We start from the raw sequence: 53,895 nt of genomic DNA, 5'->3' as shown, positions 1-53,895 counted from the left end.
AATAAACTTTGCCACATGAAAGACATTCCCATCACATAACCGGTCGTAATTGATTTTATCCTTTACGTGTTCCGGATACTCCTCTATTCGAATCACAGATAAGATTCACCACATTTGCATTTCATTAAACTCACCCTAACAGATTTATTTATTAATCAGTCCAACCTTCGAATAAAATTGCTTCGAGGTTTTCACTCGGGTTATTTGGATTTGGGATATATATTTCAGTTATCTTCAGTTTTCCACTAGCCAAATGTGTTGAAAAATCAGGTTGTTCTTCAAGTGCAATATAATCGCTAATTAGCATAACTACAAATATCTTTGATGCATCGGAAGGAATATCATCTCGTGTAATATAGTCACTAAATACTTTATGTGGATGCTCTAATTCATACATTCCTCGAACTCGTAGGTTTGATAGTTTTAATGGATCAATTCCCTTGGCACGAGCCAATTCCTTAGAAGCAATTAATGTGGCATTTGTGCTGGCTACTGCATCCCTAATCTCATCAATCAGATTTAAATAGGTTGAACGGTCGGCTACCATTGTATTCCCGTAAGCAAACCAAAGTGAAAGAAGTTTGTTATTTTGAGTGTTTAAATTCCCTGTAACGTAAATGACCTCTTTTCTCACCCACTCTTCCTCGTTAATATCTCTAGGTAAGTTCTGACTATCTGGATAGATATAATCTTTTGGATACGAACTGTTTAACGCTAGAGAAGAATAGCTCTGATTATTTAGTTTTTTCGGCTCAACACCAGCTCCACCCTTAATAATGAAATCAGGGAAGTTAGACGAATTACCTGTCCAACTTAGATATTCATTGTACTTCCTCATTTTTTCATGTTCGTACTGGTATTGACTAGCCCCTGTGCAAAACATATCTTTTACGAAAAATTCAAGGCTATCTCCCGCAGCGTTTGCTGAACCGTTTGACCGAAAAATAGGCGTGAGAATACTTGAATTCCTGTCGAGAATGTTCTTTAAAGCCACTAAAACATTTGTTGTAGGCGATTGTGCCATTCCATTTCTCCTTCTGTTTTTCCCTTATTTTCTCATAGTAACAAAGACTGGCCAAACCCAATTTTTTATGGTAAGATGCTATATATTGAAAAGGAGTGATTTCTTATGGTCGTTGCTGAAAGAGAAAAAAGAACTTTTGTTTCTTCGCTTACTTTCACGCCCGAAGAAGTACAAAATGTTTTGTTCGAGAAAATTTGTGAAGAAAACGAACTTGTTCAAACTAATATCACTGAACAAGATAGATTAGAAGAAAAAGAAATGCTAAAAAATCTTCATTATACCGAAGGAGCAACGAATATTGTTTCGTTATTTTCGGGTGCAGGTGGCTTAGATTTGGGAGTAGAACTTTCTAGTATGGTTGTTCAATTTGGAGAAGAAAAAGCATACAGAGCTTTTGAAAACAAAGAAGACTACTTGAAATTACGTAGTATAGTAAACTGCAATTTTGTTTATTCAAATGATATGTTTACCTCTGCAAACATAAGTTATGTTAATAACTTTGCTCCGACTGTTACTAAAGTCGAAAAGGATATTCGTAAAATAGCAGAATTCCCGAAATGTAACCTCATGCTCGGAGGATTTCCATGTCCCGGTTTTAGTAGTTCTGGTCCTCGATTACTCGATGATCCACGGAACTTTCTATATGTCCATTATATTCGTGCTTTAGTGCAAAGCACACCTGAGTTTTTTGTTGCTGAAAATGTAAAAGGTCTTATGACAATGGCGAGAGGACAGGTTCTTAGCCAAATGATAGAGGACTTTAAAGCTGCAGGTTATCACGTTACTGCTCATTTAGTAAATTCTCGCGATTATGGTGTCCCACAACTTCGTGAACGAGTATTTATTGTTGGAATTCGCAATGATATTAGTAAAAAATATGGTTTTGAATATGAAGTTCCCGAACCGACACATGGAGAAGGGAAGCTACCATATGTCACTTTGAAAGATACAATTAGTGATTTACCTCTAGATGCTAAAGACGTTTATGAGGGCTCGTTTTCAAGTATGTATATGAGCCGTAATCGTAAAAAGAACTGGAACGAGCAAAGTTTTACTATTCAAGCGAGTGGTAGACAAGCTCCAATGCACCCTCACGGTGAACCTATGAAGAAAATCGGAAAAGACTCTTGGGAATTTCAAGGTGATTTTAATCGTCGTCTATCAGTTCGTGAAGTTGCTCGAATTCAATCTTTTCCTGACTGGTTCGATTTTTCAAATGGTAATAAAGAAAACGTTACGAATAACCATAAACTTAATGAACAATACAAACAAGTTGGCAATGCAGTGCCAGTCTTATTAGCTGAAAAAATGGTTCGTCCAATTATTCAGTTCTTATATGAAAAGATCATTTAAGTAAGACTTAAATTTCCTTATTGAAATCGTCTTATTATTTGTCAAATAACAAAAAAGGGTGAACCAAAATTGGTCCACCCTTTTAATATGTAAAAACTATAATTTTTGGGTTGTGCTACTGACCGGGTTTCTTATATCAACCGTTTTACCAATTAAACTAGCTCCTCAGAAGCCACGAAGGTCAGTAACACGGTAATCATAAACATTGTCATCTTTACCATCTCCTTAGATTTTCCTGAAAGGGAATTCCAAAAATTTGTCATAGCAATCGATAAGGTATTGGCAATGATAATACCAATAATCCAATATTTACTGCTTAGGGCAAGGTTTAAATGTTCGGCGAGGAGCACTGGGCTCGAACCAGTAACTGTGGCATAAAATTTAAGTATAATTATTATACACTATTCAAAATTGTTTGTCAATCACCTTTTGATTAATGAAAATTAGAATGGATAAAAAAGTGGTCCACTCTACCTTCAATCAACTCTAATTTTCTGAATGTATTTTGTTACTTCCTACTGCTGTTATTCTGGTTGCATTCTTTTTGTAGGAATCCTTTCATTTGTTGATAAACCATTTTTTCTAATTGGAATAATATGTACTGTTGCTAACGAGGTCATACGTAAAATTAATTTAACTTTCGTGCATAGTTATAGGAGTAAATTTCACTTACCAAAACTTTTTTTAAATAAGGCCAAATATTTTAAAGGATTGCGCCTATTTCTTTTAAAAGAAGTAGAGGGGTGAAAAACAGTATGTGGAACATCATCGGAATTATCATAGCAATTATTGACATTATAGTTAGCATCATCGGTTGGTTAATTTAATAAACAAAAAAGGGTATCCCGAAAGTGGGATACCCTTCTTTAATCGTCTCTGATTTGAAATTATTTGTTGCCGTTTTGCTTGTTGCCTCCACCAGACTGAGTTTGAGTGGAGCCATCTTTTGTATTGCCTTGCTTTTGAGTGTCGTTCGTTTGGTTTGTCACGATTATCACCTCCCTTCAAATACTATGCTGCCATTCTAAAAACCTACCGAAATGAAAATTTGAAAAATCCACGCAAAATATCCAAGCATTAAGCCCACGGAAAAAATCAGGACAAGGAGCAGAATCAAAACTAAATCATCGTTCCTCATTCAAAATTCTCCTCAATGAAGTTTAAGAGACTTCGGACCTTTTCCATATATGACAATTTAACAAGCCCATGCCCCTCCGAGCTCGTCTTATATCCGAGTGGAACGGTACGCTTTACCAACAGAGCATAAATTTCCGATTCCGTTAGTGTTCTATTAAATTCGTATTCTCCCTTTTGGATTAAAAGAGCCAATGCCCCGGCAACATGTGGAGTAGCCATCGATGTACCCGAGAGCCGGGCGTACTTTCCTTTTAACCAGGTTGATAGGATATTGACCCCAGGGGCAATAACGTCAACCTCCGTGTTGTTGTTGGAGAATGAGGCGAGCTTCCCTGTTATATCGGCTGCAGCTACCTCAATCACCTCATTGTAGGATGCCGGGTAATTGTACTCGAAGGTAGTTTCCTCATTATCACCATCGTTCCCAGCTGCGACCACGACACAAATTTGCTTGACCACGGCTTCTTGCACGGCTTGTCTTAATTCTGGATTATCGTCCGGCCCACCTAATGACATGCTGATTACACGGACACACTCGCCATTTGGCCCCTTCCAGTTGGTAGCGTATTTTATGCCATCCGTTATCCAGGCATAGGAACCACTTCCATCTTTGCTCAATACTTTCAAGATTAAGAGTTTCACCCTGGGTGCAACTCCAACCACTCCACTCCCATTGTCCAATGCTGCGATCGTTCCGGCTACATGGGTACCGTGACCGTTATTATCTTCATAACAAGTCGCATCATCATCCCAATCAGTGGTGAAATTGCATCCACCAATAATCCTGTCCTGGAGATCCGGGTGGTCCGTTTGGCATCCTGTATCAATAATCGCCACCACAATATCCTCACCCTTAAATCCTTCATCCCATAAGTGAGGAGCCTCAATCATTTTCACGCCATCCGGTATTTCATCCACTGTTTTCTCCACCGTGTCCAAGCTATAAGGAACAAGCCTAAACTTCTTCTTCATATTGAATCTCCTTCACTTTCGCTTGTGCTATTTTAATGGCTGCCTCTTTTACCTTGTCCTTTTCACGCTTTGCATCCCACATCGTCCACATGATGATAATTACCGGTATGATGTTCGCAATAGCCACATACAAATCGTCTGAGAAAAAGTGAAATCCCAGCGCAGCAGTCAACAATTTAATTCCGGATAACAACGCCAGTATTAAACGCACTACGTCATTGGTGGATGTACCATTTTCTAAATCCTCCAAGTCCAACTCCTCCTTAGCCATCGTTTTCGTCACCCTTTTTACCAAACAAATCTTTAATTTCCTCAGCGACTTCCTTGCCCATCGCCTTAATCGCATCGCCAATGTCATTCAATTTGAAACCCTCATATTTATGTGTGAGGTCCATTTCACGGTGCTTATCCGTAATGGTGTCTCCCGGTCTTACTGGAACATAATCGTCCAGTATCAAAAAACCATATTTATCACTATTAATTCGGTGAAAGGTACCATTTTCGTGAAAGATAATGCCGTTTTCTCGGTCAATTTCTGGACTGAATACCTCCGGGAACACACCAAAAACCACATTGGAACGCTTGTCATAGGTTACAACTTTCATAATCTCCACTCCCTTATTTGTCGATAAAAGCCGTTTTAAACCCTTTGTCCTTGCAGACTTTCAAAAACTTTTCCGCATTGGCTTTACTACTAAATGCACCCACTTGAACCTTATAAAGATTTCCCTCTTTTTTAATGAATGGACTGAATCCCCTGTCTTTGGCTGCCTTTTCTAAATCCTCAGCATTTCTAAAAACAGAGAACGCTCCAATTTGAACCCTGTACATTCCACCACCGGAAGGAGTGGAAGCCGGGGATTTCGGAGTAGTCGGAGGTTTCGCCTCTGTTGCTTTTTTTTTCAATCCATAATGCTCTGCAATTCCATTCACAATCGCTCGTGCAACTAGTGATTGATAGGATTCTGATTCCATCAATTTCTTTTCAAATGAATTGGTGTAAAAACCACACTCACACAAAAAGGCTGCCATGTTCGTTTTTCGCATTTCCCACAGATCGGGTCGAATTTTAATTCCCCGGTTGGTCAATTTCGTTGCTTTAATTAATGAATCCTGGACCTTTTGAGCTGCCTTGTACCCTTTTGAAGTTTTACTGAATACAAGCGTTTCGATACCATGAGCATCGGACCAGGTGGAGCCATAAGCATTTCCGTGAATCGATACATATAAATCGGCTCCCCAGGAGTTTGCTTTTCTCGTCCTCTCGCCTAATGGAACGTCACGTTCTTTTTCATAAACTTTCATGGTACTCACGTTTTGATATTCCGAAAGATATTTAGCTACCAATTCAGCCGTTGGAAAGGTGAACCAAAATTCTCGGAATCCATCGGGTGCTCTTTTTCCGGGGGTATAGGGTCCATGTCCTGCCGATAAAACAATTCTCAAAAAATCCACTCCTTAAAAATAGTATTATAATTAATATTAGTGTTAATACTAATATTAATTATAAATCCAACCGTTAGTAATTCTTTGTCGGATGCTCGCAAAATGATGAGCAACTACTCTTTGACTAACGCCCAACATCACTTTAATCTCCGTTTGCTTGTACCCTTGCATTAACAGATCGTAAATCTCTCTCTCTCGTTCCTCTACATGCTCTCTCCGTTTTTTAGAAAATTGGAGATTCGCCTCGTTGTAAAAAAAGTCCTTTAAATCATTGGCCATTACTTCATCTTCTGTATCAAATTTGTCCTCAATCAAATCTTTGAAAGTTTCCGTATCAAGACCATTATCTTTACTCGGAATCTCCGCATCCAACGTAGCACTAGCAATTTTTCGTCCTTCTCTTCTCAAATACATTAAAATTTCGTTTTGGATACATCGTCCGGCATAGGTGGAAAACGTATTTCCCTTTTCTGGTTTGTAAGTATGACACGCTTTCCATAAACCAATGCTTCCTTCTTGGAAAAAATCCTTAAAATCAAAATATCCTTTCGGAGTGGCTTTTTGAGATAACATATTGGCAAAAAATCCAACTAACCCTAGATTTTTTTCAAACATTTCGTTCTGCTGCATATAAAGCGACCCTCCTTTTTGGAATAAAAAAAATCAACCCTCTTGCTCGGCTGATTTTTCCTTTTGATTATTAAATTCTGCCAATGCCTTTCGGAGCTCCGTGTTCTCAGCCTTCAATAAAATATTTTGATACTGCATTTCTCCTAATATCATCTTCATGTGATTGGTTAAATCCAGTGGTTTCGGTTGTTGTGTCATGCTATGCCTCCAATTTTATTTATCTTTTCTTCCAGGGCTGCTATTTGTTCCTTTTGCTTTCTAATGATAGGGATTAATAGCACCCACATCCTGTCATACATAAGCGTTTCGATTTGCTTATAGCCATCTTCATCCTGGCTATAAAATACAAAATCGCTTAATCCTGCTTGTTCCACTTCCTCAGCGATTAAGCCGAACGCCCTTTTAATTTCGGGAAAATCAGGTAACTCAGCATCTTCTACCTCGCTATCAGTTCCATCCATATTCTTGTTGCTAATCTTCGTTAAATACTCAGCATATTGTTCAACGGATGTTTTGTCGTACCACATTCTCGGATTGATTTCTAATATCTTATCAGGCATTTCATCGCTAACATCTTGAATATCTAACTTGTATTTTTCAGAAGAAGATGGAACCCCGAGCGTTCCAGAGGTTGTGATTTGAACCGCAACCGTTCCACTAGAATATTTTCGATTGTAAATATCCATAGACCAAATACGAGGCGATCCATCGGTGCCAACACTGAGCCCAGACCCTGACCCACTCTTATCACTTTTAAGAACCGTGTCACCTTCGCTTGTAAGTGTTACCCCTGAGCCTTGTGCTTTAAATAAACTTCCTGTGATATATAGATTTCCAGTGGTACCAAATGTCACGGCTCTTGCGCCATTAATGAAAAATTGCAGAGGGTAGTTTGTGGTTGCTACGTTTCCGGTACCAACATCATCTGTAACATGAATGAGCCAGTTGCTATATGCTCCTCCACTTTTCCACTCGATCCCTTCGTTTGCCCCAAAATCATTGATGGTCAAATGATTCACGTTTTCTACGTTGTGATTCTTCATATCTAAAGTTGTATTTATTACTGTTCCTGTCGAGCTCGCGCTAAAATACAGACCCGCATTTCCTACTTGTAACGTGCCATCTGTTCGTACAATAGAACTTCCAAAATACACTCCACTTGTATGATTAGCAGAACCACCAGACGCGTCATTAATACGAAGCCAAGCATCTTTAGATTCAAAGGCGACTCCGTTTGTCGCAGTCATTTTCTTAACGCCAACTACGTTTTTATCCCTAGCGTTTAAATCGCTGCCAAGCAATATCTGATTCGTAGAGTATTTTGCTTGAAGCATCAGGTCGCCATAGTCATTTCTAACTTGCATGGTGGTGTCTCCACCATAGCTATACCCAATCCATCCACTTCTAGTGGAAGGGCCATCTGCAAAAAATTCCATATATACATGGTCTGTACCAACCATTTTGAATACATTACTGTTTCCGTTCACTTCATGAACACCACTAACATACAAACCACTACTAATAGTGACATGCCCATCAATATCTAAATCCGATGCAATAGCCACTCCATTAATCAATCCATCTTCTTGTCCGTAAATAGACAATTGCTGATTAAAGGAATCGACTATTATATATCCTGATTTGGTGTAGGTATCTCCTGTTGCACCCAAATGTCCGGTCTGAAACCGAATGGATGAATGACCTTGATATTCAAAGTCTGTTGGATTTAGAAATAAATCGTTGGTGGCAATATCCCCTGAGAATGTACCATCTACCCCAAATAGAGTTCCGGTAAATGTTCCAGTCGCAGCCAACAACTCCCCTGCAAATTTCGCAGAACCGTTTAGTCCTAACTGCGTAACCACATTTCCATTCGCATCATATTGGACCAATCCATTTGTGCCATCCCAAACGATACGAGCTCCACTCTCAGCAGTTTGTATTGGTACGGAAGCTACATCCAAAATACCTGATTTAATATTCGAGGCGTTTCCGGCAAACAATTTAGCGTTTTCCTCTGCTTTATCTGCTGCCGTTTGAGCTGCCGTTTTTGCATTTTGTTCGGCTGTATTTGCATAAGTTTGAGCCGCAGCCTTAGCGTTCGATTCGGCAATTGCAGCCGCTCCGGCAACCTCAGCCCCTACTTCACCAGGCGTTGTCGGAGTGACCTTTACCCATGCTGTTCCTGTTGAACGATTTAACACATTCGGGGTCTTACTTGTATCTAGCCATAACCTTCCAGTTGAATGAGCCGGGGCCGTTGCTTGTTTATAGATAGAGGATTCTGCCCCGACTTCACTAGCCGCTGTCGGAGTGACCTTTATCCATGCCGTTCCATTACTTCTATATAAAATATTAGGGGTAACACTTGTATTCATCCATAGCCTACCGTCCGAATGAGCCGGGGCTGTGGTCTGCTTATAGATAGCTTCATCTGCCCCTACATGATAGGGTAATGTCGGAGTTGCAAGCACCCAGGTTGTTCCATTCCAATATTTCAGCCTTGCCGGGTTTGTTGAGGTATCGAGCCATTTTTTCGTTGTATCCGTTGGTGCCGTGTTACCTACTTGCATTTCCGGTTCCGCATAATCCTTCGCATTTTGCTCTGCACTATTCGCCAACGATGCTGCCGTAGCCTCGGCATTAGACTGAGCCGTATTCGCTAAATCCTGAGCCTGGGATACGGTCGCAGCTCCCACTTCGGAGGCTGTTGTCGGTGTTGCTTTTTCCCATATTCCAGTTGCCGGATTAAACGTTTTGATTATATCTATATCACCGGAGGTATCTACCCATATAGCCGTAGTATCTTCCGGGGGCGTTGTTTGGCGAAAAACCTGTGTCCCTGTTACATCCCAAGTCGCACGGTTTCTCATAACTTCCATTCTCAAACTGTTTACGATCGCATACTGAGATTCCCTCAATATATCCCGATATTCACCCAAAACCACCTTATCTCTGGACGGATCGGTTTGCGAACGTGTTAACTCCAAAATCCTAGCCTCTATTAATAAAGGAGGATTGAAGTCATAATTCTGAATAGCGATGGTATCCCCTATTCGCATTTTCAAATGGCTATAACCGAGCATCCTCTCCAAATCTACCGGAGTAGTGGAGTAAAGATACTGAGGCTTTTTACGAGTGGCCAGTGCTTTTCTAGTCTCACTCAGCAATAAGGTCGGAGTAGGATTTTCCCCACTAAAAATAAAAACACCCATCCGGTGTTGTTTTTCTCCGTTCGGCAGTAAAATACCAAACCGTTGAAGGGCATCATCGTCTCCAATCCAGTCCTGACCAACAGGCTTATCGGTTACATCTAAATTCGCAAATGTCATATACCCACTTCCAGAGGTGCTCTGAGCCACTCCAATAAGTGCCGTATACACTTCTTTCACATCTTCGGTGCGTTGTATTTGTTTCATATTAAAATCGTACTCTATGATTAACCCGGTTTTATTGCCTCTTTCCAGGACTAAATCAATATAGCAACCGGATACCCTTGGTCCATTTAGTTCTACTCGAAAACGAAATTCTCCTCCATATGCTGCAGCCCCTTGAATCAAGGCATCAATGGTAGTCGTATATTCCGTGAAATTAATAGCAGCCGTTCCTAGCCATTCCACTCTCCCGGCTTGCCATCTTGTATTTTGAAGAATAAAATCCATATATTGCTCGGCAGTGTACCCACTTACGTTCTGAGGCCTGATAATATTCGCTAATAAATCAAGAGCCATATGCTCGGCATAGACTTCTTTCACGGAGCTTCCATCGTCATTTTCAATGTCTATAACTTCCATCATACGAAACATCTGAAAGTTTCCGTCCATGTCCTGGATTAAGCATTTCCGATAAGCATACACTTCGGCAGCATCCACATGGTTTGCATCCATTGAAAACTTCAAAGTGATATAGGCATCCCCTATTTTTTCGGTAAATTCATCATCCCAATAGGAACACCCCTGGGAACCATCGCTCACCAATTGGGCTACGATTTTTTCCTGGTCATTCAAAATATAAATCATTATTTCCACCGCCCTTGATAGCTGAGTTCAATAGCCGCAGCATCAAATGGCTCAAATCCTAAATCTGTTGCTCCGTTGCTAAGCGCAAACAAATTACTAGACGGATCTAACACTTCCCGATAATCCTCTCCATTGAGCAACACTTCTTTGGTCAAATGATTGATTTCAATAACATCCCCGGCTGAGGCAATCACTGGAACCTCTTGCGTCGCCAATGTACTCGTAGAAAATATTTGAATAGACGAAACAAAAAGATTGTCAGGAGTAGGCACCGGACTTGTTCCATACCCATTCACGGTTACAACCACTTGTGCCAAATCAGCAGTCCACTTATTGCTTTTGTCGTAATATTTCGCATTCCATGTTTTGGTGTATTTTCCATTCGGTTCAAGTACGCCCACATAGGCATACCACCATTTTCCCTTCTTTTCTAAACGCAATTTCCCATAAAAATCATTCCAATAACCGCTTTTTTTACCTTCACCATTAATCAGGTAATAGGCATTATCATCCGGACCAATTCGGAGAACGGCTTTCACGCCTCTTTTGGTTGTATAACTATCACGCATGGAAAGTTTTCCGATAACGTTGGAGTTCACATCGAGCAAAATTACCTCCACTCGTGCTTGTTCCTTTACGTTCTTAGAGGTTTTTAATTTCATCCATGCTTCCACACGGAAATTATCAATAGGCGTAGTTAAGGATTTTTTGAGTGCTGGCCCATGCCAATTTGAGCCACTCCCCAAGCTGCTATATGTGAAATATTCGCTTCCACCTACCGCCATCGTGCCAGTAACCGTTCCATTATCAATTACATTTCCCCCGGCTGCCCATCCAGTAGTGGTTTGCATCGGGTCATGGAACACTCTCACCATTGTATTTTTTGAAGTCTGAGTTTCTTCGTCCACGGCTTCCCCTAAAATAACTTGCTCATTTTCATATGCCGTAAAATAGGCGAAATAAGTCGTGTCCTGGTTAAACGTTGCTTTGATAATTGGAAATGTCGGAGCCGTTCCTTCAATTTCCACGGTCTGAGGACTATCCGTGATAGTCATAAGGGTTTCTACTTCATCGTAAGCAATCGGGTCCGTGCATAAAAAGGTTAATTCCCCTTTACCCACGGTCACAATTTCATCGAGATCTGTGTCTCCACTCAAAACCGCCAAATAACATCGCCCAGGCTCTTTTGTCAGAGACAATTTTTGAGGACTTTCCGAGTATAGCCATTGAGCAATGGCTCGAATCATAGCGTTTAAATCCATTACATTATTTTGTCTAATGCGAATCTGTGCCGTTATGGTCCGAGCTCCAACAACTGTTTTTTGATGGAACACGCCCGGTCTACTCGGAACATCCACCACCGTATGAGACAGAGGAGGCAAAATGGACCGGGTTATTTTTTCGACCACCATGTAATTTTCACTTGAAATTCCTTTATATAAAAATGACATTTACCATTTGACCTCCCCTCTAGCACGGCTGTTTTGCGTTTCTGCTCTATTTTGTAAAGCTGAAATATCTTCATAGACTTCTTGGGCAACGGTTCGACTGTTCATATTTACCTGGAACACATATGGGCCTTTGTTGTCTCCACTCATATCTGGTAGTTTGCTATTGACCATTTTTCCTAGATTCACAGCTTGCTGACGGATAGGGATTCCCACATTTCCTACATCCGTTGCCGCCTCACCCATTCTTCGTGCTTTCCTGGAAACATCCGCAATCATATTGTCCATACCTAGAACGAAACCTTGCCCAGTAAATTCCCCAATCTCCACCATTACTCGTGACGGAGATTTCATTTTCAATTTATCCTTAATAGCCTTGGAAACGGCAGTGGATATTTCCCTAGCCTTATTTTTTACACTTCGTAACATGCTGCCTAATCCATTAAGCAACCCTTGAACAATGTTTTTACCGATAGAATAGAGGTTTATCCCCTTCACTGTACTAGTGATTTTGTTTTTCATTTCGGTAAATTTGCCAGGTATCTTTCCTACCCAATCTTTAACACCGTTCCACAAACCTTTTATTTTAGAAACGGCTGAATCCTTCAAGTTAGAGAATGAACTTGATACCTTACTTCCCATATTTTTAAATCCGGTAATCGTATCATTCCACCATTTTGGAAGGGATACGGTTGCCCATCTAATGAAACCGTTAAATGCCTTTTTTATTCCGGCCCATAATTTATCAACAAATTTACGGAATGTTTCAGAATTTCTATATAAAGCCACCAATGCTATAATGACCCCGACAATCAGTGCCGGAATCCATACAAATGGATTAGCTAACATTGTCAGATTTAAAGCTGCCATTCCTGCTCGAACCCCTGCGATAACTCCTTTGAATCCTCCTCCGGCTAGAGCAGAAGCCGCAACAGCCGCTGTCCAAGCTCTTTGTATCAGAGTTACGGCAGCCGTTACTTTTCCATATATCTCTTGTGCCTGGGTAACGGCTTCGACCGCTAATTTATAAGTACCAAACCCGGCTGCAAGTCCTTCCACGATCGGAGTAAAACCATCCCATCCGGTCACGGCTTTTCCAATTCCACTAATGCCCTCTAATAACGGTGGAAGTCCTTCGGCTGCTCCTCCTACGGCTAATCCAAACAGAGCACCAAAATCCTTGATTATCGGGAATAAATTAACCAGGATTCCTTTCACATTGTCCAGTGTCGGTCCTAAATCTTTCACAAACTGTTTAGCTTGTTCAAAATAACCTTGGATTTTTACAAAGAACCCCTCAATTTTCCCGGCTGTTTCTTCTCCAAATGCCACAACTAAGGTTTCTCTTGCTCCCTTCATGTCTCCTGTGACAAAGGAAGTAAAAGCAGTTAGAACCGGAATAGCCTGGGCTAATCCTGCTTTCAACTTTTCAAATATCGGTTTGGACATTTCCCTTGCCAGTGTACCGATTCCATCCGTGGCATTGGAGACCAATCCTTTGAACGTTTGAGATTGTAATTCCATACCGCCCTTAAATCGTTTGTTCATGAGGGAAAAGAGCGTTTTATTGAGCAAATCCATGTCTGCTATTTGATTTTTTTCATTGACCAATGCCTCACCGTATGTGTCTGCTGCTTCTTCGATAAGCATGTTCTTTGTAATACCGAACTCTTTTAATCGTTCGAGCTCACCTGTCTGGGCATCGGCAACGGCTTCCACGGCTTGCATGAGTGGTTTACCCATAACAGCAGCCATGTCTCCGGTTGCTCCCAACACATCCTGGGCTTTCAATCCATACGCTGAAAGTCTCGTTGTCGCCTCCACAATGTCCGGGATCTCGAAAGGAGTTTGAGCCGCGAATTTCTCAGCCCATTGGAGCGTTTCTTTTGCCTTGTCGTGCGATTTCAAAACCGTGGTTAAGGTATTTTCATATTGCTCCATATTGGCATTCGCACCAATAGTCGCATTAGCCACACCTTGGAGGGTACTCGATAAGCCTTCAAATATAGTTAGTCCACCGACAACTCCTGCCGCAATACTCCCAAAGCCTCGTAAGTGACCAAGAAACCCGGACAAACTCCTCCTGGCAGGACTATCATCGGCAGAAATCTCTATATTTGCACTACCTACATCAGCCATTTTCATACACCTCCTTACCTATTCATTAGCATTACAATTAACGTCATTCCTAATATTAGAGTTAATAATAAAATTAATGTTTAGTTAGAGTTAATAATCTAATTAACATTAGTCTTAATGTTAACTATTTCCACCAAATCCCGGCAATAAAGGATTCTTGGGCGATTTTCTGCTGACGTTCTATCTTCATCGCTTCCTCTAATGTTGGAGGCATAATCTTATTGAAGTCTTTTCCTTTGTTAAACGCTCCATCCAACAATAAAAGCAAACTCTGGAACCCGGCAAATACATTTCGTTGGTGCTCGGCAAATTCTTCACGTTGAGATTGCTCGAATTTCCGTCTTATCCATGCCGGGGTATGGTCCATTACATACTCCTCGGTATATCCGAAATGCTTTGACACGGTTTCGATTTGAAAAATAATCAGGTTGATGATTTGCTCCCATTTTCGGTCGGAGCTACCTTCCTCCTCGGGAACCACTCTTTCAGATTGTCCGGCAGTTCCTTGTTGAACATCTTTTTCATTAACTGCCGGACTAAGGTAAAAGTTTTTCGTAAATCCGTTTTATCCGCATACACCAATAGGATTTCAAGCATTTCGTTCGGGTCAAACGCCAGCACATCTTCGTCTGACAGATCGAGCATGATGGAAAACACCCGAATCAATTGTTCCTCTTTCAACGTTTCAAAGATTACACTTACTTTCTCAATATCATCCAGTTTTGGGTCCAACAGAATTTCTCTGCACTCACCGTAAAGTTTGGCTCCATCCACGCCAAGAAACTTTACAATTCGTATGATTTTACTCATAGAAAGTTTGGGGATGCCAACTTTCGTCACCCCATCGGATAACGTGACAACCCCAATCGTTTTTTCCATATCCAATTTATTTAAAATTTGCTCCATAATATCCTCCTACTAAGACAGTTGCTCGATTTCAAAGTACACATTTTCGCTCTCTGCTACATTCCCATCCGGATAAGCAACCAGGTTCAATGGCAGCAATCGTTTTTCATTACCGAAAGTCTGCTCTTTATCATCACCGGACACTTTGCATTTACGGAAAACCGCCATATACAAGGTACCGTCCTTCTTCTGAGAAATGAGACCGACCGTAATAAATGGAATGTTGTTCATGGTGCCGTACCCAATTCTCCGTGTTCCTAGTGTTGTAACAGGGCGTACACTTGCCCCACTTGCTAAATCCGCAGTTAACGGAGTAGTAAGGGTCAGAGTGCTTCCTTGAATACTTGCGATTTGATACGTCCGATTCGCAATACTCACATATCCTCCGGCAACAAATCCAGTTACACTCGTTACATTAACAAGCGTGGCTCCTGTCGCAAGTGCTCCGCTCGTTGTTGTCGCAGTACCCAATACCGGAAGTGTCTCAATAATGCTTCCACCAATCAAAGCCAATTGACGGTTTTCCACGGTATTCTCCGCTAGGTTTGTTTCTAGTGTATGGCTCCAACCGGTAATATCGGTATCCACCGGACCATTTACCTGGTCAACAGAGAAATCCTCTGTATCAAACCCACGGCTAATGGTGATTCCGTCACTTGTGGCTCCAAGGTCTTTCCACCCGGAAGTTAAAGCATAGGGAGAAGTAATAGCCATTACATCCTCGATGGAATCAGGATAGCTGCCATCATACGATTTGAACACTAATCGTCCTGGGCCACCCACAATATTGCTCGCATTAACTGAATAAATATCCGGCATTATTCTTCCACCCTTTCAAACTGCCAATTTGTAAGGCCCAACAATGTTTCTGCTTCATGTGTGTCAATATCATCCCCGACCGTTAAAATCATGCCCTTTTGAATATCCAAGCTGTTTTTCCGTCCGTCCATTGGCTTATATCGGAGTATCGTAGCACCATTTTTTTCATCGGATGGACCAAGTGCTTTGATTTTTTCTCCCTCTTGAACCTGGGTTTTTTGCTCTTGCTCAGAAGATGTTTTGACTTCCGCTTCTTTTTTCTTAGCCATTGTTTAAGTCTCCTCTCCACTTTCTAACGCCTCTATTCGCATATAACACCAGGCTTCCGGTAATCCTGAATCTTCATCGATGGCAGGAATCGGATTGCTTTCACGTTCCACCCATTTCACTCGGATCCCCGACATAAATTGTCCGGTGCGTTCCAGGTAATTCATTACATCAATCAAAATAGCCATAGCCGTTATATCTTCCCGAGCTCTAACCAATAATTGAATCCGGTAATATCCATTCCCTCCTGCTTGCCTCACCAATACGGCAGGAAGCGACACGCTAGAAGGGAATAGATTCCCATATATATTAAATCGGCTCTCGAAAGTCGCATTAAGCAGTTGGATTATAGGAGGCACAGGGTCTTTATAATCAATCATTCTGAACCACCAAATAGCGTTTTCTTTACCTGAGTAGTCGCTACCTTTCTCATTCTGCTCTCTGCCACATCAAGTCCTCTAGCCATAATAGAAAATCGTTTTTCCAGTGATTCGGCATACTCTACATCGGCACCAATCTTCAAAACGGTCTTTCCTCTACCTTCATCAATCACATACAAAGGATTGGAAGGTGAGCCAGTAGAATACCCTATCGAATTTATATAAAGCGAGGTGTCAATGTGGTCCTCGTCTCGTGTAATTTGTTTCGTTTCGTCTGCCCAAACCATTCCAGCAGCTTCCACGGCTCGTTTTCTTGCTAGTTCTAATTTTTGTGGGGCTTCACGTTGAAACCACCTCAACGCATTTGCATCAATTTTCACGACTGCCCTCACATTGATTCCATCGCTAGACAATCGCACCATCCCCTCTCGATAGGTGGAGTTCGTAGTGATGTAAACGGCTCAATTGATAAACCGGGAATATTTGCTCAATGGAATAGGTTCCCTTCGCTACCACATTCCCCTCTTTATCAACCACTTCACGGATCTGCATATTCATATCAAAACTATCCTCGGGTCCGGCAAACAAAATATAAGACCATAAAACGTCTTTCCCTTCATCGTCCGTTGAAGTGGATTGGCGTAATTGGTCTAGTCGGCATTTTATTTCCCTTGTCGTGGGTTCTGAATAAATCGGTCTCCCATAGGCGTCCTTCCCACTTTGCCCTCCTGGAACAACCACGGTCGCACAATGAATAAGAAGATGTGAAATTCTCATTTCATCACTCCTCAATATCGGTTACATAAGCGTGTTCATTAAACCTATCGATTTTTCCCCTCGATGGACCGGAGACAGAAAATAAATTCAGTCCAATCGTACCCACCAAACTGGATAACAAAGCATCAAGCTCCGGGTTTCCGGTTCCAGTGGCATTTGCTGATTTGTTGTAGGAATAGGAACCAATCCGCTCGGTATCAATTCCGGCTAAATTTCCCTCTTTGACTTCCGGTTGGTTAATGAACCACAAATATTCTACAAGCAAAACCGTCACTCGCTTTAAATCGGAAAGCAGATCTACATCTGTTTCACCACGATAATCCTTTTTTGTTACTCTCCGTAAATACGCATTTGCCCTCTCAATATAGAAATCTATTTTCGTATCAGAAAGGCTAGAGACCAAACTAATCGTAGTTTGGTCTCTAACATCCTGTAAGTCAGCAAATGCCATTACTCCTCACCGCTACCCTCAACCAAAAAACCCCGCTTAATGCGTTCGAGCGTTTCCGCAGCAAGTTTCTCCGGTAACGGCTTCGATTGGTCAGCAGCCAGGGTCCAACCGCTATCAGGATCCGTGTACTGAGTTTCCGGATTTTTGAGACGGTACGACTTCCCGGTTCCGGTCGGTGCTGCTTGTATTTCATCAACAGCCGTCTGTTCCTCTTTCGGAAGCTCAACGTTTTCCGGAATTGGATTTTTCTTGGCTTGAGTCTGGACTTTTTGCTCTGTACTTTCGCTTTTCTTAGCCATTGTTTCCATCTCCTTCGTTACCCTTGGCTGCATCTTGCACAGTCTCGGAGGCATCTTGGTCAATGTTCTTGTTATCAGAATCAAAAGCCGTATCTACATCTTTCGTTTCATTACGACCGCCTTGATGAGCTCGACTAGTTCCTGTATTCGTAGTTCCGGCATCCCCTGTTGGAGTAGTAGTGTCTGTGTCACCAGTTCCATCACCTTTTTGCTTCGTTGCATTAGTACCATGATAATCTTTATCGGGTTCCATTCCTTTACTTCTCATTTCCGCAGGGGCTTGAGTGGGTTCCGATGGATTCGGAAATGTCGGGTCCGGTTGTGGGAATTGCTGACCTTCTTCATCCGGATTTACTGGATATGGCACCTCTTCATTTTGCTTATTTGCTTTGTCATCAAACATGGTTAATTCCTCCATTAATTTTAATGTTAATAATAGGACTAATATTGGTGCTAATATTAAGTTAATTTTAGTATTAATTCTGGGACTAAAAATAATGTTAATACTAAATTAATTCTAATATTAATAATAACGCTAACACTAATGTTAATACTAACGTGCTACATCAGTAGTGATAACAAGACGAGCGTTTGTCTCGAATGGAACAAATTCACTAATCTCCGTACCATACGATCCCTCAACCTGGGTCTTAACATTACGCTCAGATTCAACACCAAAAGCTTTGCCCTGATATCGTACAAGAGCCGAGTTGGTATCAACCAAAATGATTCTGTTATTTGGTACTTGGCGAGAAATAAATGGCGTGGCATTAATAACATTCGGGAAAGTTCCATTTAAAAGATTGTTTTGGAATAGTAGAAAACCATTTTCCCTAGTCTCCGCCCATGCTGTGGCAGTTGCCAGGTTCATAATGGCCACATTCGGAGTAAATCCGTATTCATCCTCCATGTAAGCAGAGGCATAGAACATATCAGTTAGGGATAATGTTCCGGCAGTTGTTACCCCAAGTGTTGGAGGAGCATCGCTTCCATCCGGAAAGTATCCATTTAGCAATCGAGTCACAGCAACATCCTCATAGCTTCTACCTAGGTTACGCCCTAAGCGTTGCAGCCATAAGGAAATCATGTCGATATTGGCTCGTTTGGCTTCATCGGTCCACTCAATACCACGGCCTCTTTTGTGCATCTTGATGGAATTATCACCTAAGCGAATTGTTCCAACCGGAATCGGAGCACCTTGACCAATATCTCTTAATTCGGTTTCATCTTCTAAATCGGTATCATCTAGGTAATACCATTGCTGGTTGAATTGGTCACTCGAAATAGTAAGAGTCACTAATTGCTGCCAGTTGGATTGACGTTCAAATCCCATTCGTAAGCCATCTTCTACGATGGCATTAAATAATGGAGCCGTTCCATCATTGTCTAGCAATTGACGGACATTGATTTCTCCTACCCGGTTAAACCCTAGAGCCTTCACGATTTCACGAATTCCAACATCATTCTCTACTAAATAGCGTTTGAAAGCCGTAGAGGAATTTTTATTGTTGGCTTCTTGACCAAATTTCTCCGTCATGAAGCCACGCATTTTTGCTCCCATATCGAGTTCGATTTGTTGCTTTTTTCGATTTAATACCTTTAATGCTTTGGGCATTATTTGTCACCTTCCTTTTGTCTTATTTGTTATGGCATAGCGACTTCAACATAATTTCGGGTAGCATCTACATAAAGAACAAAGGAACCGTTTCCGGTTGCAGCCGTTCTAACGGTACCATCTCCTGCACTTTCGATTGATGCACCAATAGCCGGAGCAGCTCCGCTATATCCAAATCGGTCAACACGGCTAAATCCGTAAACGTGTACACCCAACGGAGTTAATCCATCTCTTACCGGATGCTTGGCCTTCAATATAATTGTGGAACCTGCCGTAGCCTTTTGGGCTTGATATGGTCCAGTGGTTGCAAATGTTAACAACTCGTCAGCCTCAACAGGATTCGCCTCACTTGCTGTTGGAACAGTAACAGTTAACGATAGCCCATAGCTATCAGGTACAACGCCACCTACTCTTGGCATACTAATCACTCCTTATTAATCAAAAATATTTTCATCTTGTGGTGTAACAGAACGTTCAGAATCGGAATTACTATCAGCATATGGGTCTAAATCTTCCGGTTTCGTTTGACGACCTGGAACAAATTTTTCCACTGCTAATTTTTCGTAGCTTTCTAGTTCTTCTTTCAAAAACTCCACATCGTTAACACGAATAAGCATTTGCTTGTATTTTTCAGAATCAAATTCTGTGCCTTGTACTTTAACTCGTGCTTGAACCGCTTTATCAATCAAATCACTCACGTATTGACGACCCATTTCAGCCTCTTTTTTCAATTGACGAATAGCTTCCGGTTTAGCCAAGTCTCCAAGCTCATTACGGATAGCAATATCCTCGGGTTGTCTAAAAGTCTCACCTTCTGATTGCAACACTTCATAAATCCGTGCCTTTTCCACGGTGTTGTCTTTCAAAGCAGCTCGAATTTGCTCTAATAAATTCAATTCATTTCCCTCCTTTTTGGGCATAAAAATAGAGCGTTTCCCATCATCCAATCGAATTTGGTACTGTCGCTCTAGCTTAATAATATTCTGTTGTGATATTTGACCTTGTGAAAAATAGGCTCTCGCCTTATCAATATAGGCTCCTGGCGTTGCACCAGTGTAAACGGTGCTGACTTCTCTGAGTCGTGCATCTACAACCCATGCAAATGTCATTCTGCCGTTTTCATCTTCCAATCCTGGCATATGAGGACATTCCCAATCGAACAAGTCTTTTCCGCAGCTAGAACAACGATACCTTTCATCCGTAAATCCTACGGACATATCTTTTTTAATCCCTCCACGAATGGAACGGATCTCGTCATTAGTCGGTACCCCATTCACGGTTATCCCAGGGATAATGTACCAGTGCCCCCGGACCGCATTGGTATCACTTCCGGTCTCGGTAGATGTTTGGTATTCGGCATCGAAAGAACGCCCATACGGCGACTTACGAATGTCGTGCCCATCCATCAAAGGAACGCCCCGGATTAAATCCTCATAATAATTTTTCAGTGTTGTCACAGGGTCCATTTTCGTCATATACGAATCAAGCCTGTCATTGGAGCAAACACCCGAGAACGTAAAAACATCCTCTTTCTTCAATGGTTCAAGCGTGTGCCTGTTGATTTTTTCTAGCACCGCAGTCCATTGGTCCTCCTCAACAATCGGCTCAGCATAAACACGAATCGGAACAATAATCCCACTCATGTACTCACCTCCTCTCAATTTTAACATTAATGTTGGTATTAATTCTAATGTTAATGTCAAAACTAGTATTATAGTTAATGTAAATCATCCCATAGTTGCTCCTTTAACAAAGACTTCGCACATTTTTCAGAACAGGCTAAATTGAAAGCATCATTCACAAATTCAAACTTTCGGAGCTTCCAATACGAAATATCTGTCCGGCTATCAATGGCTTTTCCACAATAACCACAAGTAAATCCCCAGGCAGTAGAATCATTGTTCTTAAACATCACTTCGTAATATGGTTTTTCTCTAATCATTAGAAACCACCAAATAGGAACCATAACAACATGAGGAGCACGATAAATCCGATGATTCCATAACCGAAAAACATGCAGATCACTCCTTTTTTAATTTTTCCTCCATCACATGAACAAAACGGCTGCATTGTTCCGGAGTAAAACCAAAATCCTCTCGGAGCACTCGCACACAGATTTTTATCAAATCCACGGAATTTTTCTCCAAGAGTTTTCTCAGTTTTTGCTCGTACTGTTTTCGGAGGTGCTTTCCAGGGTCGTTTATTGGTCTCATTTCATTTCCTCTCCATCCAAAATCCTCTTATACCAACAACGGCACATAATCACGTTGGAGGCAGTTGCTCCTAAACTCGTGTCGCCAGGGAACAATAATTGTTCAGATTCACCGCTTCCGTTCGCTACCAGGAAAGGTTCATCAAACTTTACCACCTGACCATCGGCTTGTCGGTGCCCATCACGAGTACGGTCTTGTTGTGCTGCCATCCATTTCTTTCCGATAACCATGCCGGATTGCATGTCACCGAAATACTGTCCGCTTCTTCCGGCTGAAATGATTTCCGTCCTCGCTATGGTCAACGCTCGGGATTCGGAAAAAGCATAGACTTCTTCTAATCGTTTAGCCGCTTTATCCATTGTGAGTTGTCCTTCGTAGACAATATCCCACAAGTTCATAATGACTTCTTCATCGGTTACGCCCTGGATTAATTCCGCTTCCCTTCTTGCTCGGTCGGCTAACCAACGCAGCAGCCTTTCATCCCTGGCATCAAAATCAATTGTAGCTTCAAATTCTTGTAAAGTCGCCTCCCCCGAAAGGATAGCCGCTTGCAATAACCAATCACGGTTCAAATCATCCCACAAGCCTTTTTGCTCCTCCGAATCATGAAGAATGTTGGTCTCCACCCATTCTCTAAATTCCGGTGTAGGATTGTCTCCGGTTGCTCTCATGCAGTTATAAAGCATCCGTGTTGGCATTTCATCGGCATCTTTTAACCTGTCGAGATAGACCTCACATTGTCTTTTCAGGAATTTCTCAAATGCTGAGGCAGACCGCACGGCCATTTTCCCTAAATCCTCAGCCCACGGATCCCCTGTACTGACAATAAACTCGTCCGGGTCCACATCGTCCTCGGGATCATCGGCTCTCTTCTTTGGGAACATCACACGACTATTGGTTGCTGGGCGAAATGCTGCCAGGGGATCTTGCGTTTGGGCTTGTGCCTGTTGAGGCTCAGCAACTGCATCATGTCCCACTATGTCATTAGCCGCTTCGTTATTATCAATCCACCCTTGTTGCATTTGGAGAATTTTTGTTTCTGTTTCGATTTTTTCAGCCTGAGCATCACTCTGACGGTCAGTAGTACGGAGTTCATTGAAAGTAATCCGTGCCGTTCGTTGTCTCCCATTAATTTGCAGAGCCACGTTATAGGCTCGTTCCAGGAGGCGTTTGATACCTCGTTGTATACTTTGTATCCCGGCAACGTAAATTTGCCATTGTACCGTGCCGTGTGTCTCCGTAGTACCCTCATTCCTACCGAGCAAAATGGGTAATTGCTTCAATGCCGTAACAATTTGCTGATTAATAATGTCAATTACACCGGATGCTGATAATGAGACGTTCTTATTCACACCCACGGCAGAAATTTCAACCGAACTCGTATGGTAAAAATCATCGTCCGGCTGCAACTCCTCCATCTGCCGTTGAATATCTCCAATGTAACTTGTCACGTATTGCCGTATATCTTCGGGGCTTCCTCTTTTGATATGGTCAGGTAGATTTTCGATAATTGCCTCCTCAACCACCTTAATATCAAATCGGTCATAACCCTGGTGATGGATAACCTTCTGCAAATCTTTCAGCACTTGAACCTGGAAGAAAATAATTTGCAAGATTGGTAGTATCGGGCTCCTTCCGTGAGGGTCCGAAATATCCGGGTCGATAGGATAATAAAATACCGTCTCTTGATTCAGTACCTTGTAATTCCCATCCTCCTGTTTCTGAACCAATTCAATTTCATTGGTTTCCTTGTTCCTTCTAAAATCAAGGGTGCTCGGGTCCACTGCGTGAAAGTCAACTATATCGGACAAATCCTCGGCCAATTCCACTTCTAAGGCAATCGCTCCCTGGGTAAATGCTGTTAACAAGAGCACGTTTATTAACTGATCTAGTCCACCTCCGTAAAGTTTACCTACCCGGTCAGCATATGAATTTAGCAAATCAGTGGACTTCTTCTCAGGCTTTCCGTTTGGTGTTAATGCCTCCACCTCATGACCGGTATTCGCTAGCCGCAGCATGTTCCAAATTGCCATACTCGCATCGGGATTCAAGTCTCGAATAACACGGAGGTTTTCCATCACATGCGAATTTTTATAATCACGCCTATGGATAACACCCTCATACCAATTCCACTGAGATTCCCACTTGGTTTTCGTTTGCTTTTCCCTCGGTAATGCTCTCAATTGCTTTTGAACAGTGGTAGCCACCACGGCTCGGATCTCCTCGTTCGTTTTTTTCATAAATCTATCCCAAAAAGCCAATTTTTCACCTCCTGCCGAACGTTCTATTATTCTAAAAATCTCAGTAAGGTTCATTAGAATAAATCAAATATAAAGTTGAAAAGGATAATAAACGCTAGTAGCCCAAACAACCACCCTAAGTCCAATAATCCGAATAGGAATAAAATCGCTATTAGAACACCGATACCGCCACCAATCGCCCAGCCGATAAACAAAGCTGCCTTTAATGCCCACCAAATAATGACGATTGAAATAATCGCTACAACAATGCTCAAAAAGAGGTTTTCATTTTTCATTACATTTTCAGCTCCCTTGGTTTTTTTACAAGTTCAGTAGAATATATGTTTACAATCTTCCAACCTAGAAAACTCATCATCTTTGCTTTCCTTTTGCTATCAGTTCTAATCTCCTTCCCTGTTTTATTTCGCATCATATACCAGGTTTTCAAATATTCATCACCTCCTTAATTAAGCTCTTCTAAATTTTGTTGGTATTTGTCCAAAAGAAAAAGGACCCCCATTAGGTCCTAGAATATCGTACTTAAACTAACGCACTTCATTTAGTTTAAGTACATTTTTCACATTCAATTTTAGAACTTATACTATTTAAGAAAGTAAGAACTATATCACTCCTTTATATGTTTATATAGTATAATTTTACTATAATTACTATTTTTGGAGGTCTATTATTATGGCAAAAAACAAAGTTATTGCAGGCGATTATGAAGGTTTTCCTGTTCACACCTCATTTGGAGTTACTCAGATCACTACCGGTTTTGTTAAGGGGATTGAACTTACAAAAAACAATGTAGAAACATATGAAATATTAGATGAAACGAAACGGAAAAGTGCCGCCAGTGCCGTTGGTCGTGCTTTTGTAGGTGGTGTTATATTAGGTCCAGTCGGTTGGTTGGCTGGTCTTTCTGCTAAATCTAAAGGCACACATATTATAGCAGTTGAATTTAAAGACGGAAAAAGAAGTTTACTGGAAGTGGATGATAAGATTCGAACAGCAATCGTTAAGAAATTGTTTTAAGCATTCATGAGTGGGATTTTCCCTACTCCAACTTAACTATTATTGGAGGAATTTTTTATGTCTTACAACACACAGTCAGATACAGTTATTAAAGAACTTGAACAAGATTTTAAGAATAAAGTAACTGATTTAGCATTATCAACAGCTAAGAGTAGCAATATTGTAACTATTAGTGATACGAATCAGCTTAAAACACAACTGCATAAAGACTTTCAGGTCGATGCAGCAAAGTTATCAAAGGTAGCAACTAATGTAATTGATAAAAATGAAAAGCTATCAGACAAGGAGGTTGCTATTGAACTACTAAAAGATATAGCAATCAATGGTAAGACTAAAATGATGAAAAAATTAGCTTCTAAAATGCTTAGCGAAAAGTGGTGGGAAAAATAATGTTAGCAAATGTGGTATCAGCACTAAAAATGATTTTTAATTTTATTAAGATATTTTGGAAAAACAACGAAGAAGAGTTAATGAGACTTTTGTGGGATTTTTTGATGTCAGTTGTAAACAATGCAAGAGAAAAGAAAAAAACAGAACCACAGCAAACTACATAACAAGTATGCAGGGCCATATAATATGGCCTCTTTATCCTTTTGTCACTCTATGTTATAGGACCCATTATTCTTATCTCTATTTTATTTTGATTACTTTTATAAATCCCTTCTTAAGTTAACCTCTCCGTTAGCCATCCATGACTGCAATTTCATTTTCCAAAAGAAAAAGGACCCCCTAAGGTCCTCAAATATGGGTATTAGGCTAACATGCGTTACTTTAATAAGACTAATCAATTAAAGGTTATTACTTTTTCCCGAATATTGCTCCTATTGTTCCTCCTATTACTGCACCTGCCGCTGCTCCAACAGGACCTAAAACTGCCCCAACAGTTGCTCCCGCAGCCACACCTGCTACTGCTCCTTTAGGACTTGGGTCAACTGATACTGTTGTTTCACCATCACGTTTTTGAATTGTTAAAGAACCAACCGCTGGCATTTTTTTGTCTGACATAGTAATATTCTCCTTTATATCAATAGTATAAACTACTTATATATTACCTTATATTACTAAAAATGGATATGGTCTTAATGTGAAATCTTATTAATATCTAGGTCCTTCACGTTTTACTCCAATTACATGAGGATTAACCGCGAATTTACGCTCTCTACCCTCAACAAGTTTTGTAAATGCACCGGAACAAGCATCACACATATCGTCATGGCTTCCTTCAGGAAAGCTACATAACTCATCTAAAAATTCATTAATCCAAGTTCCCCTAACCAGGTGAATATTGCCCCTCTCAGCAGCAGCTGAAACTGGATTCAAACGGATCTCCTTGCTACCGGTTGTGTTATGTCCATAAAAGGCATAGCCCACTAGGATATAACGAGCATAGTAATCTATTGTATTCACACCCGATGAACCAGGCTCTTGCTCCATATAAATCGGAACCTCTCGCCCATCCATGGTGGCAGTATTGTAAACCATTTGCTCTACACCCTTCGGTGAAAGCCTGTCTCTCCTTACATCAATAATCCAATACTGACCGTCCTTCTCAGCCATGAGACACCCGGCAGTCCAGTCAGGGTCACGACCTTGCTTCGGTTCAGTAGCAGCCAAATCCCAATAACGCACCAACCGGGCATCTTTAGGGTATTCGTCAACAATCTTAAACCAATGCCGTTTGAATTTATTTCCGTCCGGCAGTACATCCCAATCCCCTGAGCGTAATTGCGCCCTTGTCACCGGGTCCAATTCTAGTAAACTCAATTCATATTCCTCAGTATCCAGGTAGGGATTATCTTCGAGTTTTGCCGGAACGAATATCCTTCCCTTGTCCGGTCCTTCGATTAGATACCTTTGTTTCACCCATTCATGGCCTCTACCACCTGGATTGCTTGCTACCCGAGCTCTGAGGGGAACTCTGGAACCTTTTAATCTCCTTAAACGTGAGAACAGATAACGATATTGAGATTCCTCGAATTGCGTTAATTCATCAAAACCGATGAATTGAAATTCAGCCCCTTGATAGTTGTACTTATCGTTTTCAGTCGCCAGGTACGCAAATGTCAGTGTCGCTCCACTCGGGAACGTCCATGTCTTAGCGTTTTCCGACCAATGAGCATCGGTTTCGTCCAACCACCCATGAGCACGGTCCATCAAGGCTCCTGGTAATGCTAAATCCTTGTAGGTTCTACGGAAAATAATAGCCGCATAGCCCGGAACATCCACATATTGCAAAGCAGCCATGAGTAGGGCATCCGATTTTCCTCCTCCGGCCGCTCCTCCATATAGCGATTCCTTATTAGGCAGCAGCAAAAATTCCGCTTGCTTTGGTGTTGGATCATGGGGAATATACTGATTCTCAATCACTGTCTCCTTCATCAAAGCTGCTAGATATTCTTTGGTTTGCGATTTTCTCGTAAACGTCTGCATATCTATCAACACGTTGGAAGATGTTGTACTCATGCTTCTCCTTCACCTCTCCGTTATGTGTCACCTCCGATATATCCGTGCTCTCACCACGGCTTAGTCGCTCAATCTTCACGGAAATATCAAACCATCGAATTAATTCCGATGGAGACAATTCTTTTGGGTCCAACCCATTTAGCCGTTCCACCACTTTTGATTGGAACATCGTAGCCGCCTGGGCATGTCTTTTGACCATTTCCTTACGCTTTTTCTCGTTCTCAATAATGGCTTTCCTATCAATATCATCGTCATAGGCTTGTGACCGTTCTACCCATTCATATTTAGAACTCCAACGCTCCATCAAAGTCGTGGATTTGCCCAATTTTTCCCCAACTTTGGCTAAACTCCTATCCATGCCCATATCTCTATACACTTTGAACGCCTCAAACGCCTTTACACTTTCCCCTTCTCGTCTTTCATAAGGGGCTTTTTTCATGTGCTCAAATAATCGGCAGCCAGGTATTCAATGAATTGCCATTTGTTCTTTACATCAATATCGCCCTCATTCATCATTTTCTGAACGGCTGATTGAATAATGGCAGCACTCTCTACCGGAACGTTATCGGTTCCAAATATCGAACTGAGTGGTGCCCATCCTTTATGCAATGGCTCTCCATTTTCACCTAGCCAACCCTCTTTTAAATCTTCTTGATGGCGTTCAAATATATCCATAATGAGCATTAAGGAAGTTGCTCCGTTATGAATGTTATAGGCGCTTTGCGTTTTTGCTTGGGCATCGAGCAATCGGTCATACTCTTTCATCCGAACAGCCACGGCATCACTGGAAATGAAGGATTTCGCCTTTTCAATAACTCGCACCATTTCCTCCGCTTCATCCGGCAAAAATAAAAAGGTCAACATGAGGTAATCCAATTGAGCCTCTGTTAAACCTTCCACGGTCACGCTTTCTAATTGTTCGAGTTGCTTATCATCCAACCCGGCATAATACTTCATATCCAAATCCTCAATCTCGTTGTACAATTCCAGGAGAATGAACGGATCATCTTCTCCACTTATCGAATTGTGAGACAGTTGTATGGAAATTTGCTCGTCCTTTGTCAGTGGGGTATCCGTGTACATGACCGGAATTTCCTCTAACCCGGCAGCAATAGCCGCTTTGGAACGATGATTCCCACTCAGTACCTTGTATTTCCCATTCTCCTGGAGATAACAGAACGGCAATTGTGACAGTGCTCCATCACGTTTAATGTTGTTTACCAGGTTCTGAAAGGTCTCATTCCTCATAAACCGAGCGTTTTTTTCGAGAAATTCGAGCTCCTCTGCTTTGACAATCGCTATTTTAAATCCACCAGGTAACGCATTATTGATTTCGTTTATACGATTTCCTTCATGTGCTTCTGTTTCCACCAGTTCATCGCCTCCTCTAAAGTCCACCTTCCAGTATCGCTGCCATAATTCAAGCGTGGTGGGTCTTTTTTTCTGCTCTCTAGGTGAAAGATTCCACGGTATTTCATGCTTACCGGCTTCTCTGTAAATGCCGTGGTGCTCACATGCCTCATTCTCTGATTAAATGCCTGTTCAATGAGCAGTTTCACCTCTTTGGAAATAACGGTAGCCAGTATTAATTTGCTTAGTCGCTTATACTTCACCGGACGGATAACGAAATCGCTCATGAGATAAGCCTCATTCGTGCCGTAATTTGATTTGGATAGTCCTATTGCCCCTATCAGCTTTCCATCAATGAGCACCCCTAGATTAAGCCCTGCTGATGCCGGAGCAATTCCCGGATTCAGATATAAACTCCGCAGCGTATTCATTTGTGCCTGGGATATTTTCGTCACGCTCAACCGACTATCTTCACGGATCACATCTTTTTCCGTAAACCTCGGCACTTTCAATAATTCCGTATTCTGCCGGGGCATCGTTATCCGCTTAGGAGCCTTATTCGCATATACAGTCAAAGGCTTAGAACGTAATGAGGTTTGAATTTTACCGACCTCATACCCTTCTAAACCTGGAATGGGTTCATCCCTCGCCATCATCCAAAAACGTTTCTCTTTCACCGCATCCACCATCACGGCTAATCGTTCTTTATCGAACATGGCATATTCGGGTTCCTGCCAAGCAAATACTTCCATCAAAGCAGAATATAGCTTTTCATATCCCCCTGTGTATGTTGGAGGAAAACTTATAAATCCTGCATCGTTTGGAGCCATTTGCGCCCATTCCACACAATCACCGGGCCAGAATCCTGCCATTTTCAGATTATCAATGCCCTTCTTTACCTTTTCCACGGTCTCAGCGTGTAATCTCTCCCATTGGTCCTTGTAGGCTTTTCTCCTCCTTTGGAAAAAAGGCTCGTTCCGATGGTATCCGTCCAACATGCTCGTACAGAGCAGCAGCGTAGCAATTCGGTTGGGTCCAGGTTCCATGTATGGCTCCAACCATTTGTAAGCCTCAGCCTGTACCGTCATTTCTTCTTTCAGCCCGGCTAGATAATTCCCTATGGTGCATGTGTAAATACTGACATCGTTTCCGTATAGATCTAGTCCACGGTCTTTTAAAATTCGCTCAATGGTAAAATTACCGGAGCAGCCAATATAAATTTCATCGGTCTCCCAGCTCCTCGTGACTTCTGATACCAACGCTCTCAGGTCTTGGTTGATACTTCCGACAAACATTTTTTCAACCCCCTCTCTAAAACTCTTATTCGGTAATGAGCCGCTTTCAGCTCCGTTTCCAAATCTGCTATTTTCTTGTCCTTTTCGGATGCTTTGCTTTCGCATGACAAATGAGCCAATTGGTCTTTATTGTTTAAAATCCATATCTCATTCTCATAAATCGAATCACGGCAAAATAAACATTTTCCTATAACGAATCCATTTTTTGCCATTAAAACACCTCACAAAAAAAGAAGGCTAGTGCCTCCTCCTCTGTTATCCTATGATATTTTTATTCTGTAATAACGCTCTATCTAAATCGGTCGATGGTTCATAGCCTTTTTCCAGGTGTGAAATGATGGTTTTCTTATTCGCATTCCAACACTGAGCCAATCCCCAAAAACCGAGAGTGATCGGATTCAAGAAAACCCATTTTGCTACCTCTGACCATTCGCCTCTGAAAATGCTAACCCAACCTCCGAACCAAAAAGTTGTCCATGAAAATCCTAATTTCAATTCTTTTACCACGCCTGTTTGAGTTTTCAATTTTACATATGCCATTTTAATATGCCCCTTTTTATGTTTAGTCTTGTTGTTAGTTTTGTTCGTTCATTACTCCGGCACCGCAACCTAGCAGAATACCTTCCTCTATTGCCAACTCCATATAACCGTCTGAGTGGTCATAAGTATAATTGTCGTAAAAGTCCTCTAAATCATTCCAACCTTCTTTTTTCACAAGTTTTTCAAGCCAATCAGTGGGAACGATAAACCAACAACTGCCCAATTTATCAAATTTTCCATCGGTATTATCTATCAAATTATCAATATATGAATGCACCACTGATGTTTTCATGTTTCTTTCTCTCCTCGCTAATGGACAATTTCTGCAATTTATATCTTCACACATCGAACACGGGAAAATCGTTTCCTTGCACTCCGGACATTCCTGGATAGCAAAGACCGCAACCAATTCCACTTCGTTTGTACAATTTGGACACCATTCCGTTACTGTTTTCATTAATCTTCATCCCATTCTGGACACGCTTCAACCGACTTAATGGAAGGTTCACCCGGAAACCCGAAATTTCTATCAATTACTTGTTGTATGGCTCCATCTACAATCTTCTCGTTCTCTTTTTCCTCGGATCTATGGAAAACCGTTACCTCTATATCTCCAAAATCAAATAACACTCTGTACATCATGATGTAATCTCCTCCGTTACTAAGTAAGTTGCGATGATAAGCAAATCGTCTTTTTTCAAATGCCTCTCTAATTTCAATAAAGCCTCTAGTTGGGTCGGAGCTTCCGATATATACACCTTTTGACCAGGTGCGAGAAAAACATATTTCCTCATGCAGTCCTCTCCTTGTATGGCAAATAAATTTTAAACAGGAATACATGTACCGCTTTTGATATTTCTGCCATCGGATGTTTTCCCATCTGCTTATAAAAATCATCGTGTACCATGCACTCATAACCTAATTTCATTTGTTTTCTTTCTTCCTCAGTTATGCCAAGACGGAACTCAGAGGCTAATCGTAAAGCCTCTTTTATATGTCCTGCCTCATATTTCTCAATGGCGATCTCCGTTTTCTTTTTCATTACATTTCCTCTCCAAATTCAAAGTCGAATAAAGTCACTTCACGCTCTTTTTTGTAGCTTTCAAGTCTCTTTCTCACGGCCTCGGGCATATATTCGCCCTCAGCCTCCTTTACTAACTCTCTCTTTACGCCTTTATTCTTTTCGCAGCATTCAGCATATGGAAAACATTCTTCACGCTCTAAGCCCCACTCTGTTACCTCGATTCCAAGCTCTGCCTCCAACCATTCGGCAACCGCTCGTCTGTGGCACCAATCATTGAATTTTTCATAGCATAAAAGCACCGCATTATTTGGAAGTGAATCGTAAATTTCTTTCGCATCTAATTTTGAAAGTTTCTCAGCAAACGCTTTGTCGTATCCTTCTCTGTCCATTTTCATCATCGCCCACGTTGGAGCCAATCTTAAATCGTATTGCCCTTGAAAGAATTTGTTCTTACCGACTGAGATTCCAATCGGAACCATGTCAGCCGGTAATTTTTTTATGTTTGCATAATAAGAAGTGTAGATTTTTTTCATTGTCATTTGCCCCTTACATTAATTTTAGTATTAACTTTAATATTAACTTATATATTAATCCTAACATGTTACCTACCTATGTACATGGTAGGTTCCTGCCAGCTTACCCTATATATCCTTTGTCTCGTAGGCTTACATAATCGCCATCGTCACCAACAATGATGTGGTCAATTAATTCAATGCCCAGGAGCTTCCCACACTCAACCAATCGTTTCGTTACATCTATATCCTCTCTTGATGGAGCAGGATTCCCTGATGGATGATTATGAAAGACCATGATGGACGTTGCTCCTTTTAACAAGGCCAATTTATAAACGTCTCTTGGATGAACAATGCTAGCGTTCACGGATCCTTTATGAATAACCTCGCAACCTAGCACTTTATTTTTGGTATTCAATGAGACAACTCCGAAAATTTCTTGTGTTTCTCTTTCAGCATCGGTTAACTCAATAATCGTATCATAAGCATCTTGTGGGCTTCTGATAGCCTCCGGAATATGATAATAACCACCTTCTGATTTTTCTCTTACGATTCTTTCAAACTTCACATACCTTGCAGTTGGATATTTCTCTTTTGCAGTTCTCATAATTAATACACCCTCCATGTGTTAGTTCACAGAAACCGAATAGTCAGTTCGTTTTCTGAATATTTTGATAACTTGTTGATATATATATCATACCATTTTACCTACCTAAGTACAGTGTTTACCGAAAATAATAGCATTAATTTTAGTATAAATTTTACCATTAATGTTAATGCTAATATTAATATTAATATGTCCTCCGAGCTCTACCTTGAACGGCTTTAATCACCAATAAAGCGATAAACTGCATGACGGTCTTTACCACCATTTGTCCAATAATCGCTAGTATGACCTGATTCCAGGACAGGACATTTAAACCAATCGGACTGAGACCGACAACCACGAAAACCACCGAATCCAATGCACCGCCAACGATGCCGCTATATAAAACCTTGTATTCCATTTTCATTTTCAGCCGGGAATACATTTCGGTATCAGATGTTTCACTTAATAAAAATGCTATCAATGAAGCGAACGCAATATATAAGCCATCACCCAAAAAGTAGGATGTAACTCCGCTTAGGAATAATGCCAAGGCAATCACTTTATATGTGTTCGATTTACCAATTTGATTCTGAGTAAAATCCCGGAATACGAAAGTCGCTCCAATGAGAAAGGATCCGCATGGAACAATCATATCTCCTAAAACAATTGGCGCAAATTTGGCTGTAATCACATTAGCCGCTATGATGCTGACCAAGTACAGTATTGTCCACATACTCCAGCTCCTTCTTCATGTTTTCAATCGCACGGATGATGTTCTTATCTCGGCCTTTCCCTTTAATGGATTTCGGCTTGCCGTTCGGTGCGTACAAACATGATAAATTTCCATCACATCAACTCTCAATTTTATTTGCTAGTTTTTTCAGCAGCCATAAACTCAAAAGCGTGATAACCGTTACCGCAATCGAGAATAAAATCATTCCCACGCCAACAATTAAGCCAATCGCCGTAACTACCCATAAACTCGCAGCCGTTGTTAATCCTTTCAATAGCGCACCCATAAATCCAATGCCCGAAATCACATAAGCCGGTATTCGAGCCGGGTCCATTTTGTAGTTATCGTTTTGGATGGTTTCGGGTATCCCATAAATAGAAAAAAGCATCATGGAACACGAACCTATCCCCACCAGGACATGCGTTCTAAGTCCGGCTTCACGTTTCTTCTTTTCCCTTTCAAAACCAACGAGACCGCTTAATACGGTCGCTATGACTAAACGTAGCAGCATGGTTAGAAAATCATCCATTTTTAGTGACCTCATACTCAAAGTTAGGTGGGTAATGGTATTACTTAACAGATTTAATTTGCTCGTAGCCCCTCATACAAGCACCCGAAAATATGGTAAAATAGGTAACAGACCCCGGATGGCTAGTCACCATCTTGTATGCCTGGACCCTCCATGTCCGGGTTGGTCTTTTTTTTATGCAAAAAAAATAGGCTCCTATTGGAACCTATCTGGATGGGGGGTATTAAGTCCATGCACAAAGTAATCAGCGATCGTTCGTAAAAAGTGTGATGAATAAACTGAGCCATTTAAACAGTTTATTCAAGAGGCAGTACCATATTCAGTTGTCAATGTTCTGGAGCGAAAGGATGGAATCAAACCACCGCCATCCCGGTGGAACCAGGATATGCTACCACTACAACACTTTCGCAAGATGGCCGTGTATCTCTACACGACCGATGTATACATATCAAAGGGGCATTTGACACGGTACACCAGGTAAAAGATTACTTGTCTATCATATTAACAGGAAAATTTGTCAGAATACTCTACTAATTCTACCCAAAAACTTCACAGATGGATTAAACCATGTAAACTATGCTGCAACTTTTCCATTACTCTCGTCCGAATCTTAAATACATTACTCTCTCCATACCCCATTCTGAGTGCCGTTTTCTGAACAGAGTAGCCGCTCAAATAGCGACATTCCACATATTCCAATTCTTCATCGTCCAATCCTTCTAATGCTGCATCCACACAATTAATAATCAATTGATACCGCTCAATCAGTTCATGCAGATCTAACGCTCGTTTGCTCTCTATCCTGTCGATGGCAAACTGTTCCGTTTCCGAATTGATGATAAAACTACCGGAGCTTCCCTCTCGCAATTCATAAGATGCCGTCATTTTAGGCATGAGACTATCCAATTGCATTTTCAAATTATTAATGCCGATTTTATAGTGGTGATATTTCCGTAAGTGATTTTCAATTTTCTCGATTCTGCGCTTCTGCTCCTTTGTCGAACACATTATTTTCGCCCCTTTTCAGTACGGATATTTGACCGCTCACCTCTAAGTAAGCAATTTCCACTAATCTAATATCAAAAACGCCTGAGCATCGCAATCTGGCCCTTAATTCAGCCTCGGACAATCGTTCTTTTTCAAGCAACTCTCGATTAATCACACCATTTTTCACAACGATCTGTGGTTCTCCTAAAATCCTTTTCTCCCATTTCCGATTATTAGCAGTCACCCAATCTAGCAAAAAATAGATAATTCCCAGGATGATATTGACCACAATCATATGCCATATTTGATAATCCGGAGTCACAGACAAATCCCAGGAGATATTCGCCACTAAAACGGCAAATCCAAAATCCAGCGCATTGGACTGAGACAATTCTTTCAGCCCCATGATTCTCATATGGAGAAACATAAACAGTATCCCGAAAGGCAGTTTCAAGCATAGATTAAGAAACGGCTCCATTTCCCTTCTCCTTCTCTAGCACCCGAATGAAATCCAGGTATGTTCTGCCTGGAACCACCACATCACAATTAATCTCTATCCAGGTGTACGGAATGGACTTCCTGCCGCCCTCTTTCATTCCTTCCCACCATTCGTTTACCTGGTCAAACCACACAAGATACACCTCTCCTATCTTCGCAAATTCGATTAGGAAAAAGGATAAGCCGCCCTGTTCTTGGTGCTGCTGCAAGTAATCGATTTGATGCTGCTTAATATTTTTTAAGTCAAACCGCTTCCGTTCCCTGGTCGATTTCGCCTCAAACGCTACGGATCTCCCATGCCAAATTCCTTCAAAGTCAACCGAGCTCTTTTCCTCTGGATGGGCACGAATCACTCGATGATATTTTTTATCGTAGGACACACTCCACGGTGTCGGTATTTTATGAATCAACGCTACCCCACTATACTTATAAAACTCGCATGAATTTTTGATAAGTTCTTCAAAGGATGCTCCACTCATTATTCCACGCCCCATCTCTTTTTGGATTTCTCTAATATATCCAATGTCATGCCGTTAATCCGGGTACAAATTTGTAGGTCCGTAAATCCTTCTCGTCTGTACTTGTTGTACATTTCCTTGCTAAGCCGCTTCCACCTCTTGGCTTTATTTAACTCGCTTATCGGTTTACTGATAGGATGTTTCTTTTTGTATGCCTCTAGCTCCTCCGGTGTCATGTACCAGGTAGTCACTTTTCCGTCACTCATGCACTCACTCCTCAAGGATTATTTGGTTAATGCAGCCATTATCAAACTGAATACAATCATCCAAAACACGAAACATAATAAATTAATAAACTCACTATCTCTCATCCGAGAACGGTTTTGTAGCTTTCACGAAATACTTAAAATCAGGATTAATTCGCACTTTCTTTTTGCAATCCCAACATTGGTAGCTTCTCAGTTCTTCGACTTGTTTTTCTATTTCATCAGGCACACTTGTCGGGGCTTTACAGTATGGGCATAGCATGATAATCATCATTTTCCTCTCCCCTCGATAGAATAAAAGGAGGCTCTTTTCGGAGCCTCCCTATTTGATTAATCAAAGAACAAACTAAATTCATCTTCCTCTGCTTTTGGTTGCTCCGGCTTTTTTATAAATTCCGGTTCCTCCACAAATTCAGTTTTTCTTTTTTGCTTATTCTTTTGTGTTGTTTCTAGCTGACAAAACTTCTTCAAGGCAACCACATCTTTGAGCAGCAAATCCTTCTCCTGTCTGCCCTCAAAGTAGGTAAACATACATTTTTCGATTACATCACGGTCAACGTTGTTATAAATTTCATTCCAAATGAGTGTCAATTGCTCGTCCTCTTTTACAACATGACCCTCGTCAATCTCGATAACATTGGCTTCCGGAGTAACATCCAATCTGTCCATCGGAGCTGCCTGGACTTCATCCTCGGTCAAATCAATGCCATACTGCTCTTTTGCCACACGTTTCAGAATGTGCTTTTTAAACATATCTGCAAACCAGGTATTCCACATATGAGCGTTCTTGCCTTTCTTCATATGCTCGACCTCTTGAACATCCATTAATAAAATCTTATCCTCAAATTCTGTATGTCTAGCAATTGCATACGCTCCAATGATCCGGCCTCTCGGAAAACCAATTTCATGCTTAATGATTTTCTTCTTCGCCAAATCAATCATAAACTCGTCATTCTCATGGACCATCTGAGCATCCACGCCCTTGTATCCCTTCGTTTTCCTCGCCAGGTATAAAACCCCTTCGGAAGAAATTTGAATGCTCATTTGCCGCCCATTCTTGCCCTCGTACACCATACAATGAATATGGTTCAAGAAAGGATTTAATCCGGTATTCACACACGTTTGAACATACAACCCAAATTCTTCATCGGTGGTACCCCGAGCAATAGTCGCTCGGAGTGTGTCCAATTCTTTTCTTGTAAAATTCCCTACAAATTTTTCGTTATAAATCGCCTTTACATCGGCTTTTTTCTTCTCTGCTGCTACTTCTGTCATGTTAGTTAGCCCCCTCGATTTTTAACTTATTATTTTTTACGGTGCTGATAATCGTTTGACCAGGAGCATATTTCAGATTCAAAACGCTCTCCGCATTATCTATGAAAGTAGTAGAAATGATGCCCGACTGTTCCTGGATAACGTAAATCAATTCAATTCCAGCTTTTACCTTCTCCGCAGTTGATAGTTTGGTATAAGGCTTTCCATCCATTTCTAACTCAAATGTCTGTTTCAACTCTCCATTTTTCTGTTGCTCGAACAGTTTCACGCTCAACGTACCAAACAGACTATTCACTTTCTCAACGACCATATTGGCTTTTTTCTCTGAAAATGCCTTAATAGCCTCAATTATCACAAGCGATTGGTTCATGTCCGCTCGTATCTTTTCTCGTTGCGCCTCTGACTCTTGTATCTCTCCACCCAGCTCCTTAATCCGTTTGCTGTCCATTAAGATGATTCGGTACTTATTCGCTTCCTCAATCAATTCCGCAACATCAATCGGATCCCCAGGATATTCAATTTCACTCTTTGCCTTTTTGATTTCGTTCAACTCGTTTACAAGTTCCCGACCTTCTTGTTTCACCGCATTTAACCGTTGCAATCTCTTATTCTCAATTTCATCCTTCGAGTGAGCATCCAACGGCTGACCACATTCCAAGCAATTCTCCTGGACCGGTTCCTGCTGCAGCCCTTCCACTGTGTTCTTTCGCTTCATAATTTGCTCTTTCAAAACACGCTCACGAATATCTAACTCCATCAATTTTTTATCAATGGTAGCAATCCCTTGGTTCTTTTTCTGAGCCATTTTGATTTCCTCGTCCACTTTCACCCATCGAGTATGAATGTCTTTTAAATCCAACCCATCGACTGTGGATTTTTCAAACTGCTCTTTCAGAGTGAGAACACGCTCGGAGGCTCTCTCCAATTCCTTATCTCGTTTCTTAAATCGGTCACGGTGCAACTTGTCCAATTCTTCTAAACTATGTTTCTTCAATGCCTCAGCAATCGCATCACTATGAACATTCGGCAGATTCGCCAATACTTCTTTGTTCAACGGTTCCTGAATATATTTCAGCAATTGATTCCTTTGCTCTTTCCAATGTTGGCTCGGGAAAAAACTCGGATTGAAAATAGATAGGAATAATTCCCTAGTAAACAAGCTATCAATCAATTCCTTATATTCCGTTGCCTTTTTGGGTACTTCATTTATATAAAATGCGTTTTTTCCGTTTTCAATGGCTCTCGTTAGCCGAGCCTTTTTATCGTCTACTCGGAGCACCAGAGAGGTTCTAACCTCTCCGTCATGCTCATATAATGGAGTTGGGTCCAATGAGTTCCCCATCGTATCGGTTCCGTATAGGCTCCAGGTAATTGCTTCACCAATGGAGGATTTACCTTGGCCATTCTTACCGGAAATTTGATTAACTTCGCCCAAGTTAATCGTTAACGATTTATGCCCCTTGAAATTTTTCATTTCTAGCGTTTCAATCGAAATATTCATTTTTCCTCCTGGTGCCGTATTGTCAGATTACGGCTAAATATGATAAAATTTGTCTGAACTTATATTTGTTTGCCCATGAAAGAGTGTTCACTTGCCCGGTGAATGCTCTTTTCTATTTTGTAGTACCGCCCGAGTTCAACGCTTTCCGACCAGCCTTGATAATGTATGTTGTGACAATGCCCACTGTCGCATAAATAAGTATCTTCCCAAATTTCACTCTCGTTTGCCTCCTCTTTGTAATTCTCCTCACCACAAATGCAGCAGTTAACATTTTCATCTAAATCCAGTACATCAGCGAAATAATCATCGCTTACCGTGTTATGCCATAAACGATCTATGACCATCGGGTTTTCAATTTCTCTCAAGATTTTGCCACCTCTTTCCGTTTGACTTGTATGCTTCCATGATTTTTTCTAGTTTCTGAATTTGCGATAACTTTCTCCATTCTGAATTGGAAATGAGCAATCATTTCACCTCCTTTAATGTTTGAGTATCGCAACATTCGACATAAAAAAATTTACTCATTTCGACATCGAAAAAGTTTGACATTTTCAACGCCAACGCCCCACTTGGATTGTGGGTACCATTTTCAATCTGCGTGTAGTAACTCCTTGATATTCCGAGTAACTTCGCTAATTCATCCTGTGTTAACCCTTCTTCTTTCCGATGGCTAACCATCCAGTGTCTTTTCAAGTTATCCCCCTCTTTTGTTGATATTATCAACATTTAGTATACCTTTATTATAGTTGAGTAACTCAACGTTGTACAGAGAATAAAGCCTTTTTTTTGCGAAAAAACGCATAAAAATGTTGAGTTTTTAATCAAATTTTAATTTGTCTCTATATAGACAAATGATAGTATCTAACATAAAATGAATATATCATTTTGAGTTCTTCAACATTTATAGGACAATATTACTAATGATACCGTTTATTTGTTTGACTTTATGGACCAAAGGGTATATTTTTTTTATTACGGTACGGTGCGTGAAATTTTCTTTTGGTTTGCAGCTTTCAACAAATTGGGGCATTCAAAACTCGTAACCAGGTGGGGAAAACTATGACAGAAGAAATTCAGAACAAAGAACGAGCTCGGCAGTTCGGGAAGCGTTTAAAGGCTCTCCGTTTGTCACGAGACTACACCATGCAAGATATAGCAGAACAGGTTGGAATCGCACGATCTACCTATGCCGGGTATGAAACCCAGGAACGATTTCCTCCTATCGAAACGCTCTCTAGAGTAGCAGCATGTCTCAATACATCCACAGATTATTTGATTGGTTTAACCGATAACCCGGACCCTAAAGAACCAACACACAACATAGAAGAATACCTTAGAACCATTCACGACTTAAATTGGAATGGAATCCCCTTAACACATGAGGACTTAAAACCATTGAGAGACTTATTTACCATTGTACTCCGTGAAAGATTACCCAAATTAGATGATTCAAAACCATCAAACGATGAATAAAAAAAGGCCCACTATTTTAGTGAGCCATTTTTTCTTGGAGCAAATTATCAAAACCCTTGCATGAATCTGTATTGAGCATAACGTAATTTTCAATATACCGGATATCTCCACCGAGCTCTTTTACCGGTACACAGAGCATTTCTAACGTGACATATGTTCCCTTTCTTGTTATGCATCGGAACAAGGTTCTCGCAGATTTCCCATCATGTAAAGGTTGTAAGTTTTTATATACTCTTTCCTTATCGTCCGGATGTATGAAAAATTCCAATGACTTTGTATAAAACATATCTTGTGGGCCGTATCCAATCATATCCTCACAAATTGGCTCCACATACGCCATTATAAAGTCTGTTGTCATAATTCCTTTGAAACAAATAATCTCTTTATTGGACCATCCTTCTTGCAGCAACGTCAAAATATGTTCCAAGTTCACAATCAGTTCCCGGATCTCCGCTTTCGATTCCTCACAAATTTCCTTCTTCGTACCATGAATGAAAAACAGTGACCCTATCAATTCCCCATTATCATAATGAATAGGAAACGATATGTTCGAGTAAAACCCAAACTTCTTCATCATGCGAACTTGCTCGTCACTGAATAAAAGAGAGTTTTCTATATTTTGTACCTCTACAACTCTATTCAGTACCATTGACCGAGCGCAGGAACCACCGAACGGTAGTATTTCCTTCCCATCGAAATGATCAACAAATTCGTGTGGTAAATGTGGATGCGACACCACAACCAATTTCCCAAGTTTGTACTCATTCTCTCTATCTACGAAATTCAAACCGGAAAACCCTTCAATGCCGTGTCTCTTAAAAATTAATTCGACCATTAAACAAATTTTCTTTGCCTGGAGCCTCATTTCGCAATAAGTTTTTTCCTCCAGTGTAACCGCCCCTATATTACCTAGCTTCTCGACCATTTCCCCTATATTTTTAGACAATAGTATCTCAGGAGCAATCTGGGCTATTTGATGGATTATCTCTTTTTTGTCTTTAAATCTTTCGGCAATATTGACCAATTTCATTTTCCAAAGACCCCCTACATCTCCAATAGCGTCCTCTAATTGTATCTTAATTTTGTTGACCTTGACAACATTTTTCCGAATCATTTGTTAGAATACTCAAAAAAAAATAGAACAGCCATTCGGCTATTCTAATAGTGTGTTTCATCATAATATTCTTCATCGTATCCTGGAGCTTCCCCTCTCTCGTATTCATCCTCACAAGCATCAGCGCAGAACGGATAACCGTCACTGCACCAATACCTTTTTCCGCAACTCGGACAATACCTATAACAACCTTCATTCGGCTCTCTCATTATTCAGCAGCCTCCCATTTAACGCCCAGGATGTAATCAGCAGCCTTTTGAGCTTGGCTCCCAGCTTTCACCAATAGCGTTTTATCATCTTTCAACACACGCAACCAGGACTGAATGTAAGCCGCAGCATTCTCTAATGTCTTTTGCTCAATTCCGCAAACCCCGGCTAACATGGAGGCTGTAAACTCAGCCACGAGTTCCTCTTTGGAATAATCCTCAGACCCAAAGCGATGTGTTCCAGTGATTCCGTCTCTATCCAAACGGCTTTTGTGGCCAGTTGAATGTGCGAGTTCGTGGAAAAACGTTGTATAAAATTCCTCTGCCGAAAAGAAATCCTTCATCGGTGGCATGTTCACATGGTCCATGCTCGGCTGATAATAAGCACCACCCGAACTAAATCCAACAGTCGGAGAATTTACATAGCCCTTTATAATCTCCTCAGCCTTTTCGATTGGATCATGCTCGAATGTCTGTGCCTGACGTTTGCTATTCAGACCTTCCACCTGGCTATTAATATCGAACACTCTATAATACCGGAGTAACGGAACCTTCTCGATTTTTCCGTTTTCCTCTTTTTCGAGCCACTTCCAGAAAACAACGATACTGGACTTCGCTCCTTTTTTCACTTTGCCCCCGGCCTCTGCAATCTGTTTGAACGTAGCGTATTCTCCTGGAGGCAGCAGCATCACATTGATACCTCTATATCCTTTTTGCGTTTTCCAATTCACTGCTCCACCGCTTACCCATGATTTTTTCCACGGAATTACGCCCTTTTCAAGCTGCTCAATAATTTGGTTCGTAACCATTTCGTAAATTGTTGAGTTAGTCATTTATAATCATCCTCCATATGATGTGTGAGCCTTCCAGGTAGTCAGCCCGGGAAACCTAATACTATTATTAATGTTAATATTAATGTTAATGTTATATCGACTTTACTTTGTTAAGAAGCGCTTTATACTCCATTTCCATTTCTTTTGAGATAATCTCACCATTTGCTCTCATTGCCCAAAACATTTGAATCATTTCTGCTACGGCTTCTCTGATTTCTTGCTGAGACATTTTTTTCATTTTCCATTCCTCCAAGTGATATGTGTTATTTGGTATATCATCATCCTAACACGTTACCTACCTATGTACAGTGTTTACCGCAATTAGTTAATGGTAATATTAACACTAAAATTAACACTACCATTAACATTAACACCGAGCTCTACAAGGCTGCAGCATATACAAATTTGATATAACCCTCAGCACAATGATTGAGGAAATGCCCTATGTCACCGTTCTTATAATCAATCCACACCAGCGTGTCTTTCACACGATCACGGTTATCTCTATCCAATCCACTTAGGAACTCAATCAAGTAATCCATTTCCACCACATGGAATTGACCTTGCCATCCAACCGTGAACACCTCATTTTGCAAACCTTTTTCTTTTACCAATCGTTGAAGCCAGTTCTTAAATGTCATTTTAAAATTCCTCTCCTTGATGTAATGTTTCTTCGATGTATTCAACGGCCGCAGACTTGTAATTTTCTGCTCCGGTTTGTTCAATATAGATAAGAAAATCATCCTTCACAATTTCATAATCCCAACCTAATTCCTCGCATAACTCTCTTACATATTCCAATGCTTCATCCATTAATACATCCCTCCATTTGATACCAAAATTCCCTGACTATCATATTTGTGCCGCTTATTTTCTCTGAGCAACGTATGGTACGCCTCTACAAAACTACAATTATCATTTTCGTCCACTCTGAAAAATGCTTCATGGTCCACTAAAAATTCCTTCACGGCTGTTCTTTTCGCTTTCAGATTCAATTCAGTAAATGGATAATGCCGATTGTCATACACATACACATAAAAGAAGTCCTGCAACACCCTCCAAGTTTTATCATCATTGAAAAAATCCAATCCCATTTCATCCAACAATTCCAACTCGGAATCTTCCAAATCCTCCTGGTTTTTAGAATGGAGATAAATCTTAAATTCCGTATCTTCCGTGTATTCCTGGAGCATTACGAAAAATCCTAGCTCCTCTTGTAATTTCTCCTCAAACCACTCTCTTACCTGGTACTCGTCTCCAATTGTCTCTATATAGTGATTATTACTCCACACTTCGTATGTCTGTTTCATGTTCATTACCCCCTCACCAACGTTGCCAGATACATATTCTTAGCAGCGTTCCATTCTTTTCCTACCCAAACCCAACCCTCAGCCAGTAATTCTTTAACCTTCGGATTTTTTACGCTCATCGCTCTCTCAACGATCAGTGTCTCACCATCAAACAAAGCAGCAGAAGCTTCTTCGACCAGGACATCCAGTGTTGTTTTTGCCGGAGCTTCCTCAGCTACCTTTTTAAAAATGTGATTCGCAAATTGATAATGGCTATGAAAACTACGTATACCGTTTGGCCCATTCTCCACTTCAATTTGTCGGATGCAATCTTTCCCCTCAGCGTTTTTCGCTTTAACAATCTTTTTTACTTTTCCTTCCTTCAATTCAGGCTCTCTTGCCGGAGCCGGGCTATCAAAGTAATAAACCGTCTCACCCTTTTTAAAATCATCAAACTTGAATCCATTTTTAAATCCTAGTGTTTCGACTTTCTCTACATTCATTTTCACGAACTTGTTGTAATCTTGATAGTAATTCATGTTAATGCCCCCATTAATTTTATAGTTAAATATGATATTAATATTAATGTTAATATTAATTGACTCTTAAACACCAAATCGGTTAACAATGATGTAAATTCCTTCCGGTTTTTGTATTTATTATTTGGTATATATATATCCTAACATTTTACCTACCTATGTATATAGAGCACCGAAAGTTACTCCTGGTAATGTTAACTATAAAGTTAATATCATAGTTAATGTTAATATTAATAATGTAATTAAAAAAAGACCATCACATGATGATCTCTACACTTAAAGTAACGCACCCTTTAGCGTAAGTACATTCCTTCACAATCTTATTTAAGTTCATTCCAAGTTATTATTTCAACATTTTTTATTTTGACTTCCCCAAGACTTAATAAATGTGGGATATATGGAAACAGTCCAAATCTATTCCCTTTTCTACTTTCATCTTTGTAATATTGAAATGTAGAAAAAGGCAAGTCTGAAAGTTCTTTGTAATCGTCGATATTTATTAATTTTATTTCATCTTCTTCGATAAGTTCCCCTGGACCTTTGTATTTATCTTGAGAGTAAAGGTATACAGCATTTTTATTATTTTTCAGTTTTTCAATGGGAATCTTAAAAAATGATTGTTTTTCTTTAGTTTTAATTTCTAAATCTGTAATAGCTCGGTAAACGTAATGAGGATGTAAAGGTAAAAAATGTAGTACATCATTCCATAAGCAATCTAGTTTTGGAATTTGTCTTCTAAGCAATTGGGTCCTCTCAGGATGGTCAAAATACTTGTTAGTATATTTCTCATACAGTTGAGGATAATGAATCTCCAAAGAATTTAATGGTATCAATTTGTCACCTTTCATCTCACTGGGTACCATATGATATACATATTGTCGCATTAAGCCCACCTCCGATTTCAACCAACTTCTACATATAATCTTTATTTTCCTGCCTACGTATTGAAGTAAACCCTGCTTCGTTAGTGGAACAAGAAAAAGGGTTATTCTAAATACTCACTGGCTAGATTAGGGTTTAAGTACCTAGCCATTCCTGTTTTAATTCTCTTTAATCCAAGTTTCTTATAAAAATCTTCATTTCCAGAGGTAGAGATTAAATGAACGCACGATATATTACTGAGTTTATCAAGTAAATACTCCATAATTTGTCTCGCTATCCCTTGTTTTTGAAATTCTGGATGTACTATAACGTCATAAATTGCAGCATTAAAAACACCATCTGTCATCGCCCTACCAAATCCAATAATCCGACCATTTACTGTAACCAATGCTATGACATTACTTGCTTCAAAAACTTGCTTGATAATCTCTTTTGTATGCTTTGTCCACCCGACAGAAGAATAAATTTCCTTCATTTCATCAAGATTTACTTTAGAAAAATCACTATGTATTCTTAAATCCATAAAACCCCTCCCTGCAATACTATAAGTATTACTACATTATTGTTGCTTGTTCCTTCTTGAACTTAACTGCTTCGTTAGTGAAACAAGAAAAAATAAGACCGCCGTAGCGATCTTTATCTTAAATCTTTCCCCAGTCACTTCAATTAGAAATGGATGTCAAATCAGCCAGCTGGCATATTTACTTCTTACCGTTACCCCCTTTGACTCCCCCACAAATCAGAAGAACAATCAACCACCGGACTGGTGATGATATACTAATTTTAAACAGTAAATTTTTTAAAATTGCGAGAAAAAATTCCTTTGGTTTCGTTATATAAGATGTAAAAGCTTTTACAAAAAAATAAGGGGAATTTTGATATGAAGTCAAATGAAACAAATTTTATACAGCGACTACATCGACAAAAAGAAGATGCTTTAGATTATATTGTTGATCAATATTTGCCATTAATTAAGGGGGTAACTTATAAAGTTCTCTCTCCCCTTAATAATACAGGGATCGTTGAAGAATGTATCAATGATATTTTTCTATCAATATGGGATAATTCCAGAACATTCAATGGAGATTCTAGTGATTTTAAGAGATGGATTTGTGCAATTGCAAAATTCAAAGCTATTGATTATTACAGAAAAGAAAGTAAAAAAGTGGAATCCACATCGAACGTTTTAGATTTAAAATCAGGAAAATCCATTGAAGAGGAACTAATTCTTAACGAACGAAGAGCTGAATTAATAATTTTAATCAATCAACTGGATCCTGTTGAGCGAGATATTTTTATAATGAAGTTCTTTCTTGGCCTAAAGTCTGAAGATATATCAAAGAAACTAGGCTTAACCAAAGCCGCAATTGATAATCGAATTTATAGGGGAAAGCAGAAGCTTAACAAAAAAGCATCGAACCTTAAGTTAGGAGAGAATGGGATATGAAAGATATTTATCAATTATTAAATGATATTAACTTAGATGATAATGAATTCGTGGAAATGGAAGTTAATGAAATAGAAACTGCCAGAGTAAAAAAAGCTCTAAAAAAAGCTATTAATGAGAAGAAAAAATTGAAGAGCAATATTTGGAAAAAGAATGCTGTTGCAGCCTCTATTTTAGTTTGTATTACGGCTACAACCTTTGGATTAACCTTTCCAGCTTATGCTAAAAGCATCCCTATTATTGATGATATCTTTCGCTATTTCGATAACGAAAAGACGGTTCTTGATGATGGCAGCAAAGAAAACCAAACAAAGGAGAAAGAAAAAGGATTATATGTTAATTATAAGAAGTTCTCCACTGCAATAGGTCTGGCAAAGGAAAGTAATGGAATTAAGTTCACAATTGATGATGCCATTTTTGATGGCAAGACCGTTACATTAACATATTCTATTGAAAGTAAACAAGAGTTAGGTAATGTAGGTGTTTCTATGCCAAAAATTAAAGGAATGACAGCGATAGGTGGAACAGGCAGTACCTCAAAAATAGGTGCAAACAAATATGTTGGTATTCTCACTGCAAGTAATTTGGAAGATACAAAATTAAATGTTGCTGATATCCAATGGGATATTGATAGTCTTAAGAACCCAGAAAATCAGACTGTGATTAAAGGTGATTGGAAATTTGATTTCAGTTTAGACGCTACTAATAGCAAGATACAATTAACTGAGGGTAGTAGTGTTGAAAAAAATGGAGTAACAGTTAATATAGAAAAAATCATCTATAATCCGATGTCCTTTGTCGTTTCTTATGACCAAGAGATTTCCGAAATGATTAGCAAGAAGTGGAACGTAGTGGATGTTGAATTAGAAATCAAAGATGACTTAGGAAATATATACTCAGGACAGGGGAATGGAGGCTTTGGCACTGGAGAGTTTTATCAAACAAGTAAAACATTCGGAAAATTGGATCCGAATGCATCAAAGCTTTTTATTACGTCTCATATCATCTTAGAAGATAAGAAACTCGGTAAAGGGAAAGAGGAATTTGTATCAAAGGAAATCATTATTAAAATACAAAAGTAAAAAATTATCCACGATGGCTGCCTTAATAAGTTAAGGTAGCCTCTATTTTTATCCGTAGAATAAGCAAGATAGAGTATTTTTTCATAGAAAACACTCCATTTTAGTATTCCCCAAAGTTTATTCTTCCTGTACTAACCTGCTCCGTTTGTTGAAGAAGAAAACCCTAGAACTTGCTAGGACTAACATATTGATATTTCCATCAGTTCTAAAACAAATAAAGTTAACAATAATGTTAGTAACATAATTAACATTAATATTAATACTAAATTGTAATTAAAAAGATGTCGAATTTTATTCACAATAATTCATTTTACTCTATATCTTTTAATTTCTATAAGTTCATAATGGAAAGAAAAGGAGGGTAAAAATGAATAGTAAACTTGTAATGATGGAAGTAGCTATGAAAGAGGAATTACCCGAAATGTATGACATTTATTTCGGTGGAAAAATCCTTCTCCACTATGAAGATGTTAAAATTGAGGGAGATGTTCCTTTTTATTGTCGTTGGAATGAAAGACGGAGTAGGTAAAGCAGGCGCAATTGAGTTTTTGAGAGGATGCGAACAATTCAAAGCCTATCATAAACATCTATTCGGTATTGAAGTGAAATCTTTTGTGACGGTAGAAGATGAATTTAACAAGGTAGACGATTGGTGGCACCATTTTCATCCGAATGGGATTTATCGTTAAAAACCCAAAAAAAAAGCTGCCATTTTACTTTAGCAGCTTTTTATGAGTTTACTATTTTTCCTTATTCTCCAACTGATCCTGGAATTTAGAGATTTTCTCCTCATATTCCTTCCGAATAGCAGAAATCTCGCCGTACAATTCTTTAACCCTCTCGTTGTATTCCTCATTGGTTGCTAACAATTTCTCTTGATAATTCCGTTCAACTTCTATCAAAGCACGCTCTTTTTCAAAGTCCTTTCTTTCCGTTAACCGTTCAACCTCAACTCTATGATCACGGTTTATAATATCAATTTGTTGGGTTAACCGGTTAACTTCTGTTTGCTGGTCTTGGTTAGTTGTCATTAATTCCTGTATACTCGATTGCAATCTTTCCTTCTCTTTCGCAAATTGCTGTTTTAAATCCTCATTTTCATCTGCGAAAGATTGATATTTACTAACCAAACCATTTAACGTATCATTTTTTTCCTTATATTCATCTATCAAAAGCTGATTATTATGATTAACCGAACGAAGTTCATCAATTTGCTTAGTCAGATCATCTTTTTCTTTTTCTAAAACTTTGGCAGCTTCATCAGAAACTTTTGCCTTATCAATAGCTGCTGTAGTTTTTTCCTGATATTCACTAATGATAGTTTCCCTTTGCTCCAATTTATCTGCATATTCCTTCACTGCATGGTCTTTAATATAGATGGAGCGTTGAATCATATTAGAAATTAACTCGTATATCCGGTTAGTATGTACTTCTAACTCTGATAGGTCTTGTGAATAATCTGTAGCACCTTGCTTAATCGCATTCAATTCAGTTAAAGCAACTGCTTTTTCAAACCATTCCTTCGAGGTTATTCCACTAGCTTCCACCATATCTTTTACTTTATCATAAAGTTCCTCATTAACTTTTACTCCAAAAGTCTTGTCAGCCATCTTACACACTCCTTTTACAGTTAACTATAAACATCAGCAATACCAATAGGTTAACCATGTTTACTATGGTTAACCTATTATATACTATTAACTTTAACATTTGGAGTCACTACTGCCAACAAAATCATTATTTGAATGCGAATAATATATTTAACAATTCAGAACAGAAAAAGTTTGTCTCTTATCTCCATGTATTCCTGTTCTATTGTCGGAACTTGCGAAATATCATATAGCATACATACACTGTTACCATTCTATATCAGTCACCTGGTCGGTGGAATGGTAACAAAGGATTTCTCATATTTTTGTAGTTTCATAGATAGTATTGACGGTTTTTACACCGCTTATACCTAGAGCAGACCTTTTTTAATGAAATAATTTTTAACGATTTCATTCACTAGCTGCGACTTACCACCACGGCCAATCGATTTTGATTCCTGCTCGATAATATCCCAAACCTCACTATCGAAATAAATACCTTTCATAACGGTTGTAAGTTCTTTTCTCGGATTTTCCTCCTGGAGCTTCTCTAATGGGTCTGCGATTTTTTCAAACTCAACACTAGGATTAATACCATTATTAACGTCATTATTAATGTTAGCATTAACATTACCATCGGTTGCTACGTCCTGGAATCCCGTTATGCCTCTACCTTTTTCTCTTGCCATGCTTCTTCAATCTCCTTTGCCAATTCAAAATATTTTTTCACTGTCGGATGTTTCGGGAATGATAAAGTAGCCGGGAGACCCTGCTCCTTAATTTCGTCAGCATATCGGACGGATCGTGTGATAACCGTATCGAATAACTTCCAACCTTTTTGTTCACATAGCTGTCTACACTCTTGGAGTATTTTTGTGTGGAGGTTTGCCCGGCTATCCACTAGTGTGCCCAAAATTCCTAAAATTTCTATATTCGGGTTGGTATCCAATTTCAATGTATTAATGCTTTGAACGATTTTCACCAATGATCTCATGCTATAAGGTTCTGGTTGAAATGGAATCACTACATAATCCACGAAGGATAAGATATTCGCCTGGGTTAATGCTAATGTCGGTGGGCTGTCAACGAGTATGATATCATAGTCCGATTTCAAATGATTCACAGCTTTTTTAAGCAGCAAGAAACGGTCGAGCTCACGGATCCCTTTATTCGTTAAAACATCCATTTCAAAAAAAGTCATATCATCATTCGCAGGAATCACATCAATATTCTTATACACATTAACCCTAGCAACCTCGGCAGCTAACCCATCTACTAAAACATCGTAAATGGTATTCTCGAATTTATCCGGGTTGTGACCAAACGAAAGAATACTGTTTCCCTGGTTATCACAATCAATAATCAGAACCTTTTTACCTTGGGATGCCCATACCCCTGCAAGGTTCACGGTAACGGAGGTTTTCAAAACTCCTCCCTTATTTGTTGAACACGCTAATACCTTTGCGCCCATTTTAAATGCCCCTTTTTAATCTTCTTTTTCATACCGATATTCAATAATGTACCCACCGGATACTACCCACGGCAAACTGGCAACATTACTTCTTACTTCCGGCAAACACCTCGGACAATACTCGTTAGTATCACCTTTTGGCTTCCAGGTGATACGAGCTACCGTCTCCTGTGGATACCACTTATTGCAGTAATGACACATCGCTTTTTTCATTAGTGGACTAATGTTTGCTCTGGCATCCTTGCAGCTTTAAACCAAAAATAAAGTTCGGGTTCATCCTGGTCCACAAATTGAAAACGATTATTATCCCATTCAGATACAAGTCCATCGGTATGATACAGAAATACCCGGTTATAACGATAATCACCAATCCAGCCCATTACTTCTTTTAAATAATGGTCACTCATAGCATTAGTTATCGTCATAGTACCGGGCAAATCCTTATCAAATAAATGAAGGTTCCTGTCCAAAAACACATCAATTTTCGTTTTACCAACTTGAAGTGTACGCTCTATTCCCATCAGAAATGCCCCTTTCTGTGTGTTCATAGAGTTATTGTATCACTTATTCCTCGATTCGAGTAATCTCAATTTTCACATTGAATGTATCCGGATTTTTTTCTAAAACCGTAATAAATCGCTTGAGATCCTGATGGAGAATAAAGCCCTCAGTCTGTTTTTCAAAGTTCATTGTAAATGCAGGAGTTGATTCCTGAACAAGCTCCACGGCTGCAGCTACACTTTCAGCAGCTTTTTGGGATTCTATTAAGCTCTGCAATAATTGAGCTTGCTGCTCCACTATTAATCTTAATTCTTCTAATTCATTCTCATTCGGAGCTTTTTCCTTCGACTCCTCAAATGCCAGTAGCTCATTTTCTTCCAAAATTTCTTCTTGTTTAGGCTCGATTTCTGTATTCAAAGTTTGTTGTTTATGCTCATCGACTTTTTCCTCAACATTTGTTTTCTTTGATTTTTCCAAACCTTTTCTCAAAGTGTATCGGAGACTGTAAATACTTTTAACATCTCTACCCCATATCTCAGCCACCGAAGGAAGATTATAACGTTTATTGTAATCATCTAATATTTCAAGTTGTTTTTCTTTCGGCATTAATTTTAAATCCTGGTATTTGATAATATCCTCAGCCGTAGCAATATGCTTAACCTTTTTGTTCGATTCTCCTTTTGAAGCTTTAAAGGAAGCTGGTTTTTCCAAAATTCCCAAATTATAAAGAAGATTGTAATAAGCGTTGCTATCAATTCCCAATGTTTTCTGGATTTCTTTAACCTTATGGATCTCTCTCCATTTTTCTACGATTTCCTTTTGCCGATCCTGGTCATAGCGTTGTAATTCTTCTAATTTCATCATAGTGGAATACATATTAAATGAATGCACCTCTCCTGGTTTAGTGTAATCTCGCTTTTCTTTTCCTCTTAATAGTTGGTGTGGAAAACGGACAACCCCCGTGTAACCGTTCTTCCCGGTCTTGTGGTGAACTCCCAATGCTGTTCTTTTCTTTGCCTGAATTTCGTATCTAAATTCTCTTTCTATTTCAGCAGATGAAAGCATATTCCTCCCCCTCTATTGGACGGATCAGATTCATTTACACCATGATCAATTCTCCTTTTTAAGCTGTTTCTCTAATTCTTCAACTCTAGCCTCTAGATGTTCTACACGCTTCATTAATCTTTCAATTAATGTTTCCTGTCCTTTTGTTAATGGAGGTTGTGGAGGTCTATGGTCTGCCCTTTTTCTGTTAGCCTCTTTTTCAGCCCTTAACCTGTCCATAGCTTCCGGCACCGTTTTAATATTCAAACGAGCAAAATGGGAAACTATTGTTTCAAAAAATCCTTTTGTAAATTTCATATCAGTCGTTTGTAGCACATAGTGAATAATGCAATTTATAACCCCAGGAGGAACAAGATAATTACGCATAACATCTTCAATTGTTTGCAACTCTTTAACAGGAGGTTCCACGGCTTTTGAAACATCTGACCAAAATTGAAAAGGACTTGTTTTCTCTATATATTTCACAAATTTATCACGATCAGTTTTTTCTTCTTTAACCGTTCGCATATTTTCCGGTTGAATAACAAATACATATTGAAAACCCATATTTTGATATTTTTGTTTAATCAATTCCTCATAGGGAATTTCCGGACCTTCAAATTCAGCTTTTTGCTTTTCAAATTTTTCTTTAGCAAATCCTAATTCATCCAATGGTTGATTAATCATGGTGGTTCCTCCTAGTATGGCAATCCTTCGAGCTCATTTCTCTTTTTCAGTTCTTCAAATTTGTCTTCCTTTTTAAAATCAAACTTGTTATTAAACCATGCCTCTAGTTGTTTTTTAAAGGAAGATTTTACACGCTTTCCATTTCTGTATAAAGCCATTACAGTTGAAGCAAATTCGCCTTCACTTAAAAAATCATGATGGTCTGAATAATCATTATCTATTAAATCTTGATATTGCAGATAAAGAGCTTCCACTTCTTTTAAATCAAAGTCGCTCCTAAATGAATAGGTGCTCTTTATTTCTTCGGATAACAAAGTAATTAATATTTGAGGCAGCTCATATTTTCCTGTTCTTATATCTTTATATACTTCACTAGCAATCTCTGTATCTATTTGAGAAAAATCAACAGATGATTTTATAGGAATGACCTTTTGACCGTGACCTTCTTTTTGGTCTTGGTCCTTAGGTCTATTATTAAAACCATTAGATTGTAATTCAAAAGAATTAAGTTCTAATTGGCTTAAATTTTTTAAGTCATGGTGACTAAA

General features: G+C 39.8%; 78 protein-coding genes and 1 tRNA gene. 9 read left to right on the top strand and 70 right to left on the bottom strand.

Annotated features, from left to right (window positions below; translation table 11 throughout):
• Nucleotides 1-151 precede the first annotated feature (151 nt).
• Nucleotides 152-1,024, bottom strand: a complete 873-nt coding sequence (locus tag COJ96_RS10995; protein ID WP_098572995.1) for an NgoPII family restriction endonuclease — start codon at nt 1,022-1,024, stop codon at nt 152-154.
• A gap of 105 nt (nt 1,025-1,129) precedes the next feature.
• Here COJ96_RS10995 and COJ96_RS10990 point away from each other — a divergent pair, with 105 nt between their 5' ends.
• Nucleotides 1,130-2,377 carry a DNA cytosine methyltransferase gene (locus COJ96_RS10990; RefSeq protein WP_098572994.1) on the top strand — a complete coding sequence of 416 codons (1,248 nt, stop codon included), beginning with the start codon at nt 1,130-1,132 and terminating at the stop codon, nt 2,375-2,377.
• A 1,134-nt stretch (nt 2,378-3,511) separates the two neighbouring features.
• Here COJ96_RS10990 and COJ96_RS10985 read toward each other — a convergent pair.
• The 27 genes from COJ96_RS10985 to COJ96_RS28605 all read right to left on the bottom strand — a co-directional run bounded on the left by COJ96_RS10985 (nt 3,512) and on the right by COJ96_RS28605 (nt 24,583).
• The gene (locus COJ96_RS10985) at nt 3,512-4,486 is read right to left on the bottom strand and encodes a S8 family peptidase (RefSeq protein WP_098572993.1); all 975 of its coding nucleotides are present in this window, start codon (nt 4,484-4,486) and stop codon (nt 3,512-3,514) included.
• A complete protein-coding gene (locus tag COJ96_RS10980) occupies nt 4,470-4,736 on the bottom strand; it encodes a hypothetical protein (RefSeq protein WP_142332988.1) in 267 nt (88 codons plus the stop codon). The genes COJ96_RS10985 and COJ96_RS10980 overlap by 17 nt, the downstream gene beginning before the upstream one ends.
• A gap of 13 nt (nt 4,737-4,749) precedes the next feature.
• Nucleotides 4,750-5,091 carry a hypothetical protein gene (locus COJ96_RS10975; protein WP_098572991.1) on the bottom strand — a complete coding sequence of 114 codons (342 nt, stop codon included), beginning with the start codon at nt 5,089-5,091 and terminating at the stop codon, nt 4,750-4,752.
• 13 nt (nt 5,092-5,104) lie between these two features.
• Nucleotides 5,105-5,932: an N-acetylmuramoyl-L-alanine amidase gene (locus COJ96_RS10970; protein WP_180230072.1), complete on the bottom strand. Its 828-nt coding sequence runs from the start codon at nt 5,930-5,932 to the stop codon at nt 5,105-5,107.
• A gap of 54 nt (nt 5,933-5,986) precedes the next feature.
• The gene (locus COJ96_RS10965; RefSeq protein WP_098572989.1) at nt 5,987-6,562 is read right to left on the bottom strand and encodes a sigma-70 family RNA polymerase sigma factor; all 576 of its coding nucleotides are present in this window, start codon (nt 6,560-6,562) and stop codon (nt 5,987-5,989) included.
• 33 nt (nt 6,563-6,595) lie between these two features.
• On the bottom strand, nt 6,596-6,760 hold the full coding sequence (locus COJ96_RS28610) for a hypothetical protein (RefSeq protein ID WP_180230071.1): 165 nt from the start codon (nt 6,758-6,760) through the stop codon (nt 6,596-6,598).
• On the bottom strand, nt 6,757-10,581 hold the full coding sequence (locus tag COJ96_RS10960; protein ID WP_098572988.1) for a phage tail spike protein: 3,825 nt from the start codon (nt 10,579-10,581) through the stop codon (nt 6,757-6,759). Before COJ96_RS10960 ends, COJ96_RS28610 begins: the two co-directional genes overlap by 4 nt.
• Nucleotides 10,581-12,032 carry a distal tail protein Dit gene (locus COJ96_RS10955; protein ID WP_098572987.1) on the bottom strand — a complete coding sequence of 484 codons (1,452 nt, stop codon included), beginning with the start codon at nt 12,030-12,032 and terminating at the stop codon, nt 10,581-10,583. The genes COJ96_RS10960 and COJ96_RS10955 overlap by 1 nt, the downstream gene beginning before the upstream one ends.
• Nucleotides 12,033-14,168, bottom strand: coding sequence for a tape measure protein (locus COJ96_RS10950; RefSeq protein ID WP_098572986.1), 2,136 nt, complete (start codon nt 14,166-14,168; stop codon nt 12,033-12,035).
• A gap of 124 nt (nt 14,169-14,292) precedes the next feature.
• Nucleotides 14,293-14,535, bottom strand: coding sequence for a hypothetical protein (locus COJ96_RS10945; protein WP_098572985.1), 243 nt, complete (start codon nt 14,533-14,535; stop codon nt 14,293-14,295).
• A gap of 56 nt (nt 14,536-14,591) precedes the next feature.
• Nucleotides 14,592-15,074, bottom strand: coding sequence for a hypothetical protein (locus tag COJ96_RS10940; protein WP_098572984.1), 483 nt, complete (start codon nt 15,072-15,074; stop codon nt 14,592-14,594).
• A gap of 12 nt (nt 15,075-15,086) precedes the next feature.
• Nucleotides 15,087-15,893, bottom strand: coding sequence for a hypothetical protein (locus COJ96_RS10935; RefSeq protein ID WP_098572983.1), 807 nt, complete (start codon nt 15,891-15,893; stop codon nt 15,087-15,089).
• Complete coding sequence (locus COJ96_RS10930) at nt 15,893-16,162, bottom strand: hypothetical protein (RefSeq protein WP_098572982.1); 270 nt, start codon at nt 16,160-16,162, stop codon at nt 15,893-15,895. The genes COJ96_RS10935 and COJ96_RS10930 overlap by 1 nt, the downstream gene beginning before the upstream one ends.
• 3 nt (nt 16,163-16,165) lie before the next feature.
• Complete coding sequence (locus tag COJ96_RS10925; RefSeq protein ID WP_098572981.1) at nt 16,166-16,540, bottom strand: hypothetical protein; 375 nt, start codon at nt 16,538-16,540, stop codon at nt 16,166-16,168.
• Nucleotides 16,537-16,953 carry a hypothetical protein gene (locus tag COJ96_RS10920; protein WP_098572980.1) on the bottom strand — a complete coding sequence of 139 codons (417 nt, stop codon included), beginning with the start codon at nt 16,951-16,953 and terminating at the stop codon, nt 16,537-16,539. The genes COJ96_RS10925 and COJ96_RS10920 overlap by 4 nt, the downstream gene beginning before the upstream one ends.
• Nucleotides 16,946-17,317, bottom strand: coding sequence for a putative minor capsid protein (locus tag COJ96_RS10915; protein ID WP_098572979.1), 372 nt, complete (start codon nt 17,315-17,317; stop codon nt 16,946-16,948). The genes COJ96_RS10920 and COJ96_RS10915 overlap by 8 nt, the downstream gene beginning before the upstream one ends.
• Nucleotides 17,318-17,321: 4 nt before the next feature.
• The gene (locus tag COJ96_RS10910) at nt 17,322-17,768 is read right to left on the bottom strand and encodes a head-tail connector protein (protein ID WP_098572978.1); all 447 of its coding nucleotides are present in this window, start codon (nt 17,766-17,768) and stop codon (nt 17,322-17,324) included.
• Nucleotides 17,768-18,067: a hypothetical protein gene (locus COJ96_RS10905; RefSeq protein ID WP_098572977.1), complete on the bottom strand. Its 300-nt coding sequence runs from the start codon at nt 18,065-18,067 to the stop codon at nt 17,768-17,770. The genes COJ96_RS10910 and COJ96_RS10905 overlap by 1 nt, the downstream gene beginning before the upstream one ends.
• Nucleotides 18,060-18,470, bottom strand: a complete 411-nt coding sequence (locus tag COJ96_RS10900; RefSeq protein WP_098572976.1) for a hypothetical protein — start codon at nt 18,468-18,470, stop codon at nt 18,060-18,062. The genes COJ96_RS10905 and COJ96_RS10900 overlap by 8 nt, the downstream gene beginning before the upstream one ends.
• 150 nt (nt 18,471-18,620) lie before the next feature.
• Complete coding sequence (locus COJ96_RS10895) at nt 18,621-19,682, bottom strand: phage major capsid protein (RefSeq protein WP_098572975.1); 1,062 nt, start codon at nt 19,680-19,682, stop codon at nt 18,621-18,623.
• A gap of 29 nt (nt 19,683-19,711) precedes the next feature.
• A complete protein-coding gene (locus tag COJ96_RS10890; RefSeq protein WP_098572974.1) occupies nt 19,712-20,101 on the bottom strand; it encodes a hypothetical protein in 390 nt (129 codons plus the stop codon).
• 15 nt (nt 20,102-20,116) lie between these two features.
• Nucleotides 20,117-21,325: a hypothetical protein gene (locus tag COJ96_RS10885; protein ID WP_098572973.1), complete on the bottom strand. Its 1,209-nt coding sequence runs from the start codon at nt 21,323-21,325 to the stop codon at nt 20,117-20,119.
• Nucleotides 21,326-21,399: 74 nt separating this feature from the next.
• Nucleotides 21,400-21,624, bottom strand: coding sequence for a hypothetical protein (locus COJ96_RS10880; RefSeq protein WP_098572972.1), 225 nt, complete (start codon nt 21,622-21,624; stop codon nt 21,400-21,402).
• Between the two features lie 79 nt (nt 21,625-21,703).
• Entirely contained in the window at nt 21,704-21,895 is a 192-nt protein-coding gene (locus COJ96_RS10875; protein ID WP_098572971.1) for a hypothetical protein, read from the bottom strand.
• Entirely contained in the window at nt 21,892-24,156 is a 2,265-nt protein-coding gene (locus tag COJ96_RS10870; protein ID WP_180230070.1) for a phage minor head protein, read from the bottom strand. The genes COJ96_RS10875 and COJ96_RS10870 overlap by 4 nt, the downstream gene beginning before the upstream one ends.
• A gap of 53 nt (nt 24,157-24,209) precedes the next feature.
• On the bottom strand, nt 24,210-24,431 hold the full coding sequence (locus tag COJ96_RS10865) for a hypothetical protein (protein WP_098572969.1): 222 nt from the start codon (nt 24,429-24,431) through the stop codon (nt 24,210-24,212).
• Nucleotides 24,431-24,583, bottom strand: a complete 153-nt coding sequence (locus COJ96_RS28605) for a hypothetical protein (protein ID WP_180230069.1) — start codon at nt 24,581-24,583, stop codon at nt 24,431-24,433. The genes COJ96_RS10865 and COJ96_RS28605 overlap by 1 nt, the downstream gene beginning before the upstream one ends.
• Before the next feature lie 242 nt (nt 24,584-24,825).
• Between COJ96_RS28605 and COJ96_RS10860 the strand changes: the two genes are divergently transcribed.
• The 3 genes from COJ96_RS10860 to COJ96_RS28600 are packed head-to-tail and all read left to right on the top strand — an operon-like array spanning nt 24,826 to nt 25,724.
• Entirely contained in the window at nt 24,826-25,170 is a 345-nt protein-coding gene (locus COJ96_RS10860; protein ID WP_098572968.1) for a hypothetical protein, read from the top strand.
• A gap of 57 nt (nt 25,171-25,227) precedes the next feature.
• Entirely contained in the window at nt 25,228-25,560 is a 333-nt protein-coding gene (locus COJ96_RS10855; protein WP_098572967.1) for a hypothetical protein, read from the top strand.
• Nucleotides 25,560-25,724, top strand: coding sequence for a hypothetical protein (locus tag COJ96_RS28600; RefSeq protein WP_180230068.1), 165 nt, complete (start codon nt 25,560-25,562; stop codon nt 25,722-25,724). The genes COJ96_RS10855 and COJ96_RS28600 overlap by 1 nt, the downstream gene beginning before the upstream one ends.
• A gap of 244 nt (nt 25,725-25,968) precedes the next feature.
• Here COJ96_RS28600 and COJ96_RS10850 read toward each other — a convergent pair whose 3' ends face one another.
• From COJ96_RS10850 to COJ96_RS10735, 25 genes are all read right to left on the bottom strand, one after another.
• A complete protein-coding gene (locus tag COJ96_RS10850; RefSeq protein WP_098572966.1) occupies nt 25,969-26,175 on the bottom strand; it encodes a glycine zipper domain-containing protein in 207 nt (68 codons plus the stop codon).
• Nucleotides 26,176-26,265: 90 nt separating this feature from the next.
• Entirely contained in the window at nt 26,266-27,633 is a 1,368-nt protein-coding gene (gene terL / locus COJ96_RS10845; RefSeq protein WP_098572965.1) for a phage terminase large subunit, read from the bottom strand.
• Nucleotides 27,530-27,991: a hypothetical protein gene (locus tag COJ96_RS10840; RefSeq protein WP_180230067.1), complete on the bottom strand. Its 462-nt coding sequence runs from the start codon at nt 27,989-27,991 to the stop codon at nt 27,530-27,532. The genes terL and COJ96_RS10840 overlap by 104 nt, the downstream gene beginning before the upstream one ends.
• Nucleotides 27,992-28,068: 77 nt before the next feature.
• Nucleotides 28,069-29,004, bottom strand: a complete 936-nt coding sequence (locus tag COJ96_RS10835; RefSeq protein ID WP_098572963.1) for a ParB/RepB/Spo0J family partition protein — start codon at nt 29,002-29,004, stop codon at nt 28,069-28,071.
• On the bottom strand, nt 28,971-30,278 hold the full coding sequence (locus tag COJ96_RS10830; protein ID WP_098572962.1) for a putative antirestriction adenine methyltransferase: 1,308 nt from the start codon (nt 30,276-30,278) through the stop codon (nt 28,971-28,973). Before COJ96_RS10830 ends, COJ96_RS10835 begins: the two co-directional genes overlap by 34 nt.
• Nucleotides 30,248-30,490 carry a hypothetical protein gene (locus COJ96_RS10825; RefSeq protein WP_098572961.1) on the bottom strand — a complete coding sequence of 81 codons (243 nt, stop codon included), beginning with the start codon at nt 30,488-30,490 and terminating at the stop codon, nt 30,248-30,250. Before COJ96_RS10825 ends, COJ96_RS10830 begins: the two co-directional genes overlap by 31 nt.
• Before the next feature lie 43 nt (nt 30,491-30,533).
• On the bottom strand, nt 30,534-30,818 hold the full coding sequence (locus COJ96_RS10820) for a hypothetical protein (protein ID WP_098572960.1): 285 nt from the start codon (nt 30,816-30,818) through the stop codon (nt 30,534-30,536).
• Between the two features lie 34 nt (nt 30,819-30,852).
• Nucleotides 30,853-31,275, bottom strand: coding sequence for a hypothetical protein (locus COJ96_RS28230; RefSeq protein WP_142332986.1), 423 nt, complete (start codon nt 31,273-31,275; stop codon nt 30,853-30,855).
• Nucleotides 31,275-31,460: a hypothetical protein gene (locus COJ96_RS10810; protein ID WP_098572958.1), complete on the bottom strand. Its 186-nt coding sequence runs from the start codon at nt 31,458-31,460 to the stop codon at nt 31,275-31,277. Before COJ96_RS10810 ends, COJ96_RS28230 begins: the two co-directional genes overlap by 1 nt.
• The gene (locus COJ96_RS28595; protein WP_180230066.1) at nt 31,457-31,612 is read right to left on the bottom strand and encodes a hypothetical protein; all 156 of its coding nucleotides are present in this window, start codon (nt 31,610-31,612) and stop codon (nt 31,457-31,459) included. The genes COJ96_RS10810 and COJ96_RS28595 overlap by 4 nt, the downstream gene beginning before the upstream one ends.
• The gene (locus COJ96_RS10805) at nt 31,609-31,860 is read right to left on the bottom strand and encodes a hypothetical protein (protein ID WP_098572957.1); all 252 of its coding nucleotides are present in this window, start codon (nt 31,858-31,860) and stop codon (nt 31,609-31,611) included. The genes COJ96_RS28595 and COJ96_RS10805 overlap by 4 nt, the downstream gene beginning before the upstream one ends.
• Entirely contained in the window at nt 31,860-32,375 is a 516-nt protein-coding gene (locus tag COJ96_RS10800) for a hypothetical protein (protein ID WP_098572956.1), read from the bottom strand. The genes COJ96_RS10805 and COJ96_RS10800 overlap by 1 nt, the downstream gene beginning before the upstream one ends.
• 103 nt (nt 32,376-32,478) lie before the next feature.
• Nucleotides 32,479-32,961 carry a JAB domain-containing protein gene (locus COJ96_RS10795; protein ID WP_180230065.1) on the bottom strand — a complete coding sequence of 161 codons (483 nt, stop codon included), beginning with the start codon at nt 32,959-32,961 and terminating at the stop codon, nt 32,479-32,481.
• 184 nt (nt 32,962-33,145) lie between these two features.
• Nucleotides 33,146-33,676 (bottom strand): VUT family protein, encoded by a 531-nt coding sequence (locus COJ96_RS10790; protein WP_098572954.1) that lies wholly within the window; start codon nt 33,674-33,676, stop codon nt 33,146-33,148.
• 118 nt (nt 33,677-33,794) lie between these two features.
• Nucleotides 33,795-34,205 (bottom strand): MgtC/SapB family protein, encoded by a 411-nt coding sequence (locus COJ96_RS10785; protein WP_257148486.1) that lies wholly within the window; start codon nt 34,203-34,205, stop codon nt 33,795-33,797.
• 335 nt (nt 34,206-34,540) lie between these two features.
• Nucleotides 34,541-34,614 (bottom strand) — tRNA-Gly (locus COJ96_RS10780).
• A 140-nt stretch (nt 34,615-34,754) separates the two neighbouring features.
• Nucleotides 34,755-35,213 carry an ECF-type sigma factor family protein gene (locus COJ96_RS10775; protein ID WP_098572952.1) on the bottom strand — a complete coding sequence of 153 codons (459 nt, stop codon included), beginning with the start codon at nt 35,211-35,213 and terminating at the stop codon, nt 34,755-34,757.
• Complete coding sequence (locus COJ96_RS10770; RefSeq protein WP_098572951.1) at nt 35,170-35,670, bottom strand: DUF421 domain-containing protein; 501 nt, start codon at nt 35,668-35,670, stop codon at nt 35,170-35,172. The genes COJ96_RS10775 and COJ96_RS10770 overlap by 44 nt, the downstream gene beginning before the upstream one ends.
• A complete protein-coding gene (locus tag COJ96_RS10765) occupies nt 35,654-36,169 on the bottom strand; it encodes a Holliday junction resolvase RecU (RefSeq protein ID WP_180230064.1) in 516 nt (171 codons plus the stop codon). Before COJ96_RS10765 ends, COJ96_RS10770 begins: the two co-directional genes overlap by 17 nt.
• Nucleotides 36,169-36,414 (bottom strand): hypothetical protein, encoded by a 246-nt coding sequence (locus COJ96_RS10760; protein WP_098572949.1) that lies wholly within the window; start codon nt 36,412-36,414, stop codon nt 36,169-36,171. The genes COJ96_RS10765 and COJ96_RS10760 overlap by 1 nt, the downstream gene beginning before the upstream one ends.
• Before the next feature lie 94 nt (nt 36,415-36,508).
• Nucleotides 36,509-36,688, bottom strand: coding sequence for a hypothetical protein (locus COJ96_RS28590; RefSeq protein WP_098572948.1), 180 nt, complete (start codon nt 36,686-36,688; stop codon nt 36,509-36,511).
• 56 nt (nt 36,689-36,744) lie between these two features.
• Nucleotides 36,745-37,689, bottom strand: a complete 945-nt coding sequence (locus COJ96_RS10750; protein WP_098572947.1) for a RecT family recombinase — start codon at nt 37,687-37,689, stop codon at nt 36,745-36,747.
• Nucleotide 37,690: 1 nt separating this feature from the next.
• Nucleotides 37,691-39,190, bottom strand: coding sequence for an AAA family ATPase (locus COJ96_RS10745; RefSeq protein ID WP_098572946.1), 1,500 nt, complete (start codon nt 39,188-39,190; stop codon nt 37,691-37,693).
• Between the two features lie 59 nt (nt 39,191-39,249).
• Nucleotides 39,250-39,555 carry a hypothetical protein gene (locus tag COJ96_RS10740; RefSeq protein ID WP_098572945.1) on the bottom strand — a complete coding sequence of 102 codons (306 nt, stop codon included), beginning with the start codon at nt 39,553-39,555 and terminating at the stop codon, nt 39,250-39,252.
• Between the two features lie 100 nt (nt 39,556-39,655).
• The gene (locus COJ96_RS10735; protein WP_180230063.1) at nt 39,656-39,883 is read right to left on the bottom strand and encodes a helix-turn-helix transcriptional regulator; all 228 of its coding nucleotides are present in this window, start codon (nt 39,881-39,883) and stop codon (nt 39,656-39,658) included.
• Between the two features lie 366 nt (nt 39,884-40,249).
• Here COJ96_RS10735 and COJ96_RS10730 point away from each other — a divergent pair, with 366 nt between their 5' ends.
• Nucleotides 40,250-40,663 (top strand): helix-turn-helix domain-containing protein, encoded by a 414-nt coding sequence (locus COJ96_RS10730; RefSeq protein ID WP_098572943.1) that lies wholly within the window; start codon nt 40,250-40,252, stop codon nt 40,661-40,663.
• Nucleotides 40,664-40,679: 16 nt separating this feature from the next.
• On the opposite strand, the gene COJ96_RS10725 is transcribed toward COJ96_RS10730, so the two are convergent.
• From COJ96_RS10725 to COJ96_RS10690, 10 genes are all read right to left on the bottom strand, one after another.
• Complete coding sequence (locus COJ96_RS10725; RefSeq protein ID WP_180230062.1) at nt 40,680-41,693, bottom strand: PAS domain-containing protein; 1,014 nt, start codon at nt 41,691-41,693, stop codon at nt 40,680-40,682.
• Between the two features lie 46 nt (nt 41,694-41,739).
• Nucleotides 41,740-41,973, bottom strand: a complete 234-nt coding sequence (locus COJ96_RS10720) for a hypothetical protein (RefSeq protein WP_098572941.1) — start codon at nt 41,971-41,973, stop codon at nt 41,740-41,742.
• A gap of 12 nt (nt 41,974-41,985) precedes the next feature.
• Complete coding sequence (locus COJ96_RS10715; RefSeq protein ID WP_098572940.1) at nt 41,986-42,816, bottom strand: ArdC family protein; 831 nt, start codon at nt 42,814-42,816, stop codon at nt 41,986-41,988.
• Between the two features lie 91 nt (nt 42,817-42,907).
• On the bottom strand, nt 42,908-43,054 hold the full coding sequence (locus COJ96_RS28585) for a hypothetical protein (RefSeq protein WP_180230061.1): 147 nt from the start codon (nt 43,052-43,054) through the stop codon (nt 42,908-42,910).
• A 142-nt stretch (nt 43,055-43,196) separates the two neighbouring features.
• Complete coding sequence (locus COJ96_RS10710) at nt 43,197-43,457, bottom strand: hypothetical protein (protein ID WP_098572939.1); 261 nt, start codon at nt 43,455-43,457, stop codon at nt 43,197-43,199.
• Nucleotide 43,458: 1 nt separating this feature from the next.
• Complete coding sequence (locus tag COJ96_RS28580; RefSeq protein ID WP_180230060.1) at nt 43,459-43,629, bottom strand: hypothetical protein; 171 nt, start codon at nt 43,627-43,629, stop codon at nt 43,459-43,461.
• Nucleotides 43,629-44,126: a hypothetical protein gene (locus tag COJ96_RS10705; RefSeq protein ID WP_098572938.1), complete on the bottom strand. Its 498-nt coding sequence runs from the start codon at nt 44,124-44,126 to the stop codon at nt 43,629-43,631. Before COJ96_RS10705 ends, COJ96_RS28580 begins: the two co-directional genes overlap by 1 nt.
• A 5-nt stretch (nt 44,127-44,131) precedes the next feature.
• A complete protein-coding gene (locus tag COJ96_RS10700; protein ID WP_098572937.1) occupies nt 44,132-44,644 on the bottom strand; it encodes a hypothetical protein in 513 nt (170 codons plus the stop codon).
• A gap of 320 nt (nt 44,645-44,964) precedes the next feature.
• The gene (locus COJ96_RS10695) at nt 44,965-45,528 is read right to left on the bottom strand and encodes a group-specific protein (protein ID WP_098572936.1); all 564 of its coding nucleotides are present in this window, start codon (nt 45,526-45,528) and stop codon (nt 44,965-44,967) included.
• A gap of 101 nt (nt 45,529-45,629) precedes the next feature.
• Nucleotides 45,630-46,049: a GNAT family N-acetyltransferase gene (locus tag COJ96_RS10690; RefSeq protein WP_098572935.1), complete on the bottom strand. Its 420-nt coding sequence runs from the start codon at nt 46,047-46,049 to the stop codon at nt 45,630-45,632.
• A gap of 357 nt (nt 46,050-46,406) precedes the next feature.
• On the opposite strand from COJ96_RS10690, the gene COJ96_RS10685 reads away from it, so the two are divergent.
• The 4 genes from COJ96_RS10685 to COJ96_RS10675 all read left to right on the top strand — a co-directional run bounded on the left by COJ96_RS10685 (nt 46,407) and on the right by COJ96_RS10675 (nt 48,744).
• The gene (locus COJ96_RS10685) at nt 46,407-46,973 is read left to right on the top strand and encodes a sigma-70 family RNA polymerase sigma factor (RefSeq protein ID WP_098572934.1); all 567 of its coding nucleotides are present in this window, start codon (nt 46,407-46,409) and stop codon (nt 46,971-46,973) included.
• A complete protein-coding gene (locus tag COJ96_RS10680; RefSeq protein WP_098572933.1) occupies nt 46,970-48,055 on the top strand; it encodes a DUF4179 domain-containing protein in 1,086 nt (361 codons plus the stop codon). Before COJ96_RS10685 ends, COJ96_RS10680 begins: the two co-directional genes overlap by 4 nt.
• A gap of 367 nt (nt 48,056-48,422) precedes the next feature.
• Complete coding sequence (locus tag COJ96_RS28575; protein WP_180230059.1) at nt 48,423-48,584, top strand: hypothetical protein; 162 nt, start codon at nt 48,423-48,425, stop codon at nt 48,582-48,584.
• Nucleotides 48,541-48,744: a hypothetical protein gene (locus COJ96_RS10675; RefSeq protein ID WP_180230058.1), complete on the top strand. Its 204-nt coding sequence runs from the start codon at nt 48,541-48,543 to the stop codon at nt 48,742-48,744. Before COJ96_RS28575 ends, COJ96_RS10675 begins: the two co-directional genes overlap by 44 nt.
• A gap of 51 nt (nt 48,745-48,795) precedes the next feature.
• On the opposite strand, the gene COJ96_RS10670 is transcribed toward COJ96_RS10675, so the two are convergent.
• The 7 genes from COJ96_RS10670 to COJ96_RS28570 all read right to left on the bottom strand — a co-directional run.
• Nucleotides 48,796-49,665 carry a coiled-coil domain-containing protein gene (locus COJ96_RS10670; RefSeq protein ID WP_098572931.1) on the bottom strand — a complete coding sequence of 290 codons (870 nt, stop codon included), beginning with the start codon at nt 49,663-49,665 and terminating at the stop codon, nt 48,796-48,798.
• A 350-nt stretch (nt 49,666-50,015) separates the two neighbouring features.
• Entirely contained in the window at nt 50,016-50,333 is a 318-nt protein-coding gene (locus COJ96_RS10665) for a hypothetical protein (protein WP_098572930.1), read from the bottom strand.
• The gene (locus COJ96_RS10660; protein WP_098572929.1) at nt 50,306-51,115 is read right to left on the bottom strand and encodes a ParA family protein; all 810 of its coding nucleotides are present in this window, start codon (nt 51,113-51,115) and stop codon (nt 50,306-50,308) included. The genes COJ96_RS10665 and COJ96_RS10660 overlap by 28 nt, the downstream gene beginning before the upstream one ends.
• Before the next feature lie 212 nt (nt 51,116-51,327).
• Nucleotides 51,328-51,636 (bottom strand): hypothetical protein, encoded by a 309-nt coding sequence (locus COJ96_RS10655; protein ID WP_098572928.1) that lies wholly within the window; start codon nt 51,634-51,636, stop codon nt 51,328-51,330.
• A gap of 43 nt (nt 51,637-51,679) precedes the next feature.
• Nucleotides 51,680-52,681 carry a hypothetical protein gene (locus tag COJ96_RS10650; RefSeq protein ID WP_098572927.1) on the bottom strand — a complete coding sequence of 334 codons (1,002 nt, stop codon included), beginning with the start codon at nt 52,679-52,681 and terminating at the stop codon, nt 51,680-51,682.
• A gap of 45 nt (nt 52,682-52,726) precedes the next feature.
• Nucleotides 52,727-53,347: a DnaD domain protein gene (locus COJ96_RS10645; protein WP_098572926.1), complete on the bottom strand. Its 621-nt coding sequence runs from the start codon at nt 53,345-53,347 to the stop codon at nt 52,727-52,729.
• A gap of 11 nt (nt 53,348-53,358) precedes the next feature.
• A partial coding sequence (locus COJ96_RS28570; RefSeq protein WP_180230057.1) for a hypothetical protein occupies nt 53,359-53,895 on the bottom strand: 537 nt, incomplete at its 5' end.

The organism is Bacillus sp. AFS073361 (genome assembly GCF_002567005.1).
Taxonomy (GTDB): domain Bacteria; phylum Bacillota; class Bacilli; order Bacillales; family Cytobacillaceae; genus Neobacillus.
The sequence above is the reverse complement of the archived record's forward strand: the minus strand, read 5'-3'. Positions and strand labels throughout refer to the sequence as shown.

Bases quoted from the DNA above. Each gene is read 5' to 3' on its own strand.
- COJ96_RS10945 (WP_098572985.1), bottom strand. From the start codon at position 14,535: ATGGACCATACCCCGGCATGGATAAGACGGAAATTCGAGCAATCTCAA.
- COJ96_RS10895 (WP_098572975.1), bottom strand. From the start codon at position 19,682: ATGCCCAAAGCATTAAAGGTATTAAATCGAAAAAAGCAACAAATCGAA.
- COJ96_RS28585 (WP_180230061.1), bottom strand. From the start codon at position 43,054: ATGAAAAAAATGTCTCAGCAAGAAATCAGAGAAGCCGTAGCAGAAATG.
- COJ96_RS10820 (WP_098572960.1), bottom strand. From the start codon at position 30,818: ATGGCATATGTAAAATTGAAAACTCAAACAGGCGTGGTAAAAGAATTG.
- COJ96_RS28610 (WP_180230071.1), bottom strand. From the start codon at position 6,760: ATGACACAACAACCGAAACCACTGGATTTAACCAATCACATGAAGATG.
- COJ96_RS10795 (WP_180230065.1), bottom strand. From the start codon at position 32,961: ATGAGAACTGCAAAAGAGAAATATCCAACTGCAAGGTATGTGAAGTTT.
- COJ96_RS10715 (WP_098572940.1), bottom strand. From the start codon at position 42,816: ATGACTAACTCAACAATTTACGAAATGGTTACGAACCAAATTATTGAG.
- COJ96_RS10775 (WP_098572952.1), bottom strand. From the start codon at position 35,213: ATGTGTTCGACAAAGGAGCAGAAGCGCAGAATCGAGAAAATTGAAAAT.
- COJ96_RS10995 (WP_098572995.1), bottom strand. From the start codon at position 1,024: ATGGCACAATCGCCTACAACAAATGTTTTAGTGGCTTTAAAGAACATT.
- COJ96_RS10965 (WP_098572989.1), bottom strand. From the start codon at position 6,562: ATGCAGCAGAACGAAATGTTTGAAAAAAATCTAGGGTTAGTTGGATTT.
- COJ96_RS10785 (WP_257148486.1), bottom strand. From the start codon at position 34,205: ATGGATGATTTTCTAACCATGCTGCTACGTTTAGTCATAGCGACCGTA.
- COJ96_RS10810 (WP_098572958.1), bottom strand. From the start codon at position 31,460: ATGATGTACAGAGTGTTATTTGATTTTGGAGATATAGAGGTAACGGTT.
- COJ96_RS10880 (WP_098572972.1), bottom strand. From the start codon at position 21,624: ATGATTAGAGAAAAACCATATTACGAAGTGATGTTTAAGAACAATGAT.
- COJ96_RS10705 (WP_098572938.1), bottom strand. From the start codon at position 44,126: ATGAAACAGACATACGAAGTGTGGAGTAATAATCACTATATAGAGACA.
- COJ96_RS10770 (WP_098572951.1), bottom strand. From the start codon at position 35,670: ATGGAGCCGTTTCTTAATCTATGCTTGAAACTGCCTTTCGGGATACTG.
- COJ96_RS10720 (WP_098572941.1), bottom strand. From the start codon at position 41,973: ATGAAGGTTGTTATAGGTATTGTCCGAGTTGCGGAAAAAGGTATTGGT.
- COJ96_RS10730 (WP_098572943.1), top strand. From the start codon at position 40,250: ATGACAGAAGAAATTCAGAACAAAGAACGAGCTCGGCAGTTCGGGAAG.
- COJ96_RS10655 (WP_098572928.1), bottom strand. From the start codon at position 51,636: ATGGGAATAGAGCGTACACTTCAAGTTGGTAAAACGAAAATTGATGTG.
- COJ96_RS10905 (WP_098572977.1), bottom strand. From the start codon at position 18,067: ATGGCTAAGAAAAGCGAAAGTACAGAGCAAAAAGTCCAGACTCAAGCC.
- COJ96_RS10650 (WP_098572927.1), bottom strand. From the start codon at position 52,681: ATGCTTTCATCTGCTGAAATAGAAAGAGAATTTAGATACGAAATTCAG.
- COJ96_RS10700 (WP_098572937.1), bottom strand. From the start codon at position 44,644: ATGAATTACTATCAAGATTACAACAAGTTCGTGAAAATGAATGTAGAG.
- COJ96_RS10745 (WP_098572946.1), bottom strand. From the start codon at position 39,190: ATGAATATTTCGATTGAAACGCTAGAAATGAAAAATTTCAAGGGGCAT.
- COJ96_RS10695 (WP_098572936.1), bottom strand. From the start codon at position 45,528: ATGCGACAATATGTATATCATATGGTACCCAGTGAGATGAAAGGTGAC.
- COJ96_RS10725 (WP_180230062.1), bottom strand. From the start codon at position 41,693: ATGAAATTGGTCAATATTGCCGAAAGATTTAAAGACAAAAAAGAGATA.
- COJ96_RS10790 (WP_098572954.1), bottom strand. From the start codon at position 33,676: ATGTGGACAATACTGTACTTGGTCAGCATCATAGCGGCTAATGTGATT.
- COJ96_RS28600 (WP_180230068.1), top strand. From the start codon at position 25,560: ATGTTAGCAAATGTGGTATCAGCACTAAAAATGATTTTTAATTTTATT.
- COJ96_RS10750 (WP_098572947.1), bottom strand. From the start codon at position 37,689: ATGACAGAAGTAGCAGCAGAGAAGAAAAAAGCCGATGTAAAGGCGATT.
- COJ96_RS10805 (WP_098572957.1), bottom strand. From the start codon at position 31,860: ATGAAAAAGAAAACGGAGATCGCCATTGAGAAATATGAGGCAGGACAT.
- COJ96_RS10645 (WP_098572926.1), bottom strand. From the start codon at position 53,347: ATGATTAATCAACCATTGGATGAATTAGGATTTGCTAAAGAAAAATTT.
- terL (WP_098572965.1), bottom strand. From the start codon at position 27,633: ATGAGTACAACATCTTCCAACGTGTTGATAGATATGCAGACGTTTACG.
- COJ96_RS10765 (WP_180230064.1), bottom strand. From the start codon at position 36,169: ATGAGTGGAGCATCCTTTGAAGAACTTATCAAAAATTCATGCGAGTTT.
- COJ96_RS10675 (WP_180230058.1), top strand. From the start codon at position 48,541: ATGTTCCTTTTTATTGTCGTTGGAATGAAAGACGGAGTAGGTAAAGCA.
- COJ96_RS10940 (WP_098572984.1), bottom strand. From the start codon at position 15,074: ATGGAGCAAATTTTAAATAAATTGGATATGGAAAAAACGATTGGGGTT.
- COJ96_RS10760 (WP_098572949.1), bottom strand. From the start codon at position 36,414: ATGAGTGACGGAAAAGTGACTACCTGGTACATGACACCGGAGGAGCTA.
- COJ96_RS10975 (WP_098572991.1), bottom strand. From the start codon at position 5,091: ATGAAAGTTGTAACCTATGACAAGCGTTCCAATGTGGTTTTTGGTGTG.
- COJ96_RS10685 (WP_098572934.1), top strand. From the start codon at position 46,407: ATGAAGTCAAATGAAACAAATTTTATACAGCGACTACATCGACAAAAA.
- COJ96_RS10800 (WP_098572956.1), bottom strand. From the start codon at position 32,375: ATGAAAAAAATCTACACTTCTTATTATGCAAACATAAAAAAATTACCG.
- COJ96_RS10850 (WP_098572966.1), bottom strand. From the start codon at position 26,175: ATGTCAGACAAAAAAATGCCAGCGGTTGGTTCTTTAACAATTCAAAAA.
- COJ96_RS10825 (WP_098572961.1), bottom strand. From the start codon at position 30,490: ATGGCAAAAAATGGATTCGTTATAGGAAAATGTTTATTTTGCCGTGAT.
- COJ96_RS10925 (WP_098572981.1), bottom strand. From the start codon at position 16,540: ATGATTGATTATAAAGACCCTGTGCCTCCTATAATCCAACTGCTTAAT.
- COJ96_RS10860 (WP_098572968.1), top strand. From the start codon at position 24,826: ATGGCAAAAAACAAAGTTATTGCAGGCGATTATGAAGGTTTTCCTGTT.
- COJ96_RS10660 (WP_098572929.1), bottom strand. From the start codon at position 51,115: ATGGGCGCAAAGGTATTAGCGTGTTCAACAAATAAGGGAGGAGTTTTG.
- COJ96_RS10710 (WP_098572939.1), bottom strand. From the start codon at position 43,457: ATGACATTTAAGAACTGGCTTCAACGATTGGTAAAAGAAAAAGGTTTG.
- COJ96_RS10985 (WP_098572993.1), bottom strand. From the start codon at position 4,486: ATGAAGAAGAAGTTTAGGCTTGTTCCTTATAGCTTGGACACGGTGGAG.
- COJ96_RS10910 (WP_098572978.1), bottom strand. From the start codon at position 17,768: ATGGCATTTGCTGACTTACAGGATGTTAGAGACCAAACTACGATTAGT.
- COJ96_RS10670 (WP_098572931.1), bottom strand. From the start codon at position 49,665: ATGGCTGACAAGACTTTTGGAGTAAAAGTTAATGAGGAACTTTATGAT.
- COJ96_RS10665 (WP_098572930.1), bottom strand. From the start codon at position 50,333: ATGGCAAGAGAAAAAGGTAGAGGCATAACGGGATTCCAGGACGTAGCA.
- COJ96_RS10990 (WP_098572994.1), top strand. From the start codon at position 1,130: ATGGTCGTTGCTGAAAGAGAAAAAAGAACTTTTGTTTCTTCGCTTACT.
- COJ96_RS10890 (WP_098572974.1), bottom strand. From the start codon at position 20,101: ATGCCAAGAGTAGGTGGCGTTGTACCTGATAGCTATGGGCTATCGTTA.
- COJ96_RS10680 (WP_098572933.1), top strand. From the start codon at position 46,970: ATGAAAGATATTTATCAATTATTAAATGATATTAACTTAGATGATAAT.
- COJ96_RS28230 (WP_142332986.1), bottom strand. From the start codon at position 31,275: ATGAAAACAGTAACGGAATGGTGTCCAAATTGTACAAACGAAGTGGAA.
- COJ96_RS10885 (WP_098572973.1), bottom strand. From the start codon at position 21,325: ATGAGTGGGATTATTGTTCCGATTCGTGTTTATGCTGAGCCGATTGTT.
- COJ96_RS10955 (WP_098572987.1), bottom strand. From the start codon at position 12,032: ATGTCATTTTTATATAAAGGAATTTCAAGTGAAAATTACATGGTGGTC.
- COJ96_RS10840 (WP_180230067.1), bottom strand. From the start codon at position 27,991: ATGGATAGGAGTTTAGCCAAAGTTGGGGAAAAATTGGGCAAATCCACG.
- COJ96_RS10865 (WP_098572969.1), bottom strand. From the start codon at position 24,431: ATGAAAAATGAAAACCTCTTTTTGAGCATTGTTGTAGCGATTATTTCA.
- COJ96_RS10960 (WP_098572988.1), bottom strand. From the start codon at position 10,581: ATGATTTATATTTTGAATGACCAGGAAAAAATCGTAGCCCAATTGGTG.
- COJ96_RS28575 (WP_180230059.1), top strand. From the start codon at position 48,423: ATGAATAGTAAACTTGTAATGATGGAAGTAGCTATGAAAGAGGAATTA.
- COJ96_RS10855 (WP_098572967.1), top strand. From the start codon at position 25,228: ATGTCTTACAACACACAGTCAGATACAGTTATTAAAGAACTTGAACAA.
- COJ96_RS28580 (WP_180230060.1), bottom strand. From the start codon at position 43,629: ATGGATGAAGCATTGGAATATGTAAGAGAGTTATGCGAGGAATTAGGT.
- COJ96_RS10900 (WP_098572976.1), bottom strand. From the start codon at position 18,470: ATGTTTGATGACAAAGCAAATAAGCAAAATGAAGAGGTGCCATATCCA.
- COJ96_RS10935 (WP_098572983.1), bottom strand. From the start codon at position 15,893: ATGCCGGATATTTATTCAGTTAATGCGAGCAATATTGTGGGTGGCCCA.
- COJ96_RS10830 (WP_098572962.1), bottom strand. From the start codon at position 30,278: ATGTTTGTCGGAAGTATCAACCAAGACCTGAGAGCGTTGGTATCAGAA.
- COJ96_RS28595 (WP_180230066.1), bottom strand. From the start codon at position 31,612: ATGAGGAAATATGTTTTTCTCGCACCTGGTCAAAAGGTGTATATATCG.
- COJ96_RS10915 (WP_098572979.1), bottom strand. From the start codon at position 17,317: ATGAGAATTTCACATCTTCTTATTCATTGTGCGACCGTGGTTGTTCCA.
- COJ96_RS10875 (WP_098572971.1), bottom strand. From the start codon at position 21,895: ATGAGACCAATAAACGACCCTGGAAAGCACCTCCGAAAACAGTACGAG.
- COJ96_RS10930 (WP_098572982.1), bottom strand. From the start codon at position 16,162: ATGGCTAAGAAAAAAGAAGCGGAAGTCAAAACATCTTCTGAGCAAGAG.
- COJ96_RS28590 (WP_098572948.1), bottom strand. From the start codon at position 36,688: ATGATGATTATCATGCTATGCCCATACTGTAAAGCCCCGACAAGTGTG.
- COJ96_RS10950 (WP_098572986.1), bottom strand. From the start codon at position 14,168: ATGGCTGATGTAGGTAGTGCAAATATAGAGATTTCTGCCGATGATAGT.
- COJ96_RS10690 (WP_098572935.1), bottom strand. From the start codon at position 46,049: ATGGATTTAAGAATACATAGTGATTTTTCTAAAGTAAATCTTGATGAA.